The sequence below is a fragment of the Nocardiopsis sp. L17-MgMaSL7 genome, assembly GCF_003182025.1.
Classification (GTDB): Bacteria; Actinomycetota; Actinomycetes; order Streptosporangiales; family Streptosporangiaceae; genus Nocardiopsis; species Nocardiopsis prasina.
In genome coordinates this window covers 171,676-229,346 of the sequence record NZ_QGTF01000005.1, presented here as the reverse complement: position 1 = coordinate 229,346, position 57,671 = coordinate 171,676, and the positions used below count along the sequence as shown (strand labels likewise).

General features: G+C 70.5%; 54 protein-coding genes, 1 pseudogene and 2 CRISPR repeat arrays (1 of these 57 running past the window's edge). Of the genes and pseudogenes, 43 read left to right on the top strand and 12 right to left on the bottom strand.

What is annotated here, in order from left to right; translation table 11 throughout:
- Positions 1-73: 73 nt before the first annotated feature.
- On the bottom strand, positions 74-259 hold the full coding sequence (rpmB, locus tag BDW27_RS10935) for a 50S ribosomal protein L28 (protein WP_013151263.1): 186 nt from the start codon (positions 257-259) through the stop codon (positions 74-76).
- 433 nt (positions 260-692) lie between these two features.
- On the opposite strand from rpmB, the gene recG reads away from it, so the two are divergent.
- The 7 genes from recG to mutM all read left to right on the top strand — a co-directional run bounded on the left by recG (position 693) and on the right by mutM (position 7,529).
- Positions 693-2,897 carry an ATP-dependent DNA helicase RecG gene (gene recG, locus BDW27_RS10930; RefSeq protein WP_110049224.1) on the top strand — a complete coding sequence of 735 codons (2,205 nt, stop codon included), beginning with the start codon at positions 693-695 and terminating at the stop codon, positions 2,895-2,897.
- 329 nt (positions 2,898-3,226) lie between these two features.
- Complete coding sequence (gene rsmD, locus BDW27_RS10925) at positions 3,227-3,793, top strand: 16S rRNA (guanine(966)-N(2))-methyltransferase RsmD (protein ID WP_110049223.1); 567 nt, start codon at positions 3,227-3,229, stop codon at positions 3,791-3,793.
- 198 nt (positions 3,794-3,991) lie between these two features.
- Complete coding sequence (coaD, locus tag BDW27_RS10920) at positions 3,992-4,480, top strand: pantetheine-phosphate adenylyltransferase (RefSeq protein ID WP_017545942.1); 489 nt, start codon at positions 3,992-3,994, stop codon at positions 4,478-4,480.
- 246 nt (positions 4,481-4,726) lie between these two features.
- Complete coding sequence (locus BDW27_RS10915) at positions 4,727-5,272, top strand: DUF177 domain-containing protein (RefSeq protein WP_017545943.1); 546 nt, start codon at positions 4,727-4,729, stop codon at positions 5,270-5,272.
- A gap of 133 nt (positions 5,273-5,405) precedes the next feature.
- Positions 5,406-5,582 (top strand): 50S ribosomal protein L32, encoded by a 177-nt coding sequence (rpmF, locus tag BDW27_RS10910; RefSeq protein ID WP_017545944.1) that lies wholly within the window; start codon positions 5,406-5,408, stop codon positions 5,580-5,582.
- Positions 5,583-5,930: 348 nt separating this feature from the next.
- The gene (gene rnc, locus BDW27_RS10905) at positions 5,931-6,683 is read left to right on the top strand and encodes a ribonuclease III (protein WP_017545945.1); all 753 of its coding nucleotides are present in this window, start codon (positions 5,931-5,933) and stop codon (positions 6,681-6,683) included.
- Positions 6,684-6,686: 3 nt separating this feature from the next.
- Complete coding sequence (gene mutM / locus BDW27_RS10900; protein WP_110049222.1) at positions 6,687-7,529, top strand: bifunctional DNA-formamidopyrimidine glycosylase/DNA-(apurinic or apyrimidinic site) lyase; 843 nt, start codon at positions 6,687-6,689, stop codon at positions 7,527-7,529.
- Positions 7,530-7,642: 113 nt separating this feature from the next.
- On the opposite strand, the gene BDW27_RS10895 is transcribed toward mutM, so the two are convergent.
- From BDW27_RS10895 to BDW27_RS10880, 4 genes are all read right to left on the bottom strand, one after another.
- Positions 7,643-8,200 (bottom strand): hypothetical protein, encoded by a 558-nt coding sequence (locus tag BDW27_RS10895; RefSeq protein ID WP_199560613.1) that lies wholly within the window; start codon positions 8,198-8,200, stop codon positions 7,643-7,645.
- Positions 8,201-8,367: 167 nt separating this feature from the next.
- The gene (locus BDW27_RS10890) at positions 8,368-9,189 is read right to left on the bottom strand and encodes a hypothetical protein (RefSeq protein ID WP_110049220.1); all 822 of its coding nucleotides are present in this window, start codon (positions 9,187-9,189) and stop codon (positions 8,368-8,370) included.
- Positions 9,186-9,806 carry a hypothetical protein gene (locus BDW27_RS10885; protein ID WP_199560612.1) on the bottom strand — a complete coding sequence of 207 codons (621 nt, stop codon included), beginning with the start codon at positions 9,804-9,806 and terminating at the stop codon, positions 9,186-9,188. Before BDW27_RS10885 ends, BDW27_RS10890 begins: the two co-directional genes overlap by 4 nt.
- The gene (locus BDW27_RS10880) at positions 9,803-10,630 is read right to left on the bottom strand and encodes a hypothetical protein (protein ID WP_233515721.1); all 828 of its coding nucleotides are present in this window, start codon (positions 10,628-10,630) and stop codon (positions 9,803-9,805) included. Before BDW27_RS10880 ends, BDW27_RS10885 begins: the two co-directional genes overlap by 4 nt.
- Positions 10,631-11,012: 382 nt before the next feature.
- Here BDW27_RS10880 and BDW27_RS10875 point away from each other — a divergent pair.
- The 7 genes and pseudogenes from BDW27_RS10875 to BDW27_RS10845 all read left to right on the top strand — a co-directional run.
- Positions 11,013-11,162: pseudogene (locus BDW27_RS10875) on the top strand (zinc finger domain-containing protein); the annotation flags it as partial.
- A 131-nt stretch (positions 11,163-11,293) separates the two neighbouring features.
- A complete protein-coding gene (locus tag BDW27_RS10870; RefSeq protein ID WP_110049219.1) occupies positions 11,294-11,581 on the top strand; it encodes an acylphosphatase in 288 nt (95 codons plus the stop codon).
- Between the two features lie 372 nt (positions 11,582-11,953).
- Entirely contained in the window at positions 11,954-12,145 is a 192-nt protein-coding gene (locus BDW27_RS10865; RefSeq protein ID WP_049568596.1) for a hypothetical protein, read from the top strand.
- Positions 12,146-12,587: 442 nt separating this feature from the next.
- The gene (gene smc / locus BDW27_RS10860; protein WP_110049218.1) at positions 12,588-16,133 is read left to right on the top strand and encodes a chromosome segregation protein SMC; all 3,546 of its coding nucleotides are present in this window, start codon (positions 12,588-12,590) and stop codon (positions 16,131-16,133) included.
- A gap of 126 nt (positions 16,134-16,259) precedes the next feature.
- The gene (locus tag BDW27_RS10855; RefSeq protein WP_110049217.1) at positions 16,260-16,646 is read left to right on the top strand and encodes a hypothetical protein; all 387 of its coding nucleotides are present in this window, start codon (positions 16,260-16,262) and stop codon (positions 16,644-16,646) included.
- A 150-nt stretch (positions 16,647-16,796) separates the two neighbouring features.
- Positions 16,797-17,373: direct repeats of the CRISPR family, unit length 29 nt; unit sequence CTGCTCCCCGCGCACGCGGGGATGGCCCC.
- A gap of 150 nt (positions 17,374-17,523) precedes the next feature.
- On the top strand, positions 17,524-18,063 hold the full coding sequence (locus BDW27_RS10850; RefSeq protein ID WP_110049216.1) for a class IV adenylate cyclase: 540 nt from the start codon (positions 17,524-17,526) through the stop codon (positions 18,061-18,063).
- Between the two features lie 370 nt (positions 18,064-18,433).
- Positions 18,434-19,882 (top strand): amidohydrolase family protein, encoded by a 1,449-nt coding sequence (locus tag BDW27_RS10845; protein ID WP_110049215.1) that lies wholly within the window; start codon positions 18,434-18,436, stop codon positions 19,880-19,882.
- A gap of 542 nt (positions 19,883-20,424) precedes the next feature.
- A CRISPR array of direct repeats spans positions 20,425-20,697; the repeat unit is 29 nt; unit sequence CTGCTCCCCGCGCACGCGGGGATGGACCC.
- 36 nt (positions 20,698-20,733) lie between these two features.
- Here BDW27_RS10845 and BDW27_RS10840 read toward each other — a convergent pair.
- From BDW27_RS10840 to BDW27_RS10815, 5 genes are all read right to left on the bottom strand, one after another.
- Positions 20,734-21,105 carry a hypothetical protein gene (locus BDW27_RS10840; protein ID WP_233515720.1) on the bottom strand — a complete coding sequence of 124 codons (372 nt, stop codon included), beginning with the start codon at positions 21,103-21,105 and terminating at the stop codon, positions 20,734-20,736.
- A gap of 119 nt (positions 21,106-21,224) precedes the next feature.
- The gene (locus BDW27_RS10835; RefSeq protein WP_110049214.1) at positions 21,225-21,767 is read right to left on the bottom strand and encodes an ATP-binding protein; all 543 of its coding nucleotides are present in this window, start codon (positions 21,765-21,767) and stop codon (positions 21,225-21,227) included.
- 100 nt (positions 21,768-21,867) lie between these two features.
- The gene (locus tag BDW27_RS10830; protein ID WP_110049213.1) at positions 21,868-22,386 is read right to left on the bottom strand and encodes a hypothetical protein; all 519 of its coding nucleotides are present in this window, start codon (positions 22,384-22,386) and stop codon (positions 21,868-21,870) included.
- Positions 22,386-22,955, bottom strand: a complete 570-nt coding sequence (locus BDW27_RS10825; RefSeq protein ID WP_110049212.1) for an ATP-binding protein — start codon at positions 22,953-22,955, stop codon at positions 22,386-22,388. The genes BDW27_RS10830 and BDW27_RS10825 overlap by 1 nt, the downstream gene beginning before the upstream one ends.
- Positions 22,956-23,248: 293 nt before the next feature.
- Positions 23,249-23,572 carry an ATP-binding protein gene (locus tag BDW27_RS10815; protein WP_110049210.1) on the bottom strand — a complete coding sequence of 108 codons (324 nt, stop codon included), beginning with the start codon at positions 23,570-23,572 and terminating at the stop codon, positions 23,249-23,251.
- Between the two features lie 503 nt (positions 23,573-24,075).
- On the opposite strand from BDW27_RS10815, the gene BDW27_RS10810 reads away from it, so the two are divergent.
- The 4 genes from BDW27_RS10810 to BDW27_RS10795 all read left to right on the top strand — a co-directional run bounded on the left by BDW27_RS10810 (position 24,076) and on the right by BDW27_RS10795 (position 25,774).
- Entirely contained in the window at positions 24,076-24,879 is an 804-nt protein-coding gene (locus tag BDW27_RS10810; protein WP_110049209.1) for a helix-turn-helix transcriptional regulator, read from the top strand.
- Positions 24,876-25,046: a DUF397 domain-containing protein gene (locus tag BDW27_RS10805; RefSeq protein WP_110049208.1), complete on the top strand. Its 171-nt coding sequence runs from the start codon at positions 24,876-24,878 to the stop codon at positions 25,044-25,046. The genes BDW27_RS10810 and BDW27_RS10805 overlap by 4 nt, the downstream gene beginning before the upstream one ends.
- 313 nt (positions 25,047-25,359) lie before the next feature.
- Positions 25,360-25,530, top strand: a complete 171-nt coding sequence (locus BDW27_RS10800) for a DUF397 domain-containing protein (RefSeq protein WP_110049207.1) — start codon at positions 25,360-25,362, stop codon at positions 25,528-25,530.
- 67 nt (positions 25,531-25,597) lie between these two features.
- On the top strand, positions 25,598-25,774 hold the full coding sequence (locus BDW27_RS10795; RefSeq protein WP_110049206.1) for a DUF397 domain-containing protein: 177 nt from the start codon (positions 25,598-25,600) through the stop codon (positions 25,772-25,774).
- A 56-nt stretch (positions 25,775-25,830) separates the two neighbouring features.
- Here BDW27_RS10795 and BDW27_RS10790 read toward each other — a convergent pair whose 3' ends face one another.
- Together BDW27_RS10790 and BDW27_RS10785 are read right to left on the bottom strand one after the other, a co-directional pair.
- Positions 25,831-26,181: a ribosomal protein L7/L12 gene (locus BDW27_RS10790; protein WP_110049205.1), complete on the bottom strand. Its 351-nt coding sequence runs from the start codon at positions 26,179-26,181 to the stop codon at positions 25,831-25,833.
- Between the two features lie 153 nt (positions 26,182-26,334).
- Positions 26,335-29,004 (bottom strand): S8 family serine peptidase, encoded by a 2,670-nt coding sequence (locus tag BDW27_RS10785; RefSeq protein ID WP_110049204.1) that lies wholly within the window; start codon positions 29,002-29,004, stop codon positions 26,335-26,337.
- Positions 29,005-29,653: 649 nt separating this feature from the next.
- Here BDW27_RS10785 and BDW27_RS10780 point away from each other — a divergent pair.
- From BDW27_RS10780 to BDW27_RS10660, 25 genes are all read left to right on the top strand, one after another.
- The gene (locus tag BDW27_RS10780; RefSeq protein ID WP_110049314.1) at positions 29,654-30,655 is read left to right on the top strand and encodes an ABC transporter substrate-binding protein; all 1,002 of its coding nucleotides are present in this window, start codon (positions 29,654-29,656) and stop codon (positions 30,653-30,655) included.
- Positions 30,656-30,716: 61 nt separating this feature from the next.
- Positions 30,717-31,751: an iron ABC transporter permease gene (locus BDW27_RS10775; RefSeq protein WP_110049203.1), complete on the top strand. Its 1,035-nt coding sequence runs from the start codon at positions 30,717-30,719 to the stop codon at positions 31,749-31,751.
- A gap of 90 nt (positions 31,752-31,841) precedes the next feature.
- A complete protein-coding gene (ftsY, locus tag BDW27_RS10770) occupies positions 31,842-33,032 on the top strand; it encodes a signal recognition particle-docking protein FtsY (protein ID WP_110049202.1) in 1,191 nt (396 codons plus the stop codon).
- Positions 33,033-33,295: 263 nt separating this feature from the next.
- Positions 33,296-34,639, top strand: a complete 1,344-nt coding sequence (locus BDW27_RS10765; protein ID WP_017545964.1) for an ammonium transporter — start codon at positions 33,296-33,298, stop codon at positions 34,637-34,639.
- A 407-nt stretch (positions 34,640-35,046) separates the two neighbouring features.
- On the top strand, positions 35,047-36,258 hold the full coding sequence (locus BDW27_RS10760) for a hypothetical protein (protein ID WP_110049201.1): 1,212 nt from the start codon (positions 35,047-35,049) through the stop codon (positions 36,256-36,258).
- Between the two features lie 190 nt (positions 36,259-36,448).
- Entirely contained in the window at positions 36,449-38,053 is a 1,605-nt protein-coding gene (gene ffh / locus BDW27_RS10755) for a signal recognition particle protein (RefSeq protein ID WP_110049200.1), read from the top strand.
- A 268-nt stretch (positions 38,054-38,321) separates the two neighbouring features.
- On the top strand, positions 38,322-38,777 hold the full coding sequence (gene rpsP, locus BDW27_RS10750; RefSeq protein ID WP_026129498.1) for a 30S ribosomal protein S16: 456 nt from the start codon (positions 38,322-38,324) through the stop codon (positions 38,775-38,777).
- A 2-nt stretch (positions 38,778-38,779) separates the two neighbouring features.
- Complete coding sequence (locus tag BDW27_RS10745) at positions 38,780-39,022, top strand: RNA-binding protein (protein WP_026129499.1); 243 nt, start codon at positions 38,780-38,782, stop codon at positions 39,020-39,022.
- A gap of 189 nt (positions 39,023-39,211) precedes the next feature.
- Complete coding sequence (gene rimM, locus BDW27_RS10740; protein ID WP_017545969.1) at positions 39,212-39,733, top strand: ribosome maturation factor RimM; 522 nt, start codon at positions 39,212-39,214, stop codon at positions 39,731-39,733.
- An 11-nt stretch (positions 39,734-39,744) separates the two neighbouring features.
- Positions 39,745-40,509, top strand: a complete 765-nt coding sequence (trmD, locus tag BDW27_RS10735) for a tRNA (guanosine(37)-N1)-methyltransferase TrmD (RefSeq protein WP_017545970.1) — start codon at positions 39,745-39,747, stop codon at positions 40,507-40,509.
- A 225-nt stretch (positions 40,510-40,734) separates the two neighbouring features.
- The gene (gene rplS, locus BDW27_RS10730) at positions 40,735-41,094 is read left to right on the top strand and encodes a 50S ribosomal protein L19 (RefSeq protein ID WP_017545971.1); all 360 of its coding nucleotides are present in this window, start codon (positions 40,735-40,737) and stop codon (positions 41,092-41,094) included.
- Positions 41,095-41,156: 62 nt separating this feature from the next.
- A complete protein-coding gene (gene lepB / locus BDW27_RS10725) occupies positions 41,157-42,032 on the top strand; it encodes a signal peptidase I (protein ID WP_110049199.1) in 876 nt (291 codons plus the stop codon).
- A gap of 269 nt (positions 42,033-42,301) precedes the next feature.
- Positions 42,302-42,634: a DUF2469 domain-containing protein gene (locus tag BDW27_RS10720; RefSeq protein WP_017545973.1), complete on the top strand. Its 333-nt coding sequence runs from the start codon at positions 42,302-42,304 to the stop codon at positions 42,632-42,634.
- A 116-nt stretch (positions 42,635-42,750) separates the two neighbouring features.
- A complete protein-coding gene (locus tag BDW27_RS10715) occupies positions 42,751-43,122 on the top strand; it encodes a YraN family protein (protein ID WP_026129501.1) in 372 nt (123 codons plus the stop codon).
- Positions 43,122-44,642, top strand: a complete 1,521-nt coding sequence (locus BDW27_RS10710) for a YifB family Mg chelatase-like AAA ATPase (RefSeq protein ID WP_110049198.1) — start codon at positions 43,122-43,124, stop codon at positions 44,640-44,642. The genes BDW27_RS10715 and BDW27_RS10710 overlap by 1 nt, the downstream gene beginning before the upstream one ends.
- 1 nt (position 44,643) lies before the next feature.
- A complete protein-coding gene (dprA, locus tag BDW27_RS10705) occupies positions 44,644-45,801 on the top strand; it encodes a DNA-processing protein DprA (protein WP_110049197.1) in 1,158 nt (385 codons plus the stop codon).
- A gap of 205 nt (positions 45,802-46,006) precedes the next feature.
- Positions 46,007-46,222, top strand: a complete 216-nt coding sequence (locus tag BDW27_RS10700) for a hypothetical protein (protein ID WP_017545977.1) — start codon at positions 46,007-46,009, stop codon at positions 46,220-46,222.
- A gap of 318 nt (positions 46,223-46,540) precedes the next feature.
- Positions 46,541-46,759 carry a hypothetical protein gene (locus BDW27_RS10695; RefSeq protein WP_017545978.1) on the top strand — a complete coding sequence of 73 codons (219 nt, stop codon included), beginning with the start codon at positions 46,541-46,543 and terminating at the stop codon, positions 46,757-46,759.
- Between the two features lie 79 nt (positions 46,760-46,838).
- Positions 46,839-48,647 carry an NAD(P)-dependent oxidoreductase gene (locus BDW27_RS10690; protein ID WP_110049196.1) on the top strand — a complete coding sequence of 603 codons (1,809 nt, stop codon included), beginning with the start codon at positions 46,839-46,841 and terminating at the stop codon, positions 48,645-48,647.
- The gene (locus BDW27_RS10685; RefSeq protein WP_017545980.1) at positions 48,644-50,521 is read left to right on the top strand and encodes a TOMM precursor leader peptide-binding protein; all 1,878 of its coding nucleotides are present in this window, start codon (positions 48,644-48,646) and stop codon (positions 50,519-50,521) included. Before BDW27_RS10690 ends, BDW27_RS10685 begins: the two co-directional genes overlap by 4 nt.
- A 32-nt stretch (positions 50,522-50,553) precedes the next feature.
- Positions 50,554-52,176, top strand: coding sequence for a SagB family peptide dehydrogenase (locus BDW27_RS10680; protein WP_233515718.1), 1,623 nt, complete (start codon positions 50,554-50,556; stop codon positions 52,174-52,176).
- Positions 52,173-54,683, top strand: a complete 2,511-nt coding sequence (locus tag BDW27_RS10675; protein ID WP_110049194.1) for a lantibiotic dehydratase — start codon at positions 52,173-52,175, stop codon at positions 54,681-54,683. The genes BDW27_RS10680 and BDW27_RS10675 overlap by 4 nt, the downstream gene beginning before the upstream one ends.
- Positions 54,680-55,603, top strand: coding sequence for a thiopeptide-type bacteriocin biosynthesis protein (locus tag BDW27_RS10670; protein ID WP_110049193.1), 924 nt, complete (start codon positions 54,680-54,682; stop codon positions 55,601-55,603). Before BDW27_RS10675 ends, BDW27_RS10670 begins: the two co-directional genes overlap by 4 nt.
- The gene (locus BDW27_RS10665; protein WP_110049192.1) at positions 55,600-56,700 is read left to right on the top strand and encodes a thiopeptide maturation pyridine synthase; all 1,101 of its coding nucleotides are present in this window, start codon (positions 55,600-55,602) and stop codon (positions 56,698-56,700) included. The genes BDW27_RS10670 and BDW27_RS10665 overlap by 4 nt, the downstream gene beginning before the upstream one ends.
- Positions 56,697-57,671, top strand: the 5' portion of a protein-coding gene (locus tag BDW27_RS10660; protein ID WP_110049191.1) for a SagB/ThcOx family dehydrogenase. The gene runs 384 nt beyond the window's last position; 975 of the gene's 1,359 nt are visible here — the first part of the coding sequence; the start codon lies at positions 56,697-56,699; the stop codon falls past the right edge of the window. The genes BDW27_RS10665 and BDW27_RS10660 overlap by 4 nt, the downstream gene beginning before the upstream one ends.

Sequence of the window (57,671 nt, the reverse complement as noted above, 5' to 3'; positions counted from 1 at the left end):
CGGATGCGGACAGCACGAAGGCCCCCCGACCGAAGTCGGAGGGCCTTTCGAGAACCACGGGTGGGAGGGGACCCTAGCGGGTCACCTTGCCAGCCTTGATGCACGAGGTGCACGCGTTCACACGCTTGGGCGTGCCGCCCACGCGGGTGCGAACGGTCTGGATGTTGGGGTTCCAGCGGCGGCGGGTGCGACGGTGCGAGTGGGAAACACTGTTACCGAACCCTGGTCCCTTGCCGCAGACGTCGCAGACGGAAGCCACGGTAACTCCATTCAAGTGCTCGGGATCGCGCACGTCGCCGCACGCGAGAGGTCATCCGGCCAGAGGAGGCCGGGTGGGCAGGCTGGCGAGGACGCCAACCGGGGAAGAGTACACGAAGGACATGCCCGAAGGTGAAATCAGACCACTGGCGGGCGTCCGTACGCGCTACGGCGGGCAACGGCGCGACCGAGGCCTCACACACCCACCGGAGCATCGAGATCAGCCACGCGGGCATGGCGAAAACGCGATGAACTCTGACGAGTATACCCCGGTTGGAGGGGGCGGCTGCACCACTGCCGCCGGTACTACCAGTGCCGCCGCGCCGCGATCGCCACCGACACGGGCCGTCAGCGTACCGGTCGCCCCCGGTCGTCGCACCGGAGGTCTACGGTGACACTGACGGGCGACCCCACGAGGCAGGACGGGAACCACAGTGAGCACCTGGGACGAGCCGCTGCGCAAAGGACCGCTCGGCGGCAGGACGGCGAAGGCACTCGCCGACAAACTCGACCTCCACACCCTTGGCGATCTGCTGCGGTACTACCCGCGCCGCTACGACCGCCGGGGCGAACTCACCGACCTCGCGCTCCTGAGGGAGGGGGAGGACGTCACCGTGCAGGCCAAGGTCCTGGACGCCCGGCGGCGCACCATCCCCGCCCGCCAGGGCCGCCGCCGCATGGACATGATGGAGGCCACCGTCACGGACGGCACCGGGCGCCTCCACCTGACCTTCTTCAACCGCGGGTCACACCACCAGAACACCCTCGTCCCCGGACGGTTGGCCATGTTCTCCGGCCGGGTCTCCACCTTCAAGGGCCGCCGCCAGCTCGACCACCCCGAGTACGTGCTCCTGGACGACGAAGGTCTCGAAGGCGAGGCCGCCCGCGCGTACGCGAACGAGCTGATCCCCGTCTACCCGGCGGTCAAGGGGTTGGACTCCGCCACCATCGCCCGGTCCGTCGGGGTCGCCCTGGACTACGCCACCGACATCCCCGACCCCCTCCCGCCCGAACTGCGGTCCAGCAAGGGGCTCCTGGGCGTCCACAAGGCGCTGGAGCGGATCCACCGGCCCGCCGAGTGGTCCGAGGTCGGGGCCGCCAGGCGCCGACTGAAGTGGGACGAGGCCTTCGTGCTCCAGCTGGCCCTGGCCCAGCGCCGCCAGCAGGCCGAGGAACTGCCCGCCACACCGCGCCCCGGAGCGGACGGCGGACTCCTCGACGCCTTCGACGCCCAGCTCCCGTTCACGCTCACCGACGGCCAGAAGGAGGTCGGTGAACGCCTGGCCGAACGGCTCGACGCCACCCACCCCATGCACTGCCTCCTCCAGGGCGACGTCGGAGCGGGCAAGACCCTGGTGGCCCTGCGCGCGATGCTGCGGGTGGTGGACTCCGGCGGCCAGGCCGTCATGCTCGCCCCCACCGAGGTCCTGGCCCAACAGCACCACCGCTCCATCAGCACCATGCTCGGGGCGCTCGGCAGGGCCGGGCAGATCGACGGCGCCGACACCGCCACCCGTGTCGCCCTGCTCACCGGTTCCATGAACACCGCCGCACGCCGCGAGGCCCTGCTGGAGGCCGCCTCGGGGCAGGCGGGGATCGTCATCGGCACCCACGCCCTCCTCCAGGAGCACGTCTCCTTCGCCGACCTCGGCCTGGTGGTCGTGGACGAGCAGCACCGGTTCGGGGTGGAACAGCGCGACGCCCTGCGGGAGAAGGCCAGGGACGGCCGCCCGCACGTGCTGGTGATGACCGCCACACCGATCCCCAGGACCGTCGCGATGACGGTCTACGGCGACCTGGACGTGGTGGCACTCACCCAGCTTCCCCAGGGGCGCGCGCCGATCTCCACCCACGTCGTCCCCGCCCACGAGAAGCCGCACTTCCTCACCCGCGCCTGGGAACGCGTCCGCGAGGAGGTCGGCCAGGGCCGCCAGGCCTTCGTGGTCTGCCCCCGGATCGGGGACGGCACGGACGGTTCCGGGGACGAGGTCGAGCCCCCGCCCGAGGACGCACCCCCGGGCGCCCGGCCCCCGCTCGCGGTGCTGGACGTGCTCGCCCGCCTCAAGGAGGGCCCGCTGGCGGACGTACGGGTGGAGGCCCTGCACGGACGGATGGCCCCTGACGACAAGGACGCGGTGATGCGCCGCCTGACCTCGGGCCAGACCGACGTGGTGGTGTCCACCACCGTCATCGAGGTCGGCGTGGACGTGCCCAACGCCACGGTCATGGCGATCATGGACGCCGACCGGTTCGGGATCTCGCAGCTGCACCAGCTGCGCGGCCGGGTCGGTCGGGGCCAGCTGCCCGGGCTGTGCCTGCTGGTCACCGAGGCGGAGGAGGGCGGCCCCGCCCGCGAACGGCTGGCCGCCGTCGCCGCCACCACGGACGGGTTCGAGCTGTCCCGCGCCGACCTGGAGATGCGCCGTGAGGGCGACGTGCTCGGCGACGCCCAGTCCGGGGCGCGTTCGAGTCTTCGCATGCTCACTCTGGTCAAGGACGAGGAGCTGATCGGGGAGGCCCGCGAGGAGGCCAGCCGCCTGGTGGCCGAGGACCCGGGGCTGACCGCCCACAAACCGCTGGCCGACGCCCTGGCGGCGCTGCTCCCCGAGGAACGCGCGGAGTACCTGGACAAGACCTGAGCGGCTCCGAGGCGGCGCGAACCCGGGGGCCGCTGCGAGCCGGGGGTCCTCTCCCGTCTTCGACGCCTCCGTGAAGGTGCCGGTCCCGTTCCGGTACGCCGACCCGGTCGTCCGCAGGGGGCGCCGCCTGCGAGAAGCGGCGGGGTCCTTCCTCCTCAGCGGGTGCGCCGCCGCAGTGCGTGTGCACCCAGCGCGTGTGTGCACCCGGTTGTCCACAGGCGGAGGGGGCACCGCTGGCGTAGCGCGCCCGCCCGGTGTTGACTCGATATCGGGGGAGCCTCCGCCTCCGCCAGCCTCAGCGTGCCCGGGGGCGCACTACCGTGGGGGCCATGACCCGCATCATCGCCGGGGCGGCGGGCGGACGACGCATCTCCGCCCCCGACGGCCGCACCACCCGACCCACCAGCGACCGGGCCCGCGAGGCCCTGTTCGCCTCCGTCCAGTCCGACCTCGGCCCCCTCGACGGGCTCCGGGTGATGGACCTCTACGCGGGGTCCGGGGCGATCGGCCTGGAGGCCCTGTCCCGGGGGGCCGCGCACGCGCTGCTGGTGGAGGCCGACCGCAAGGCGGCCCGCGTGGTGAAGGAGAACATCGCCACACTGCGACTCCCCGGCGCTGAGCTGGCCGCGGACCGGGTCGAGCGGGTGCTGGCGCGCGGCAACCAGGCCGCTCCCTACGACCTCGTGGTGGCCGACCCGCCGTACGCGGTCACCGACGAGGAGGTCGCCTCGGTGCTGTCCGCACTGGTCGGGCACGGTTGGCTGGCCCCCTCCGCGATGCTCGTGGTGGAGCGGTCCAAGCGCGGCGCCGAACCCGAGTGGCCGCGTGGGATCGAGCGGGACCGCAGCCGCAAGTACGGCGAAGCGATCCTCTGGTACGCCCGCACCACCGGGTAGATATCGGGCATACACCACGTTTTCTGGCGCCGCACCGGGGAAGGTTCAGACGACCCGGTGGGGTGACTTCCGTGACGCCCGGGCCGGGTGTGAAAGCGGACACTGGAGACCGCTAAGTGGGAGTTGCCCGAAATGGGGCGGGGGTGAGCCCCTACGATCGCTGTACCCGTGAGTAGTACCTGAGAGGGGCGATCCACCGTGCGCCGAGCCGTCTGTCCGGGCTCCTTCGACCCGGTCACCCACGGACACATCGACATCATCGGGCGAGCCGCCAAGCAGTACGACGAGGTCATCGCCGCCGTACTCAACAACGTCAACAAGCGGGGGCTCTTCACCGTCCCCGAGAAGCTCGACATGCTCACCGAGGGCACGGCCGAGTTCGACAACGTCCGGGTCAGCGAGTTCGACGGACTCCTCGTCGACTTCTGCCGCGAGAACGGCATCGAGACCATCGTGCGCAGCCTGCGCTCGGTCAGCGACTTCGACTACGAACTCCAGATCGCGCAGATGAACTACCGGCTCTCCGGCGTGGAGACCGTCTTCATGACCGCCAACCCGCAGTACTCGTACCTGTCGTCCAGCCTGGTCCGCGAGATCGCCATGCACCGCGGCGACGTCTCCAGCCTGGTCACGCCGTACGTCCAGGGGCGCCTCAAGGAGAAGTACGCCGAACGCGCCCAGGAGTAGCCCCCTCCGCGAGCCCGATCCCGCCCCTCCGCGGGTGCCTTCGGGGGGCTGATTTGGGTGGTCGGCGACATGGTAGGTAGAATCTGGGTTTGACCATGGGCGTCGCCGGTCCTCGGCGTGCGCTCAGGCCGGTCAGCACCACCGCGACAGCCCGACGTGCACCACGTCGGCGGCCGCGAGCCCGGCACCCGGAACTCTCCTGAAAGCGCGATCACTCTGTCTCGTCTAGATGCCCGTGACCCGTACGTGGTCGACACCCGCCAGCTGGGCCGCCAGCCGGGGTCGATGCGTACCGTCAACCGAATCGTGACCGTCCCCGAGGCGCTCGAGACGGCGATGGCCAGCGTGCCCAAGGGCCAGGAGATCGAGCTGGACCTGCGCCTTGAGGCGGTGATGGAGGGTGTCCTCGTCACCGGGACCGTCAACGGTCGCCTCACGGCGGAGTGCTCCCGCTGCCTCGACCCCCTCTCCGAGGAGCTGGAGGCCGGGTTCCAGGAGATGTACCGCTACCCCGCCGACGACGACGTGAGCGTCCGAAGCGACGAGGACGCGGACGACGATGATGAGGACTACTATCTAGAGGGCGATCTGCTCGACCTCGAACCGGTGATCCGAGACGCCGTCGTGCTCGCGCTCCCGCTCTCACCGCTGTGCGGCCCGGACTGCCCCGGCCTGTGCGCCGAGTGCGGTGTCAAGCTCGCCGACGCCGGGCCCGACCACGGTCACGGCGACGGTGTCGACCCGCGTTGGGAGGCGCTCCGCGACATCGCGGAGAAGCCCGACCAGCAGTGAGTCCAGTGACCCGGTCGAGTGCGGTACCCAACGGGAACCGCCGACGACCGGGGCACACCCTCCCCGCCACAGCGCGCGGGGTGACCAGATAAGCGACCTCCCGCGACCGCGGGGGTGACCCAGGAGGATTGAAGTGGCCGTCCCGAAGCGGAAGATGTCGCGGAGCAACACCCGGACCCGCCGTTCCCAGTGGAAGGCGTCGCGCCCGGTGCTGGTCAACTGCCCGCGCTGCCGTGACCCGAAGCAGCCCCACATCGCGTGCCCGTCCTGCGGCACCTACAACAACCGCCAGGTCATCAACCCGGCCTAACCCGGACGTGCCAGGCTTCGGGCCGTGTGCCCGATCCCGTACTCCCGGACATCATCGGGGCGGAACCCTCTGAGGGCTCCGCCCCGAAGTGCTGTCCGGAAAGGGCCGTCCAGGGGGTCAGTGTCCCCAGGGCTTTGTAGAGTGATCTCGACGGACCGTGGGAAGACCATGATCCGTGGTGTCCGACACCGATCCCGGTCCCACAGGGGGCTCCCGAGATCGTGGTGGCCGCCGGGGGAGTTCGCGCTCCCGCGACGATCACCTCGTTTTCGAGCGTCCCGGACGGGTCGGGGGCACCCCCACCTCCGCGCGCCGTCCTCGGCGCGCCCAACAGGGAAGCGAACTCGCGTGGCTAGCCAACTCTCCGTCTCCGAGGCCAGGTCGTTCCACCGTGCGATCGGGGTCGAGGTGGACCCCAAGATCCTGCTCCGGGCCCTGACCCACCGCTCCTACGCGTACGAGAAGGGCGGCCTGCCCACCAACGAGCGCCTGGAGTTCCTCGGTGACTCCGTGCTCGGCCTGGTGGTCACCGACACCCTCTTCCGCAAGCACCCGGACCTGCCGGAGGGCCAGCTCGCCAAGCTGCGCGCCGCCGTCGTCAACATGAGGGCGCTGGCCGACGTCGCGCGCGGGCTGGGCATCGGCGAGTACATCCGGCTGGGCCGGGGCGAGGAGGGCACCGGGGGGCGCGACAAGTCGTCGATCCTCGCGGACACCCTGGAGGCCATCATCGGCGCGGTGTACCTGGACCGCGGTCTGGACACCGCCTCGGAGTTCGTGCACCGCCTCTTCGACCCGCTGATCGCCACCGCCTCCGGGCTGGGCGCCGGACTGGACTGGAAGACCTCCCTCCAGGAGCTCACCGCCGCCGAGATGCTCGGCGTGCCCGAGTACCACGTGGACGAGAGCGGCCCCGACCACCAGAAGACCTTCCGCGCCACCGTGCGGGTCGCCGGGGAGAGCTACGGCCTGGGTGAGGGGCGCAGCAAGAAGGAGGCCGAGCAGCAGGCCGCGGAGTCCGCGTGGAAGGCCATCCGGGCCCGCGCGGACCGCGCCGCCGAGCAGGCCAGGGGCGGATCCAGCGGCAACGGGCAGGGCTGAGCGGTGCCCGAACTCCCCGAGGTCGAGGTGGTCCGGCGCGGCCTGGCCGAACACGCGGTGGGGCGCCGGATCGGCGCCGTCGAGGTGCTGCACACGCGCTCGGTCCGCCGCCACGTGCCCGGCCCCGCCGACTTCGCGGCTCGGCTCGGGGGCCAGACCCCCACGGCGGTGCGCCGCCGCGGCAAGTACATGTGGCTGGTGCTGGACAGCGGCGACATGCTCCTGGCCCACCTGGGCATGAGCGGGCAGATGCTGGTGCAGCCGCAGGGCAAGCCGGACGAGAAGCACCTGCGGGTGCGCATTCCGTTGGACGACGGCAACGAGCTGCGCTTCGTCGACCAGCGCACCTTCGGCCACCTGCTGCTGGATCGGGAGGGTGAGCGCGCCGAGGTGCCGTCCTCGGTGGACCACATCGCCCTGGACCCGCTGGACGCCGAGTTCGTCCCGGAGGCGTTCGTCAGGGCGCTGCGGGCCAAGCGGACCGAGGTGAAGCGGGCGCTGCTGGACCAGTCGCTGATCAGCGGTGTGGGCAACATCTACGCCGATGAGGCGCTGTGGCGGGCCCGGCTGCACTGGTCCCGTTCCACGCGGGGACTGTCCAACGCCCAGGCGCTGGAGCTGCTCGGCCACGTCACCGAGGTGATGACCGAGGCCCTGGACGTCGGCGGGACCACGTTCGACGGGCTGTACGTCAACGTCAACGGTGAGAGCGGCTACTTCGAGCGGGGGCTCAACGCCTATGGGCGGCGGGACCGTCCGTGCGGCCGCTGCGGCACGCTGATCGTGCGCGAGGCGTTCATGAACCGCTCCTCGTTCAGCTGCCCGAGCTGCCAGCGGGCACGTTGACAGAAGCCTCGCCGATGCCCGGCACATGCGCCGGCCACTTCCGTTCGTACGTGCCCACACCGAGCCCGGATCGGCAGGCCACGGCGAGGTGAAGGGCTCGGACGTTCCGTTCGTCATGGTCTGCCTCTCCTCTCCACCGTGTGCGTGAGTGCCGCCTCCTCGCGTCTGACGCAGATGGTGACCAGAAGCAGTCCCACCGGTATTGCCGAGATGCTCGCCATGAGCGCGATACCGGGGTGGAACCAAGCGGGGAGGTCGGTGAACATGTCGCCGCCGAAGACGATCCCGCCCATCAAGATCGGTGTCAGCGCGATCCCGGCCCACATGACGACGAAGCTGAAGCCGGCGAGGATGCTCCAGATTCGGGCGCGCAGCGCGCCGGGGCCCTCGTACCGGACCGGTGCCAGCGCTCGATGCGCCACCAGTGGCCACCGGGTGACGAGAATGTCGTTGCTGTAGTCCGGGTCGTAGGTGGTGTGCCGGAACCGGACCTCGTGTCCGACGAGGCCGCGACCGCTGCCGGGCGTCGGCAAGGGACACGGGATCCGCCGGTGGAGGGTTCCATGGCCCGGGACATCGGCACTGATGATCAGTTCGTCGGCCCCTTGCACGTCTTGGCCGGGTGCATCCTCGATCCTGTCGTCGATCGTCCCGAGGGCGACATGTCCCACGGCGAGCTCACCCTCGCTCGGTGCCGGGCGCGGCTTCGGTGGTGGAGTGAACTCACTGACGATCGCTTTCCAGACGCGTCGGAGCAGGGCGGTTCGCGTCCAACGGCGGATGCGCGCCCTGGTATCCGGGGTCCTCGCACAGCGCGTCCGGTCCTCGGCTTCCCGGTTCAGGGCTCGAACCTCCGTTTCGAGTCTTCGCGGAGGAACGGCGATCCCGGCCCTGGTGTGACCGGCCCGCCTTCGCCTCCGAGCCGGACGCCGTCGAGCTTGTAGCCGTCGCGCCAGACATCTTCGTGCGCCTCGGTGAGGAAGACGACGGAGTTCGCGAGTCCCGGGTCGCGGAAGGCGTGGACCTGCCAGGTCGTGCCCGGCGTGAACTCGCCCAGCCAGGAGTCGTCGATGAGGTCGGCCAGCTCCGCGTCGTGCTTCTCGCCGTCGGCGCCCCGGTAGCGCACCGTGATGCCCTGCCTGCCCTCGGAGTCCTCAGTGTTGAGCACCACCCGCGCCGACCGTGGCGTCCGATCCAGTGCCGGGAGCGGCTGTCTCGTCTGTAGCCGCATTCCGAGGGCCGCGATCGCCGTGAAGACCACTGCTCCGACGCCAGGGACGGCGAACGCCCACTCGGGAAGGGTGTCCGGGCCGAGCCAGAAGACGTAGGGGATGCCCGCGGCCAGTGAGATGGTCATGGCGCTCCACCCGAACGCGGTGAGCGCTTCCCCCACCCACACCGCTGCGGGCTCACCTGCGCGGAGGCTGCGCCACGGGTCGATGGCGAGCCAGACGGTCATGACCAGCCCGAGCCCGAGTCCGAGCCACACCATCGTCAGCCGACCCCAGTCGCTCAGTGACAGCACCACCATGCCGCCGACGATGACGATGGAGCCGATCACGATGAGTGCGATGAGATGTTCGAGCCAGAACGGCACCTTGTCGTCCTCGCCGTAGACGACGGTGTGCTCGGAGGAGGTGATCTTGGCTCGCCTGCTCAACGCCTGTCCTTTCCGCGCCGCGAGCGCCGCTTCTTCCTGTCGGGCCAACCGGCAAAGCGCACGTCGTCGACTTCCTCGGGATCGAGCGTGTTGTGGAGAAACCGCATGCGGTCCCCGACGTGACGCTCGAACCCTTCCCCCTCGACATGCAATCGACGGCGCAGCGTTGCCCCGTTCGGGAGCTCGGCACTGATCCGGAGGTCGTACCAGGTCTTGTCCTCACCGCTGCCGGGATGCTCGATCGCCCGATCCAGTGTCCCCACGGTCACCCAGCCGTCGGCGAAGCAGGCTTCCTCGCGCCGCCGAGTGGCGATCAGGTCCGCGACGGTCCCGCACGCGGTCACGCCGATCGCGACGCCCCAGATCCACCAGTACGGGTCCGGGCGGTTGTTGTCAGTGGCACTGGACCAGACGGCCACCGCGATCGACGCGAACGATGCCAGGACGATGAGCGCGATGCCCACCAGGATCGTCGTCATGCCGACGGTCTCGACCTTCGACCAGCGCCGGATTCGTGCGCGCGTCTCGGGTGTGCGCGCCGCGGCCATCCATCCCCGGGTCTGCTCGTCGGTCGTGAACAGGGACCGCAGCGAGACGGTGATCTCACGTGTGATCACGGCGTGCTCCCTCCCGCTTTCCGGCGGAGTCTGCGGCGAGTCCTTTCGAGCTTCTTCGGCACGGGGACCGGTGTGACGATCACGTCGCCGTCACCATCCTGCGGCTCGGTGATGAGCATCCACGCGTGATCGGCGGTCGCGCCGGCGGTCGTGGAGACGGGGAGGTGGAGGAGGAAGTAGCCGCCCGCAGCCTCAGCACCGAACAACGTGCTTGAGGAGATCGGACCCGAGCCTGCGGGAGGCAAGCCCGCCCGCGCGAGCCACTGCTCGAACGCGGCGTGGATCCGCGCGGCCCGCTGGTCGTCGATGCGGTGGTCGAGGGCGATGTAGGTAGCCCAGCTCGCTTCACCGTCATAGTCGAGGGACGCCCGGTGGATCGAATGCGCGATCCCGCTCTCGAAGATCCGCTCGTTCTCGACACGCAGGTCCCGCAGAATGCTCAACCGAAGGACAAGCACGCAGACAGCGACGAGCAGCCACATGCCGACGCCGATCCACGCGAGCCACGGCACCCACCCGGGCCAGGAGTCGTGGCTCTCACCGTTGATCGTGATGTTCCAGCCCGCGCCCGTCGGATCCGCGACCGTCTGCTGGATCAGGAACCCGAGCCCGGCGAGGGCGAGCAGCACCCAGAACACCGGCGCGTAGACGAGTTCGACGCGGCGCGAATCCTCGCTGCCCGCCCATGCGGTCACTTCTTCGACCGACTCCGGCTGCGGGACGTCGTTAGGGCGGGCGATCCGCGGACACGGCGACGCCGGAACGCTCGCGCAGATCGCGGATGGATGACCGGAAGACGTGTCAACCCTCCTGCTCTGGTCCATGCTGCCTTCTTTCTCTTCCGGTCAGGGATCGCCACGACACGAATGGGGTCGTCTGTCGTACCGGCCGATTCGCATGTGCGGTGAGCCGGGATGCGACGTCCCTGCTCTCGTTTCCGCATTGTCCCATGTCTGGTGATACCGATCACATAGCTGGCTTTCGAGGAGCGACGTCCAGGCAGTACGGGAGCGGGTCATAGTTCTGGGGCGGGCTCGACGTCGACAGGGGAGTGGAGTCTGTCCTCGTGCAGCCAGAGTGGAAGTCGTCGGAGTCGGGCAGCAGGATGACCAGGCCTTCGCTGCTCTCGGCGGCGATGACGACCGGCTCGCTCTCGCCAGTCGACTGCTCATTCGGCTGGCGGTGCATGGACGTATCCGTCGTGTCGAGTCAGGCTGCTTCGAGCGGGGGCTCAACGCCTATGGGCGGCGGGACCGTCCGTGCGGCCGCTGTGGCACGCTGATCGTGCGCGAGGCGTTCATGAACCGCTCCTCGTGCAGCTGTCCGAGCTGCCAGCGGGTCCCTCGCGCTCGTCGCCTGAGTCCGGCGGACACCCGTTTCCAACGGCCGAAAATGAAGTGTTTCGTTCAATTTTCGGTGCTTTTGTGGTCTTGAGTGGCGTGTCGGTGAGCAAAGTATCGCCGTGAGGTAAGGGAGAGTTCGGGGCCGTGGGGAAAGAGGGAGAGCCGGTCCGCCTGACCGCGTGGGTGCGCGGCCGGGTCCAGGGAGTGGGTTTTCGCTGGTGGACGCGGGCTCGCGGGTTGGAGCTCGGGCTGAGCGGCGCCGCCACGAACCTGGACGACGGCCGGGTGGAGGTCGTCGCGGAGGGGCCACGGGAGTGCTGCGAGAGGCTTCTGGGGCACCTGAGAAGCGGCGAAACCCCGGGAAGAGTGGACTCCGTGGTGGAACGCTGGGCTTCGCCCGGGGGTTCCTTCGACGGTTTTGTCGAGCGTTGAGTATGCTGGAAGGGTAACGCGGTTCGAGCATCGACCGTGGGGCGGCGCGACCGGGTCTCAGAGGACGGGCGCCGCGACTCACGGGGACCACCGCGCAAGCCCTTGGAGGCCGTGCGTGCCGGCGTCACCGCCGGGGGTGGATCACGTTCTGACCGTGCGGTGCCACATGCCCAGGTGGTTTCGGCCTGGCGTGTGGTCGTTACGGACTGTTGTAATCCAATCTTGACCAGCGGCGCGCGGAGTGAGACTCTGGAAGGCACACCGCGCAACTTCCGCCCGTGGCGTCGGACCTGGGCAAACCGGGTCGACAGGTATACACGGGGACACGTATGCGCGCATCCAACTGGTCACTCAGTGTGGAGGACCCACATCATGGCGAAGGCTCTGTTTGGCCACGTCGGCGGCTCCGACCCTCGTATGGTCTCGGAGATGCGACGGCTTCAGAAGCGGGTACGCGACCTCGAGGACGAGATCAGCCGTCTTCAGGCGAAGAACGACCAGCTCAGCATGGCCGTCACCGACGTCGCCTCCAGCGCGACCGACCGCGAGCCCGCGCTCGCCTGACACCGTGACGTCGTCAGGGGCCGTCCGCGACGGCCTGGAGACGACACACGGAGGATGATCCACTGACGGGGACGCCGAAGCCATTTACTGGCGTCCCTGGCCGGATCACTCCGGACAGTCGAAGACTCGACACCCGGTCGACCCGTACCGGATGCGCTCCGGCGCCGAACGGGAACCCCGAAACCGCGCTCATTTTCCCTTCCCTTGCGGTTTCCTTTACCGTTGTACCCGGCGGGACATCACGCAACCCTCCGTGTTCACGGGACATCCCCCCTTTCCGACACCCCCCGGGCTCCAGTACCCGTCCGGGGTCACGGTGTCGCAGCTCATCGCCCCCGGGTGTCCCCAACACCGCACTTCAGGCCCGGCTTCATGGCACCCTTGGTGTCGGCCCCGTGGCGACCGCCCGTGGCGAGAACGGTGACCGTCGTGGGAGGCGCGGGTGTACCTGAAGAATCTGACGCTGCGCGGCTTCAAGTCGTTCGCGTCGGCCACCACCCTGCGCTTCGAACCCGGCATCACCTGTGTGGTGGGGCCCAACGGGTCCGGCAAGTCCAACGTCGTCGACGCCCTGTCCTGGGTGATGGGCGAGCAGGGCGCCAAGTCCCTGCGCGGCGGCAAGATGGAGGACGTCATCTTCGCGGGCACCTCCACCCGCCAGGCGCTGGGCCGTGCCGAGGTCAGCCTCACCATCGACAACAACGACGGCGCCCTGCCGATCGACTACACCGAGGTCACCATCAAGCGGACCATGTTCCGCAACGGCGGCTCGGAGTACGCGATCAACGGCGACACCTGCCGCCTTCTCGACATCCAGGACCTGCTCAGCGACTCCGGTATCGGCCGTGAGATGCACGTCATCGTCGGCCAGGGACAGCTGGACACCGTCCTGCACGCCGGGCCCGAGGAACGCCGCGCCCTCATCGAGGAGGCGGCGGGCATCCTCAAGCACCGCAAGCGCAAAGAGAAGGCGATCCGCAAGCTCAACGCGATGCAGGGCAACCTGGACCGCGTCACCGACCTCACCGCCGAGCTCCGCCGCCAGCTCAAGCCCCTGGGCCGCCAGGCCGAACTCGCGCGCAGGGCCGCCGTCATCCAGGCCGACCTCCGCGACGCCCGCCTGCGTCTGCTCGCGGACGACATCGTCACCCTCACCGACCAGCTGGCCAAGGAGGAAGCGGACGAGAAGGAGGTCCTCACGCGTCGCGGGGCCGCCGAGACCGCCCTCAACCAGGCCCAGGAGCGCGAGGCCGAGCTGGAGGAGCGGGCCACCGCAGCCGCCCCCGCCCTGGCCCGGGCCAGCGAGACCTACCACGCGCTGTCCCGCCTCACCGAACGCCTCGACGCCGTCCGGGGGCTGGCCACCGAACGCCACCAGAACCTCGTCGCGGTCCAGGGCGAGGTGGTCCAGCGCCGCGACCCCGAGGAACTGGAGATGGAGGCCGAGGAGGCCGCCGCCCAGGAGGAGGAGCTCCAGACCCGTTTGGAGGAGGCGCGCGAGGTCCTGGAGACCAGCGTCACGGAGAGATCCGCCGCCGAGGACGCCCTGCACCGTGAGGAACGGCGCCTGGAGGCCGCCTCCCGCGCCGCCGCAGAACGCCGCGAGGGCATCGTCCGGCTGGCCGCCCGGGTGGAGGGGCTGCGCGGACGGCTGACCTCCAACGAGGCCGAGATCACCCGTCTGGAGGAGGCCGCCCAGCAGGCCGCCGAGCGTGCCGCCACCGCCCAGAGCGAGTACGAGATGGCCGCCGAGGAGGCCGCCGGGCTCGACGAGGGTGACGCCGAACTCGACGACACCCAGGAGCGCTTCGCCCGCCAGCTGTCCGCCGTGGACGCCGAGCTCAACCAGCTGCGCGACACCGAGCGCTCCGCCGAGGGCGAGCGCGCCGCGCTGGCCGCCCGCAAGGAGGCCCTCGAACTGGGTCTGGCCCACAAGGACGGCGCCGGGACCCTCCTGGAGGCCGGGCTGCCCGGCATGCTCGGCAGCCTCGCCGCCCTCGTCCAGGTCGAACCGGGCCACGAGACCGCCGTCGCCGCCGCCTTCGGCGTGGCCGCGGGCGCGGTCGCCGTCAGCGACGAGGCCAGCGCCGCCGCGGCCCTGGAACTGCTCAAGTCCGAGGACGCCGGCCGGGCCGGGATCGTCGTCGCCCGCGCCGTCCCCTCCGCCGACCGTGCCAGCTGGCCGTCCCTGCCCGGGGGCGTTCGCTACGCCGCCGACGCCGTCACCGCACCGGAGCACCTTTCCGACGCGGTCGCCGCGCTCCTGGACCGGGTGGCGCTGGCCGCCGACACCCAGGAGGCCCGCGACCTGGTCTCCGCCCTTCCACAGGTACGCGCGGTCACCCCCGACGGTGACGTGTTCGCCGCCGCCATGGTGCACGGCGGCACCGCCGCCGCGCCCAGCCTCCTGGAGGTCCAGGCCGCGGTGGACGAGGCCGCCGAGAGCCTGGAGGCCGCCACCGAGGCGGCCAAGCGCGTCGCCGTGGAGCTGGAGGAGAAGAAGCGCGAGCGCGCCGAGATCGCGGAGGCCGCCGAGGAGGTCACCGCACGGCGACGCCAGGGCGACCGCAGGCGCAACGAGTCCGCCCAGCGGCTGGGCAAGCTGGGCGGACAGGCCCGCTCCGCCGAGGCCGAGTCCGAGCGCTACGCTGCCGCCGCAGCCAAGGCCGCCGCCTCGCGCGGTGAGGACGCCCAGAAGCTGGAGCGCCTGGAGGAGGAACTGGCGGAGGCCGAGGAGATCTCCGCCGCCGTCGAGGAGGAGGCGCCCGACGCCGACCACCGCGACGAGCTCTCCGCGCTGGCCTCCCGCGCCCGCGCCACCGAGATGGAGCGGCGGCTGGCCGTGCGCACCGCCGAGGAGCGGGCCCGTTCCATCGCGGGCCGCGCGGACGCGCTGCTGGCCCAGGCCGCCGAGGAGCGCCGGGCGGTGGAGCGCGAGGCCGAGCGGCGCCGCAACCGCGCCGCGCAGGCCACGGTCGCCCAGGCCGTGGTCGAGAGTGCCCGGCTGAGCCTGGAACGGATCGCCGTCTCCCTGGCCACCGCGGAGACCGAGCGCGTGGCCGCCGAGGCCGAACGCGAGGCCCGCGACGGCGAGCTGAAGACGGTGCGCGCCCGCGTCCGCGAGCTCTCCGTCGAGCTGGAGAAGCTGACCAGCTCCGCGCATAGTGGCGAGGTGGCCCGAGCGGAGCGCCGGATGCGTCTGGAGCAGCTGGAGACCAAGGCACTGGAGGAGCTGGGCGTGGACGTGCCCACCCTCATCGCGGAGTACGGTCCCCGGGTGCCGGTCCCCCCGGCGACCGACGCCGACGAGGACGCGGTGCCGCTGCCCTATGTCCGCGAGGTGCAGGCCAAGCGGCTCAAGGTCGCCGAGCGCCAGCTCAACCAGCTCGGGAAGATCAACCCGCTGGCGCTGGAGGAGTTCGCCGCCCTGGAGGAGCGGCACGCCTTCCTCAACGCGCAGCTGGAGGACCTCAAGAAGACCCGCCGGGATCTGATGGACATCGTCGCGGAGGTGGACGCCCGGGTGCAGGAGGTGTTCTCCTCGGCCTACCTGGACGTGGAGCGGGAGTTCGCGGCGATCTTCGGCCGTCTGTTCCCCGGCGGTGAGGGCCGTCTGGTGCTGACGGCTCCCGAGGACATGCTCACCACGGGCATCGAGGTGGAGGCCCGCCCGCCAGGCAAGAAGGTCAAGCGGCTGTCCCTGCTGTCCGGTGGCGAGCGCTCCCTGACCGCCGTGGCCTTCCTCGCCGCCATCTTCAAGGCCCGCCCGTCGCCTTTCTACGTGATGGACGAGGTCGAGGCGGCCCTGGACGACACCAACCTCCAGCGCCTGCTGGTGATCTTCGAGGAGCTGCGGGAGTCGTCGCAGCTGATCGTGATCACCCACCAGAAGCGCACCATGGAGGCGGCGGACGCCCTGTACGGCGTCACCATGCAGGGTGATGGAATCTCCCAGGTCATCAGCCAGAAGCTCGACCGCCCCGCCTGACGGGGTTCGGGTGACGGAGGTCACTGTCTCGCGTGTGCCCCGGTGCGGGCCCCGGGCGGGCCGGAGCCCTAGCCTGGCGGTTGCAGTGCCAGCACCAACCCCAACCTTCAGGTCGAAACGGACGCCGTGTTCTTCATCCCCCTCGTGCTGTGGGCCCGACAGCGGATGCGCCACTTCCCAGGCGCGGTCCGCGCCAGTGTGGCGGTCGGGGGTACCGGTGTCTTCACCATGATGCTGCTTCTGGGTACGTCGTACCGGGTGCAGCCGCCGCCGGGCGAGGAGGGCCGGGTGCGTTGTTCCCCAGTTGTGTGGGTGGGGCCCGCTCTGTGGGACGACCGACGCGACTGGGGCGAGGACATCGAGCAGATGATTCGGCAGGAGTGGGTGGACTCGTCCTGTTCGGAGCGGCAGAAGCGCCGCGCCGCCCTGTCGTTGGCGCTGGCCCTGCCTTCGAGCCTGTGCTTCGCCTACGCCCTCGTGAAACTCCCCAGGGCAAAGGACGGGGATTCCTAGCGGGCCTACGATGGGGAACGAGTGGCTGTACGCGTTCTACGGGCAGCGGAAAGTGCAGAGATGACCGTGGCGAGTATGGGTGAATTGTCTGTTTCTCAACAACTTGCAGATTTGGCGTCTTTCCGCTGACAAACGTGCAGGTCAGTGAGACTGCTCCCCGCGCACGCGGGGATGGCCCCACCGCGCGGATCGAGTGCCCCGTGTGCGACTTCTGCTCCCCGCGCACGCGGGGATGGCCCCTGGGTGGCGACCGGGTCGAGAGCGCGGGGCCGCTGCTCCCCGCGCACGCGGGGATGGCCCCGTGTTGTCCCGCGACCTCGACCGCCACGGACCCTGCTCCCCGCGCACGCGGGGATGGCCCCAGGCCGGTCCGGCGTTGGCGTCCTGGACGCAGCTGCTCCCCGCGCACGCGTGGATGGCCCCGTGGTCGGGCTGTTCGTGGCCACCGGGGTCCTCTGCTCCCCGCGCACGCGGGGATGGCCCCTCCTGGCCGTCCATCGGACCGCCGAACAACGTCTGCTCCCCGCGCACGCGGGGATGGCCCCAGGCGGGGGTTCTCCGCCGCGTCGTGGCGGATCTGCTCCCCGCGCACGCGGGGATGGACCCCACTTCGCCTTAAGCCGTGCACTCAGGTCGTTCTGCTCCCCGCGCACGCGGGGATGGACCCAAGGGGATGAGGCCGACGCCCACCACTTCCTACTGCTCCCCGCGCACGCGGGGATGGACCACTACCGCAAAATGGCGAACGCCGGAATGCGGGGGACTGAGCTGTACGGATCCTCCGATTCCGTCAGGCGGATCGTGGCAGGCTGGAAGATGACCACCGTGATTCCACGACTTCTCCACTGACCGCGCACAGCAAAGAAGGAACCACGACGTGAGCGTGATCGAATACGAGGCCAAGGTCCTGGATATCGACTCCGCAAAGGTGGCCCGGCTCATTCTCGACAAGGGTGGTGCTGACCTGGGTGAGGTGCTTCAGCGGCGCTACGTGTACGACATCGAGCCGGGGGACACGTCGCGGTGGGTGCGTCTGCGCGATACCGGGAACCAGGTCACGCTCACAGTGAAGGAGATCGACTCGGACGCCATCGGCGGTACTCGGGAGACCGAGACGGAGGTCGGTGACTTCGAGACCGCCAACGCGTTGTTGGGCAAGCTCGGTTACACACCCAAGGCCTACCAGGAGAACCGACGGCACAGCTTCACGCTGGATGGCGCCCAGTTGGAGATCGACTCCTGGCCGCAGATCCCCGCGTATCTGGAGATCGAAGCGGACAGCCGCGCCGAGGTGGTGCGGGTGGCCGCGCTGCTCGGCTTCGACGAGGCGGCCCTGACGGGGGAGAACACCACCAAGGTCTACGACCGTTACGGCATCGACTTGTCCGGCATCGCGGATCTGCGCTTCGATGCCTGAGAAGGGTTGATTGATGCCTTCGGCCTTCGTTCTGACGCTTGTCGGCCCGGGGCACCTCTCTACCCCCTGTGGAAGCACACCTGCTGCTGTGTCGAGGGGACTTCCCCAGACCCTGAGCGCCTCAGTGAGGTCCCCAGCGGCGGGGTGCCCGTCGAGATCATCCACGAGGCGGAACAGTCGAGGCGCGTGTGTTCGCGCGCGGCAACCAGGCTGAGACTGATTCCAGGACACCGGCAGGTCGCTGTGGCCCCGTGGAACGGCCTCGGGAGCACTGCGCGCATTTCGACACCAAACGCCCTGAATCCGCGTATACGTTCGACTACGGAAAGATAGCCCGAACGTCGAACAACCCGCCGAGGAGCTTCCCCGGATGAGTGAGAACACCCGGTTCGAGCGCGGACGCCCCGTCGTCCTGCGCGGCGGAACGGTGCTGCCGATGGACGACGCCCGCACCGTCCTGCCCGACACCGACGTGCTCGTGGTCGACGACCGCGTCGCGCGGGTCGGCCGCGACCTGGCCGTGCCCGACGGCGCCGCGGTCGTCGACGCCACCGACGGCATCGTCATGCCGGGAATGGTCGACACCCACCGCCACATGTGGCAGACCGCGATGCGCGGTTACGGGGCCGACTGGACCCTGACCCAGTACTTCGTCTGGTACTACCTGGAGGGCGGCAAGCTCTTCCGCCCCGAGGACGTGCACGCGGGCAACGCACTGGCCGGGGCCGAGGCCCTTGATGCCGGGGTGACCACGGTCGTGGACTGGTCGCACGGACTGAGCACGGTCGACCATGCCGACGCGGCCGTGGACGCCCTGAAATCGGTTCCGGGCCGGTACGTTCTGGCCTACGGCAACATCCAGGCCCAGCCCGGCGAGTGGGCCACCGACCCGGCCTTCCGTGACTTCGTACGCCGCCGCTTCGACGGCGACCGCGACATGCTCGACGTCCAGATCGCCTTCGACGTCACCGGCGACCCGGACTTCCCAGAGAAGCGCGCCTTCGAGGTGGCCCGCGAACTGGGGTTGCCGGTGACCACGCACGCGGGCGTGTGGGGCGCCACCGGCGACGACTCCATCAGGCTCATGCACGAGCACGGGTTCATGACACCGGAGACGGTGTACGTGCACGCCGCCTCGCTGTCCACCGACTCCTACCACCGCATCGCCGCGACCGGCGGCAGCGTCTCGGTCTCCACCGAGAGCGAGCAGAGCGCCGGGCAGGGCTACCCGCCCACCTGGAGGCTGCGCGAACACGGCATTCCGGTGTCGCTGTCGATGGATTCCAGCGCCTGGTGGAGCGGCGATCTGTTCTCGGCCATGCGCACCACCCTGGGCGCCGACCGTTCCCGCGAGCACCTGGAGGCGCACGCACGCGGGGAGACGGTCACGCACGCGTCCCTGCGCGCGGACCAGGTCGTGGAGTGGGCGACTCGCGGTGGCGCCGACGCGCTGGGCCGCGCCGACCTGGGTCGGGTGCGCCCCGGGGCCAAGGCCGACCTGGTGCTGATCAAGAACGAGCACTCCCCGGTCTCGTTCCCGCTGCTCAACCCCTACGGCCACGTGGTCTTTCAGGCTCAGCGCGGTGACGTGCACACGGTCCTGGTCGACGGCAGGGTCGTCAAGCACGAGCACCGCCTGGTCGGTGTCGACCTGGGCACGATCCGCCGGAACGTGGAGTCGACCCTGGACCACTTGCGGGGCGCACTCGGCGACGAGGAGTGGGTCAAGGGCATGAACCCCGACGTGCCTGAGCCCACCCTGCTCGACAATCCTTACTCCTACACCGACTACAAGAGCGCCTCCACCCACGGTGGTTGAGTTCGCGAGCCCGGTACGGGCAGTACCCGCTGGAGGTCCCGGCGGAGACTGCCCGTCCCGGCTCGGGGCGGTCTTGGTCGATCGCCGGAACCCCTGGGCGATCAGGGCCGGAGGGTCGGTGACGTCCTGCCTGAGGACGAGCGGAGGCCTCCAACCCACGAGCGCTTGAACCCACGCGGTGCGCGAAACACCATCCACTCACACTGCCCTGAGTGGAACGAATCACCCCAAGGGCTACGCGGTGAGCGGGGCCTGACCACGGCTCGGGTTATGGGCGGGTCTGCCGTAGAGGATTCCCGCCGCCCCACCTCACGTCGTAGAACGGTCATCGGCGCTCAGCTCCAGCCGGTTCTGCGGTGCAGGGCACACGTTGTCCCAGTCGACGCTTGTGAAGTCGCTGATTGCGGAACGGAGTAGCCGTAAGGATCCGGGGGCGGTAGAAAGAGCAAAGGAAGATCGCCACGACGATGGGTGAAATGTCTGTTTCTCAACAACTTGCAGATTTGGCGTCTTTCCGCTGACAAACGTGCAGGTCAATGAGACTGCTCCCCGCGCACGCGGGGATGGACCCTCGTGCCCCAGGAGGGCGCCGGTGGTGAGCCGCTGCTCCCCGCGCACGCGGGGATGGACCCGTAATCGACTCGGTGGGCGAGTGGTCGGCGCGCTGCTCCCCGCGTACGCGGGGATGGACCCTCGGACCCGACCGTCATCAGGTCGCGGAACGCCTGCTCCCCGCGCACGCGGGGATGGGCCCCACGGCGAGCCCCCGGCCGCCCTCAGCGATGTCTGCTCCCCGCGTTCACGGGGATGGGTGGGGCCCGACGTCTGCCGGGCCCCTTTCTCTTGGTGGCTTAGGTCAGGATGCCGATGTTGTGGGTGAGGGTCTGCCCCAGGATTTCCAGGGTGGTCAGGCCCAGGAGGAGCGCGGAGCTTAACGCGGTGGCGGGCCATCCCCACCAGGGGCGGGGCGCGCGGTGGCGACCTCGGGGGAGGGTCTCATTCGGTTCAGTCCGGGTCGTGGCGGCCTCCTGTGCCTTCCGTTCGCGCTGTTGGCGGGCGACGTGCACCCAGTGCGGGAGGGCTCCGTGCTCGAGCATGTAGGCCACTCGCGGATTGCCCTGCATCTGGCGCAGGAGACGTTCCTGACGGGCCTGGTGTGACTCGGACCAGGGCAGCCCCGTGTGGGCCCGTTCGATCTGGGGCGACTTCGCGCGAGGAGCCATTGCCGTAACCGGAACGACTGGGGACGGCACGGTCCGCTGCGGGTGTGCTGGGCGGGGGAAGCGGTGCCCTCGGGGTGCGGCCAGGACCGACCGGACCCCTGCGCTGACCTGATGACCGGTCATCGGGCACACCCGCCAGCGACCAGGGCAGGAAGGGTGAACTCGGCCCAGATTACGGTGCCCAGCCCCGCGCAGAAGGGGAAGTCCAGCACCGGCCGGAACCCCCACCGGGTGGCGAGGTGGTCAAGTAGGAGCAGGCCGCGTCCGCGTTCGGCGCGCTCCTGCTGCTGCCTGGTGCGCCTGCGCGGGACCTTCGGAACGGTGTCCGTGGTGGCGTTGGTGCGGGTGCCGTCGTCGATGATCGAGATCCGGACCGTTCCCGGTCGGGGCGTGTCCAGGGTTCGGACCACCCTGCCGTCGGGGTCCTGTCCGGAGCGTGAGTGTTCGCAGGCGTTGGCGAACATCTCGCTCACGCACAACACCATCTCCTCCTTCACCCCGGCGGGGAGAGAGGGCAGGCGGTGGAGGTCGGTGTCCAGGTCCGCGCGAACGTGCCTGGTGTGGGAGAGCTGTCCGGGGTAGACGCGGCACTCCCACCGGAGCTCGTCACTGGGTGGGCTGTTCGTGTGGTTGAGGGCAGGGGTGTGCGGCACAATGGCCATGTCGGCAATCGCTTTCTCTAAGCAGGTGGTTGTTGTCGACCTGCTCTGGGGGTGTTGGCTCACCCGCCAGAGCTTTTTCATGGGCTGGCTTCGGAACCTCTCAGGCAGCGGGCGGAGGCTCCGGATTGCTCCTGTGAACACCCAGGTGGCGGTGGGCGAGCAGCCGCAGGAGTTCGGTGCGGTTGGGAGCGGTGATCCGCTCGTAGGGGTCCCCCTCACCGGTCCACCCCAGGGGGCGGCGGGCCACGAAGGTCTCGTGGGGAACCTGGCCCTCCACGGTCATGTTCCAGTGCTTGTGCAGCAGGGTGCAGAGGACGTGTTCGGGGACCGGGAGCCCGGGATTGGAGTCCTTGTGTTTCGGGACTGTCCCCGCCACGGGCCTGTTGCCGGGGACCCGCGTGGGTGCGGGGTGGTCGTGGATGGCCTGGTCGATCAACCGGACCGCCAGTTCCCCATCGCTCTCCTCCCGCGCGATCCGTAGGGCTTCCAGGATGACCGGGATGCGGTTGCGCAGGGTGTGGTTGTGCCACACGTCCACCTGCGCGGGAGTCAGATGAGTGGGGGCGGCCAACGCGTCCTCTGCGGTCGCGAGCAGGTCCCTGGTGTCGATGTCCAGCATCACTGCCCTCCCTCGATCTGGGTCCATGGGTTGTGGGTGAGGTCGTAGGAGAGGTGGAACCAGACCTGTCGGAACTTCGGGTTGCCGTTGTCGCCCCACCGGTCCGCCAACGCGTTGACCAGCCCCAAACCGATGCCCTGGCCGCTCCCCAGGCCCGATTCCGGGTCGAGCGTGTTCAGGTCAGTCGCGGTGAACGGGCCTGGTTCGAGGGGGAGGCGGCTGCCCTGGTCCTGACAGGTGAGCGTCATCCCGGTCGCGCCCCGGTCGACGGTGAGTGAGTAGGTCTGGCCGTTCTCACTCGACAACGAGTGAGCGATCGCGTTGTTGGCCAACTCCGAGCCCAGCAGGGTGAACAGGAACCGGTACTCCGTGCTGCGTTCAGCTGCGCTGGTGTCCAGGAACGCGCGGACCAGGGGCATGAGACTGGGGAGTCCGGCGAAGGCGTACTTGCGTTTGCGGAATGGGGTGCCCACGGTGCGGGAGAAGTAGTGGGCGTGGAACGGCTTGATGAAGCTGGCGAGGGGGACCGTCGCCTCGCGGTGGGTCAGTTCTGGGGAGAACACGCTCACGTGGCCACCGCCAACCGTCGCAGCCCAGACAGGACGGCACACAGGACCTGCATGGGGGCGGACCCGATCGGCCTTCGGGGCGAGGGGATCAGCGGACCACGGGAACGAGCAGTGGTGCAGCGGGGGTTGGTGGGTACTCGGGTGAACCACCCAGGTCGAGGCGGCAGGCGGTCAGTGCTCATTTTCGTCCAGTTCTCTTGAGAGTGGTTGGTGATGCAAGGGTGTAAAAGGTGGGCGTCCCGCCGGGAAATGCGGTTCGGCTCCCGTGTGTGGCGGGAGATGAGGGTGATGGGTCAGCTGAGGTCGAGGACAACCTCGACGGTGGTCTGCTGGATGCGGTTGCCGTCCCAGGTCCAGGAGGGGGTCCAGGACAGGGCGAGGCGGTTGAGGACCGCCAGTCCGGAGGCACTTTCTCGGGGGTTGAGCTGCGGGTACTGCGGCCGGATGGTGTCTCGCGGTCCCTGATCAGTGACGTAGAGGTGGGGGAGTAGCGGTCGGGACTGGTCCAGGACGACGCGGACGGTTCCGCCGGGCAGGCCCGACCGGGAGTGCTGGTGGGAGTTGGTGACGAGGATGCGCGTGATGCGGGCCAGACGGGTGCCCTGAACGGGAAGCATGTTCCGACACCAGGCGGAAAGTGCTCGGTACTCGCGAGTGGGTCCGAGCAGGATTCCGTGACGCGCGGGCTCGGAGAATCGGAGCGCGCGGGGATAGCGCCCGACATGGGTGTTTGGTGTCCTGGAGGGGCTCTTGCTATCCCGCATCTGTCTCACCTCGGGTGTTTCGGGGTGGGTCTTGACCCCAGTCGGCTGCTCTCGAAATCGCCCACCGGGGTCTTTCGTGTCCTGGGGGTTCACCTTTGTCGTGGACAAGGGCGGGGTGCTCACAGGGGGCGCTCCATGGGCAGGGAACCCCGTGGGCAGGCACCCAACGCAGAAGCTCCACTTCTCCTCAGATGAGGAATCGATCTAGAGTCGCGCACCAAATCGGGTTCTGAAGATCTCGGCTGCCTGGCGATAACTTGACACAAGTGCTGGTCAGCGGTCTATGGAAACGGTGAAACTGTCGTTTCCGGTTTGATGGCTAGACTCTCTGTTGCATCCTGTAATACTCTGTTTCAGTGACGGTCGATGTGAAACAAAAGTGGATTCCCTTTGGTAAGGAGCTTCGAAAGCTCCGAGGTGGCAAGGGGTTGACGTTGGCTGAGGTGGGTGCACGTCTGGGTGTAAGCGGTCCTCAGATCGGTAACTTTGAAAGAGCTACTCGCATCCCAAATGGGGGGCAAGTGGACATACTCGACGGGCTGTATGAAACAGGCGGCCAGTTGCGTGAATTCTGGGAGGACACGCGGCGCCAGGGTCGAGTTCCTGATGAGTTCCGAAGCGCCTTGGCGATGGAGCGCAAGGCGACGCTCATTCGTGAGTACCAGTCGATCCTGTTTCCGGGCCTGATCCAAACGCCCGACTACGCTCGGACTCTGATCCGAGCCCGTCGCCCACAAGCTCCGGACGAGGAGGTTGAGGAGCTGGTTGCCGCTCGGATGGGTCGACTCGATGACCTCATGCAGCGGGGGGCTACGCTGTGGGTTGTGGTCGATGAGATGGTAGTCAGAAGGCCGATCGGTTCTGCGGAGATCCTCGGTGCTCAACTGGATCGAGTCACGACGCTGATCCAAAGCGGTGCGATTCGGCTTCAGGTCCTTCCTCTCGAAAACCACCCCGGGTTGTGTGCTCCCTACCGGGTCGTGGCGCTCAACGACCGGCGCAACGCTCTCTTCCTGGAGAACGCCCGAGGGGGCGAGATCGTTGACAAAGCGGACTTGGTGACTGAGATGTCGATGTTGTTCAGCGCGATGCAGGCTGAGGCGCTCACTACCCGTGGCACCCTTGAGTTGATTCAGGCCGTGAAGGGGCAGATCGCATGAGTGAATACCACAAGTCCAGTTACAGTGACGGGACTGGCGGCAACTGTGTAGAGGTCTCGGAAGGTCCCACCACCCACTTTCGAGACACCCAGAATCGCGACCGGGGTCACCTGGACGCTCCGGCTCCGGAGTGGGCGGCCTTGGTAGCAGCAGTTCGCGGCCAGTAGTACAACGCAGAACCGTCCCCGCTCAGGTGTGTTGAGCGGGGACGGTTCTGCGTTGTACTGGCTCAGGTTACCCCGGGGATGTCACGCGTAGCCAGGGCTATGGCCGGGGAGAAGCATTCGCATCAAGCGCCCCATCTGCCCCACGGCTGCTTGCGATCGACGGTCGTGGGCCCGTCTCTTTCTGGAGGAAGACCACGGGATGAGATCGTGGGATGTGGCGCTCGAGATGTCGAAGCTGTTGGGTGGGATGCGGGCCAGAGGGCCCTCCTCTGGCGTGAATGCGGCCTGATGAGGAAGAAAGCGGAGGATTCCGATGACGGACTGGCGCAAGTCTTCGTACAGCAATGGTGAAGGCGGGAACTGCGTGGAGGCTCGTGCCACGGATCGGGGCGCTGCCGTACGCGACACACAGAATCGCCACCTTGGGCACCTCAATGCGACCGCCACTGAGTGGAGGGCGTTTATGGCCGCCGTACGCCTCTAAGGCGAGGCGAACCGCAGCCCGCCAGCTTTGAAGTTCCGTACCAAGTGGATGAGATTCGAGAGAGCGAATGATGACCGATGGTTGGAAGAAGTCCACCTATAGCAACGGCACGGGCGGCGACTGTGTGGAGGCCTGTGCGACTGGGCAGGGTGCTGCGGTGCGGGATACCCAGCATCGCCATCTGAGCCAGCTCGACGCGTCCGCCGCTGAGTGGGAGGCGTTCGTGGCCGCCGTGCGCCTCTAAGACGAGGCAGACTCGCGTCGTACCGGCCGGGGGCAACAACCGCCGCGATCGGTCCACTAGCCCTGGTCGAGGCTTCCGATGAACCGGGACGCCTCGTCCTCGGTCATCCCGGTCTCCTGAGCCACCATCCGGACGGCGTCCGCCACACGGTCCTCCGCCACCAGCTCACGCACCCGGTCGGCCAGGCTCCCGTCCGGAGCGGGCGCCCACCGCCCCGCCTCGATGGCCTCAGAGAGATTCTTGGCCTCCAACAACCCCATGCCCGTGAGCTCCCGGATCCGCTTGATCGCCAGGATCTTGTTGTCAGTCCTCAGGAGACCCAGCACCTCCTCGTACCCTTCCCGGGTGAGCTCCGCGCGTACGGGCTCCGGCTCGGGATTGCGGAAGCGGTCGAAGAATCCGGCCATGGGTCGGTGGGTCCTTTCAGAGCGGGAGAAACGGGGCGATCCGTCCAGGTCCCGCAGTGTACGCCCGGCCGGTGCCCCGCCCGCACCCCGCACCCGCACACGGACGGGGCCGCCCCCCAAGGGAGACGGCCCCGCGACGTTCACCAGGCTGGATCAGCCCCGGTCGATGGTGATGACCGGGGAGGTCCAGGTCTCCCAGTGGTCCGGGTTCTCCGGGTCACCGAGCGCCTTCAGCGCCTTGGCCCGCAGACGGTAGTCACCGTCACGGACGTCGGTCACCCGGTTCCGCGAGTCCACCACGGTGCCGTCCCAGACATAACTGAAGAAGGCGGTGCTGGTGGCGCTGCGGTTGACGTGGTCGACACCGACCGCCAGGTTGCGGTCCGGGTGGACCGGGCGGCCGGTGCGCTCGTCGACGACGGTCATCTCCAGCCGGGTGACGTGGTGGTCGAAGTGCGCGATCACGTACGGCACGTCCGGCAGACCGTCCACCCAGTCCATCGAGAAGGTGGCGCCGTCCGGCTGGTTCCGGAAGGTACCGCCCCCACTGTCCGCGCACTCCAGACCGGTGAAGACCTCGCACTGGGAGATGCGGGTCAGCCACGGCAGCTCGTGCACGTTCCCGTTGGCGTCGGTGATCGGGGTCATCGCCTCGATCTCCTGGTAGTCGCCGTTGTAGGCGGCGTACGGAACACGGACGGTGCCGGTCTCCGCCGCGCCGCCGATCTCGGTGACCTCCACGTAGCCGCCGTAGACCATCTGCGCGTACTCACGTGCGGGCGGCGTGACGGTCACCTGGACCTCGGCGGACTCGCCGGGGCCCAGGGTCACCTTGTCCTCGCTGAGGTCGGCTTGGGCGTAGGCGTCGTTGAAGGACGGTGCGAAGGTGCTTCCGTGCGTGCCCAGCGCGGGAGCGTGGGCGATCTCGTAGGTGGCCTGCTCGTCCCCGCCGTTGGTGATGGTGACGGTCTCGGTCACGGGTCCCTCGGTGGCGCCCAGGGGCAGCTTCGCGGGGGACAGGCCCGTGGTGGTCAGGATCGAACCGGGGACGTCGAGCATGCCCGCGCCCTGGCGGTGGACGTTGTCCAGGGCACCCAGGTCCGGGTTGCCCCACCAGGCGGTGGGGTCGGCGGTGTTCTGGAGGACGTCGCGCACGTCGTGCGCGGCCAGGTCCGGACGGGCCTCCAACAGCAGGGCGACGCCGCCCGCGACGTGCGGGGACGACATCGAGGTGCCGCTGATGGTCGCGTAGCCGCCCTTGGCCATCGGGTACGTGGAGTTGATCAGACCGCCGGGGGCGCCCAGGTCCGGCTTGATGTCCAGGTCGGCCGACAAGCCGTAGGAGCTGAAGCTGCTGATCAGACCCCCGGTCGGGTTGGGGATCGTGGTCTCCTCGCCGGTCCAGGTGAGGGTGACGGACTCGCCGCCCTCCAGCAGCTCGCGCAGGTGCGCACCGGCCTCGTCGGAGACGCCCACGGAGAACGCGCCCTGGTCGACGATGCCGCCGCCCGCGAACATGCCGGGCAGGTTGTTGTGGATGACGACACCGGTGGCACCGGCGGCCAGCGCGGCGTCGTACTTCTCACCGAAGGTGCACTCGCCGCGCACCATGAGCGCGGTACGGCCCTCGGGGTCCCCCTCCAGCTCGTCGCCCGCGGCCAGACAGCCCCGTCCGACGTACACGAGTTCGTCGGTCTCGCCGGAGGTGGGCGGCAGGACGGCGTCGTCCATCTCCATGTAGGCGATGGTCTCGCCGCTCTGGGTGACCTCCGCGGCGTTGGCGCGGATGTGCGTGTTGTCGTAGGCGGCGACGCCGATGACGTCGGCTCCCAGGCCCGGGGCCCCGGCGGAGTACAGGCCGGAGGCGCCCTCGTTGCCGATGGAGGCCACGACCACCATGCCCTCGTCGACCAGATTGTCCGAGGCGACGGCGGTCGGGTACTGGGGCCACGTGTGGGCCGAGCCCACGCTCATGTTGAGCACGTCCATGTCGTCGGCCAGCGCCTGTTCCATGGCCGCGATCATGATGTCGGAGGTGGTGGAGCCGGTGCAGCCGAACACCTTGTAGGCGCCGAAGACGACGTCGGGCGCGACGCCCGTGACCTGGCCCTGGGCGCCGATGATGCCCGCGACGTGGGTGCCGTGGCCGTTGCAGTCCTGCGGGTCGTCGTCGGGGACGGGGTGGTTCCTCGCCGGGACGCTCGCGTTGAAGTCGTCGCCGACGAAGTCGTGTCCGGCGACCACGCGCTCGGACGGGAAGCCGCCCGGGCCGCCGAGGTCGGGGTGGGTGTAGTCGACGCCGGTGTCCATGACGGCCACGCGCAGGCCCTCACCGGACAGTCCGAGTTCGCTCTGGACGATGTCCGCGCCGGTCATGCCGAGGGCGGTGTCCATCTCGGGCGAGCTGTCGTCGAAGTCCGGGATCTCGTGGCGGACGACCGGGTGGATGGCGGCGACGCCGGGGATCTCCCGGGCCGTGCTCACCTGGGCGTCGTCCATCTCCACGGAGAGGCCGTTCCACAGTTCGCTGAAGGACAGCCGTTCGGTGTACTGGAGGCCGAACTCGTCGGCCTCGGAGCGGAACTCGGCCTGTTCGTCCTCGACGAGCGCTGAGGCCGTTCCCTCGGCGGTGGGCGGGCTCTCCAGTTCGATGAACCACAGGTCCTGGACCTGGTGGGTCAGTTCGCCGTTCTCCGCGGTGGGCGCCGGGTGGAGCGGTGCGAGTTCCGAGCCCTCGTCGGCGCCTGCCGGTGTGACCGCGACGAGTCCCGCGATCAGTGTCAGCCCGGCGATCGGTGCCAGGCGTGACAGGTTGCGTGCCACCTTGTCAACACATCCCTTCTCGTGCGCGCCTCAGGACACCGGGGGAACGGCGCACCCCGGGTGCGGAGGAACGCGCACGGGGGGATACGCCGCAGGTTGTCCGTGATCGGATAATCGGCGCGCATGGCAACGAGATCATTGCCTTGTGCGATAGAGGTGTCAATGTGCTGTGAGGATCAATATGGCCACACAATGGATTCATGTGGTTCAAGTTCCTCTGGAGCCTCATCTCCCAATAAAGAGGACATAAAGCTCTTGTGGGTCGAAAGGGCACCATAAATTCCGGTGGTCACACTCGGTCCCGAGTTCCGCTGCCCGCACGGTCCCACGAAAAGCCCAGGTGGGGGCGGTGCGCGCGCCCAAGCGGAGGTTGCTGAGGTGCAGCCGGAGTCCGGGAGTACCGCCGAGTAGAGTGAAGGGGTTGTGCCGCCCTCCGGCGGTGCGACGGGTGTCGAACGAGCGAAGTCCGGTCCCGCGGCCACCACGGCCCGCGCAATCCGGCGCTGCCCCGCAACTGTGATGCCCCGCGCGTGCGCGGGGACGAGCCAGGTCGCCTCCTCGGCACCGACGAACCCCGTCCTCGTGGGAAGGACCGGCCGTCCCCGACCGGGCCGTGCTCTTCCCCTGCTCACTGAAGGAGCACCGCACCGTGCGGATCGCCCGCCAACTCCCCATCGCACTCCTGGGCGCCACCCTCGCCCTCACCGCCTGCGGCACCACCGACCCCGAGTCCGAGTCCGAGCCGACGCAGGAGACCGAGACCGCCTCCGCCGAGTGCGGGGCCCCCGAGCCCGCGGCCGACCGCGCGACCGTCGGCGACGGGACCTTCCCCGTCACCGTGGCCGACATGGTCGGGGAGGTCACCGTCGACGCCGCCCCCGAGCGCATCGTCTCCCTCTCGCCGAGCAACACCGAGATGCTCTTCGCCATCGGCGCCGGCGACCAGGTCGAGGCGGTCGACGACTACTCCAACTACCCCGACGAGGCCCCCACCACGGACCTCAGCGGCTTCACGCCCAACGTCGAGGCGATCAGCGAGTACGACCCCGACCTGGTGATCCTCGCTGACAGCGCCGTCGACACCGCCGACCAGCTCGGCGCCGTCGACATCCCCACCCTGGTCCTGCCCGGCGCCGCCGACCTGGAGGACGTCTACGCCCAGATCCGCCTGCTCGGGGACGTCACCGGGAAGACCGAGGAGGCCGACACCGAGGCCGACCGGATCGAGGACGAGTTCAACGGGATCGTCGAGTCCGTCTGCGCCGAGATCGGTGACAGCGAGCTCACCTTCTACCAGGAGCTCGACGACACCCTCTTCTCCGCCACCTCCGGCACCTTCGCCGGCCAGATCTACGAGTCCTTCGGACTGGTGAACATCGCGGACCAGGCGGACGACGGCGAGAGCGGCGGCTACCCGCAGCTGTCCCCGGAGTTCGTGGTCGAGGAGGACCCCGACCTCATCTTCCTCTCCTACGGTGACGAGTCCGCCGTCGAGGCGGTGGAGGAACGTCCCGCCTACGACACCGTCTCCGCCGTCCGGACCGGCTCGGTCCACCTCCTCGACACCGACATCGCCTCCCGCTGGGGACCGCGCGTGGTCGACTTCGCCCAGTCCGTGGGCGACGCGGTCGTCGAGACCGCCCAGCAGTAGGTCCGGAGCCGCACGGGCCGCACGCCCGGGCGGACGGGGACGAGAGCGAGGAGAGCGGGACGTGAAGGGCTTCGGGGTTCCCCTGGGCTGGATGCTGGGCGGCGCGGTCGCCCTGTTCGCGGCCGGGGTCCTCGGCGTCGCGGCGGGGGCCGCCTCGATCTCCGCCGGCGACATCCTCCGCCACCTGCTCAGCCTCCTGCCGTTTGGGGCGGTCGAGACGCCGCTCACCGAACGGCAGGAGGCGCTCCTCATGGAACTGCGCCTGCCCCGGGTGGTGATGGGCGCCGTCGTCGGCGCCCTGCTGGCCACCGCGGGCGGCGCCTACCAGGGCGTCTTCCGCAACCCGCTCGCTGACCCCTTCCTCCTCGGCGCCGCGGCCGGGGCCGGGTTGGGCGCCACCATGGTCATGGTCTTCGGCCACGAGGTGCTCGCCGACCCGCGCGCCCTCGTCCCGGTGGCCGCCTTCGTCGGCGCGCTGGCCGGGGTGGCCGCCGCCTACCTGCTCGGCTCCACCGCCGGGGGAGGGGGCACCGCGGCCCTGGTCCTGGCCGGGGTGGCGGTCTCCTCGTTCCTCTCCGCCGCTCAGACCCTCGTCCAGCAGATGGGCGTGGACCAGCTCCAACGCATCTACGCCTGGCTACTGGGCGGACTCGGCCGGGGCGGCTGGGACGACGTCCGCCTCATCGCCCCGTACGCGATCGTCGGACTGCTCGTCCTGCTGCTCTCCGGCTACCTGCTGGACATGCTCGCCCTGGGCGACGACAAGGCGGTCAGCCTGGGCCTCAACCCCGTGGCCGTGCGGATGGTCGTGATCGCCGCCGCCTCCCTGGCCACCGCCGCCGCCGTGTCCGTGAGCGGGCTGATCGGGTTCGTCGGTATCGTCGTCCCGCACGTCGTGCGCCGCCTCGTGGGCTCCAACTACCGGGCGATCCTGCCCGTCACCGTGCTGATGGGCGGCGCCTTCCTCGTCCTGGTGGACATCGTGGCGCGCACCATCGTCGCTCCCGCCGAACTCCCCATCGGGGTGGTCACCGCCTTCCTCGGCGCCCCCTTCTTCGTCATCATCCTGCGCACCACCCGCCACCGTGGCACCTGAGGCGCCGAACACCCCCACCAGCATCGTTCCCGGCACGCCACCGGGGCGTGACGCGAACGCGTCGGACACTCTGGGAGACTGGTGAACGCTATGGACATCACCTTGCTCGTCAGCATCATCGTCGTCGTCGCCCTCCTGGTGGTTGGTGGGTTCTTCCTGGTCAGGGCCGGACGCTCGGTCAAGCCGGGTAAGGAAGAAGCCAAGCCCGAGGTCACCAGGGAAACCGGGGCCACCGCCCTCGAAGAGGACCGTGAGAAGGACGGGGGAGCGGCCCAGACGCCCCCCGCCCACGCGCCTCCGGCCGAGGAGGCGGCCGCCCCGGCCCCGGCCGAACCCACCGCCCCCGAGATCGAGACCCCGCCCCCGTCCGCCGGGCGCATGGTCCGCCTGCGCGCCCGCCTGGCCCGCTCACAGAGCTCCTTCGGCCAGGGGCTGCTCAGCCTGCTCTCCTCCAAGAACCTGGACGAGGACACCTGGGAGGAGATCGAGGACACCCTCATCACCGCCGACATCGGTGTCGCCTCGGCCACCCAGATCGTGGAGAACCTGCGCACCCGCGTCAAGGTGCTCGGCACCCGCGAGACCGACGAGGTCCGCGCCCTGCTCCGCGAGGAACTCCTCAAGCAGATCAACACCGACGCCGACCGCGCCGTGCGCACCGAACCCCACGGCGACCGCCCGGCGGTCATCATGATCGTGGGCGTCAACGGCACCGGCAAGACCACCACCACCGGCAAGCTCGCCCGCGTCCTGGTCGGTGACGGCCGCAGCGTCGTGCTCGGAGCCGCCGACACCTTCCGCGCCGCCGCCACCGAACAGCTCCAGACCTGGGGCAGCCGGGTCGGCGCGCCGGTCGTGCGCAAGGAGGAGGGCGCCGACCCCGCCAGCGTGGCCTTCGACGCCGTCGCCCGCGGCATCGACGACGGCGCGGACACCGTGATCATCGACACCGCCGGGCGCCTGCACACCAAGACCGGCCTGATGGACGAGCTGGGCAAGGTCAAGCGCGTGGTGGAGAAGAAGTCCCGGGTCGACGAGGTCCTGCTCGTCCTGGACGCCACCACCGGCCAGAACGGACTGCGCCAGGCGCGCGTGTTCGCCGAGGTCGTCAACGTCACCGGCATCGCCCTGACCAAGCTCGACGGCACCGCCAAGGGCGGCATCATCGTCCAGGTCCAGCGAGAGCTGGGAGTCCCCGTCAAGCTCGTCGGACTCGGCGAGGGCCCCGACGACCTCGCTCCCTTCGACCCCGAGGTCTTCGTGGACGCCATCCTCGGCTGACCCGGGGGCACCACGAGCACCAGACGGCCGGACACCCGTGACACGGGGGTCCGGCCGTTCGTCGTTCGTCCTCCGAGCACGGCTTGTTCATGACGGCTTAACACTCCGAGCCGCCCTTTTACGCCTCCGCAACACGTCGGGTCCGGTCGGGAAACACCCGGGCCGGAAGGTGGTCGCCGTGGCCAGCGCATCGGGCCCGAAGACGCGCTCGCTGACCGCCGCATCTCACGACCATCCCCCGTCCGTGCAACGGAGGCGACGAAATGATTGACTCAGGCAACACCGCGTGGCTGCTGATGAGCGCCGCGCTGGTGATGCTCATGACCCCGGGCCTGGCCTTCTTCTACGGAGGCATGTCGCGGGCCAAGAGCGTCCTCAACATGATGCTGATGAGCTTCGGCAGCATCGCCATCATCAGCGTCCTGTGGGTCCTGGTGGGCCACTCACTGACCTACGCGCCCGGCCACGGCGCCCTGGAGATGTTCGTCGGAGGCTTCGACTACGTCGGCCTCAGCAGCATCATGACCGAGGTCGAGCCGATGGACGGCACCGACGGCGGCTACCCGCTGCTCGTCGACGCGGGCTTCCAGCTGATGTTCGCGGTCATCACCGTGGCCCTGATCAGCGGCGCCATCGCCGACCGCGCCAAGTTCGGCGCCTGGCTGCTGTTCGCCCCGATCTGGGCGCTCCTCGTGTACTTCCCCGTGGCCCACTGGGTCTGGGGCGGCGGCTGGATCGCCAGCATGCACGAGTTCACCGGCCTGCCCGAGGTCATCGACTTCGCGGGCGGCACCGCGGTGCACATCAACGCCGGGGCCGCGGCCCTGGCCCTGGTCCTCGTCCTCGGCCGCCGCAAGGGCTTCGGCTCCGAGTCGATGCGCCCGCACAACCTGCCGTTCGTCCTGCTCGGCGCGGCCCTGCTGTGGTTCGGCTGGTTCGGCTTCAACGGCGGCTCCGCCTACGCGGCCAACGAGCAGGCCGCCCTGGCCCTGGTCAACACCCAGGTCGCCACCGCCGCCGCGACCGCCGCCTGGATGCTGGTCGAGCGCCTCCGTTACGGCAAGGTCAGCGCCCTGGGCTTCGCCTCCGGCGCCATCGCAGGGCTCGTCGCCATCACGCCCTCCGCGGCCAACGTCACCCCGGTCGGCGCGATCATCGTCGGCGCCCTGTCCGGCGCGATCTGCGCCTACGCCATCAGCTGGAAGTTCCGCTTCAAGTACGACGACGCCCTGGACGTCGTGGGCATCCACATGGTCGGCGGCATCGTCGGCTGCCTCGCCCTCGGGTTCATCGCCTCCGCCGCCGTCCCCGGCGGCGGGGACGCGGGCCTGTTCTTCGGTGGTGGCCTCGGCCTCCTCGCGGCGCAGGCGATCTCCGTGATCGGCGTCATGGTCTACACCTTCATCGTCACGTGGGTCATCGCCAAGGTCATCGACCTGCTCATCGGCTTCCGTATCGCCGAGGAGGTCGAGACCAACGGCCTGGACCACGAGCTCCACGCGGAGTCGGCCTACGCCTTCGACGAGCTCGACGAGCTGGAGGAAACGACGGCCTCCTCGCCGACGCCTCCGGGCGAGGAGGCTGCCTCACCGCGGGTCGGGTCCTAGCTCTCAACGTCGAGGCGACCGGTCCCGGTCCACCGGCACGGTGGGGCGGACAGAGGGGCCGACGGGGGATTTCTCCCCGTCGGCCCCGTTGGCGTTGTGGCTGTTCCGCCCGCCCAGCAGCCGCGGATTCCGATGATTTGTGCGTGTTCATGGAGTGGTGTTGGCAGTGGCGCGTGCTCGCGTTCGATACCCTTTCTGGGCGGTGCGGCGGCCAACCCGGTCTCGGGGGAACGGCGAAGGGCGCCGGGATGGGCCGACCCACGGGGCCCACCGGACGCGACCGGCCAGGTCCGCCCGCGTCACCACGTCGCGGAGAGGCAGGGCGGGAAGACGCCCGGGACCCTCCCACGACCTTTTCTTCACGCGCATTCGGATCAGCACCCCACAGGTCGGGGTCAGGAGGCAAGATGGCGCCGGTTACGCACAACAGGGGTCGCGGACGCGGACGGCTCGCCCTCGCCGCGGTGGGCACGATCACCGCGCTGGGACTGGCCGGATGCGGCTTCGGCGGCGACGAAGACGAGCCCGCTCCCGCCGAGGAGACGGCCGAGCCGGTCGACGCCGCGCCCCTGCTGGAGCAGGCCCTGGCGGACCTGGCCGACTACCCGGCGCTCACGGCGGACGGGCAGGTCGCCCACACCGTGGGCGGGGACATCCAGGAGACCACCGTGACCGTCGCCGACGGCGGCGCGACCAGCGGCACCGTCCGCGCCAACGGGGTCGAGGCGGAGATGATCGCCGCCGACAGCAAGATCTTCCTGCGCGCCGGTGAGGAGTTCTGGCTCGACAAGAACGTCTTCGGACCCGACAGCGACCAGTTCGACGGCGCCTGGGTGCGCTCCTCCACCGCGCAGGCGGGCATCAACCCGCAGAACACGCTGGCCCCGCCCGCGCTCGCGGCCATTCTGGAGGAGATCGGTCTGGAGGGCGACGAGGCCGTCGAGGAGACCCTCGACGACACCCGCGCCTACAAGGTCGACCTCAACGGCGAACGCAACCAGCTGTGGATCGACGCCGAGACCAACCAGGTGCTGCGCGTCGAGGTCGAGGAACTCGTCCCCGAGGGCGGTGAGAACGGGCCGCAGGTCCGCCTGGACATCGCCCAGGCCGACGAGGCCGCCGCCGAGGAGCTCTACGACAACCTGACCACCGTCACCGAGGAGGAGCTCACCGGCTCACGTGACGCGCGCGTCGAGGTGAGCTGGGACGGCCAGCCCGAGATGGAGTGCGTCGACGGTCCGCACTGCACCTGGTCCGGCACCGTCCGCGACGCCGGCGCCTCGGGCAGCGGCACGGTCCTGGTCCGCATGGACGTCACCTTCACCCAGGACCAGATCGGTGACGAGGAGTGCTCCGACAGCGGCTCCCTGGAGGCGGGCGGCTCGCTCGCCCTCTCCTGTGACGCCAACTACAACATCGTCACCTCCGAGCCCAAGACCTACGAGGACATCCAGGGCGAGGCCCGGTTGTCCACCCGCGGACTGAGCGGCGGCCAGCAGGAGGAGATGCTCGCCGCCCTGGCCGAGCAGCGCGAGGCCACCCTCGCGGGCGACGCCGAGGAGAGCGAGGGCGCCGAGGAGTCCGAGGGCGCCGAGGCGCAGGAGACCGAGGGCGAGTAGCCCCGACCCCACAGGCCCGAACCCGACCCGTGCGCGGGTCCGGGTGCCGGGGAGGCGGGAACCGGGCGGGGGCGCGTCCCCCGCCCTTCCGTGCCGGGGGTCGTCCCGGCCGGACCTGGGCTTCGTGCCCGGTGACGGCGGGGCGGTAGGCTAGGAAGTCAAACCCGACGACGAAGGACTGGCCAAACTCGTGTTCGAGACGCTTTCCGACCGGCTGACATCGGTCTTCTCCTCGCTGCGCGGCAAGGGGCGGCTGTCCGAGGAGGACATCAACGCGACCGCGCGCGAGATCCGTCTCGCGCTGCTTGAGGCGGACGTGGCGCTGCCCGTGGTCCGCGAGTTCATCTCGCGGATCAAGGAACGCGCTCGCGGTGAGGAGGTCTCCAAGGCCCTCAACCCCGCCCAGCAGGTCATCAGGATCGTCAACGAGGAACTGGTCGAGATCCTCGGTGGCGAGACCCGGCAGATCCGCTTCGGCAAGACGCCGCCCACCGTGATCATGCTCGCGGGTCTCCAGGGCGCCGGTAAGACCACCCTCGCGGGCAAGCTCGCCAAGTGGCTCGCCGCCGACCGCAACACCCCGCTGCTGGTCGCCGCCGACCTCCAGCGCCCCAACGCCGTCACCCAGCTCCAGGTGGTCGGTGAGCGTGCGGGCACCCCCGTGTTCGCTCCCGAGCCCGGCAACGGCGTGGGGAACCCCGTCGACGTGGCCCGCGAGTCCATCGAGCACGCGCGGCGCAACAACCACAACGTCGTCATCATCGACACCGCGGGTCGCCTCGGTGTGGACACCGAGATGATGCAGCAGGCCGCGGACATCCGCGACGCGGTCAACCCCGACGAGATCCTCTTCGTCGTCGACGCCATGATCGGTCAGGACGCGGTCAACACCGCCCAGGCCTTCCTGGACGGGGTCGGCTACGACGCGGTCGCGCTCACCAAGCTCGACGGTGACGCCCGCGGCGGTGCGGCCCTGTCCATCCGGCACCTCACCGGCCGCCCGATCATGTTCGCCTCCACCGGCGAGAAGCTCGAGGACTTCGACCTCTTCCACCCGGACCGGATGGCCTCGCGCATCCTGGACATGGGTGACGTCCTCACCCTCATCGAACAGGCCCAGCGCACGTTCGACGAGGCCGAGGTCGAGAAGATGGCCTCGACCATGGCCTCGGACGACGACTTCACGCTGGACGACTTCCTCCAGCAGATGTCGATGGTCCGCAAGCTCGGCCCGATCGGCAACCTGCTCGGCATGATGCCCGGCATGGGACAGATGCGCGAGCAGATCGACGGCATCGACGACAAGGACCTGGACCGCATCCAGGCGATCATCCAGTCGATGACCCCCGGCGAGCGCGCCAACCCGAAGATGATCAACGGCTCCCGCCGTCTGCGCATCGCCAACGGTTCCGGCACGCAGGTGAGCGACGTCAACGGCCTGGTCACCCGCTTCTTCGAGGCGCAGAAGATGATGCGCAAGATGAAGAGCGGTGGCGGCATGCCGGGGATGCCCGGCATGCCCGGCATGGGCGGCGGCGGCAACAAGAAGAAGGCCAAGGCCCAGGCCAAGAAGGCGAAGAAGGGCAAGCAGCGCAGCGGCAACCCCATGAAGGCCCGCCAGCAGGAGGCCGACCGCGCCGCCGAGCGCAAGCGGCGCCAGGAGGAGGGCGGCCAGGAGATGCCGCAGCTGCCCCCGGGTCTCGGCGGCGGTGGCGGCGACCAGCCCACCCTCCCGCCCGGTTTCGGCGGCCCGAACATGCCGGACCTGTCCAACTTCAAGCTGCCGAAGAAGTAGCTGGTAGGGCACGGCGACAGTGACACCCGCCACGGCCCGCCCGGGGACTCCCCGGGCGGGCCGCGGTCGTTCTCGAACCGGGCCGCGCGCGCGGCGGTGTCCTGTCCAAGGAACACGTCCGCGTCTGGCACAATGAGTAGTCGACTAACGGTGGCCGGGTCAGCCCTCTAACTAACCCGCCGCCCACGTCCTGCCTCGACGGGTTCCACAACCCCACGTGGGTCGCCCATCAGGCGCTAACACCGTTATACGGGAGAAGACCACTCCAGTGGCTGTCAAACTGAAGCTCAAGCGTATGGGCAAGATCCGTACGCCCCAGTACCGTGTCATCGTCGCCGACGCCCGCAACAAGCGTGACGGCAAGGCGATCGAGGAGATCGGCAAGTACCACCCCAAGGAGCACCCGAGCCTCATCGAGGTCGACTCCGAGCGGGCCCAGTACTGGCTGTCCGTCGGCGCCCAGCCGACCGACGCGGTGAAGGTCCTCCTGCGCAAGACCGGTGACTGGCAGAAGTTCAAGGGCCTGGCCGCTCCGGCGCCGCTCCAGGTCGCCGAGGCCAAGGACCCCGAGGCTCAGGACGCCGCCTTCCAGGCCGCGCTGAAGGAGCTCGTCCTTCCCGGTCAGGAGAAGAAGACCAAGAAGGCCGAGAAGAAGACGGACAAGGCGGCCGACAAGCCCGCCGAGGCCGCCGAGGCTGAGAAGAAGTCCGAGGGCGAGGCCTAATCGTGCTGGAAGAGGCGCTTGAGCACCTCGTGAAGGGGATCGTCACGAACTCCGATGACGTCCAGGTGAGAGCCAAGCGGCTCCGCAAGGGCAAGGTTCTGGAGGTCCGGGTCCACCCGGACGACCTCGGCAAGGTCATCGGTCGCAACGGCCGGACCGCCAAGGCACTGCGGACCGTCGTCGGCTCCCTCGCTGGCGGCCGGTACGTCCGCGTGGACCTGTTGGACCTGAACGAAGTGCGCTGACGCGCCTCTGGGGGCGCCGACCGCTGACGGTCGGCGCCCCGCACTCGTGCCCGGGGACCGTGTGAACGGCCCCGGGCACGGTCTTCCCCGGGGTGGCTCCCCGCCCGGGGACACCGAGGGGGACCCGGACGCCGGGACGCCTCGTGTGACATCCGGGGATCGAGGAACAACCAAAGGAAAGCACTGCTCATGCGACTCGTGGTGGGCCGGATCGGCCGCGCGCACGGTATCCGCGGCGACGTCGCCGTCGACGTGCGCACCGACGACCCCGACGCCCGGTTCACCGTCGGCGCCGTCCTCCAGACGGACCCGGCCTCGACCGGTCCGCTCAAGGTGGCCTCGACGCGCCGCCACAGCGGCAGGCTGCTCATCCGCTTCGAGGGCATGGCCGACCGCGACGCCGCCGAGACGCTGCGCGGCACCCTCCTCACCGTGGACTCCGAGGACATCGCCCCCCTGGACGACCCCGACGAGTTCCACGACCACGAACTCATCGGCCTGACCGCCGTCACCACCGAGGGCGCGACCGTGGGTGAGGTCGAGGACGTCCTCCACCACGCGCAGGACGTGCTGGTCATCACCGCCGAGACCGGCGGGCACGAGATCCTGGTGCCGTTCGTCGCCGCCCTGGTCCCCGAGGTCGACGTCGCGGGCGGGCGGATCGTGCTCGACCCGCCGCCCGGCCTGCTCGACCTCCAGAACACCGACTGAACGAGTACGCAGTGCGCATCGACATCATCAGCATCTTCCCCGACTACTTCGCTCCGCTCGAGCTCTCGCTGATCGGTAAGGCGCGCGAGGCGGGCCTGCTCGACGTGCGCGTCCACGACCTGCGCGACTGGACCCACGACCGGCACAACACCGTGGACGACACCCCCTACGGCGGCGGTCCCGGCATGGTCATGAAGCCCGAGCCGTGGGGTGAGGCACTCGACGAGGTCGTGGCGGGGCGGCCGACGCGGCTGGTCCTGCCCACCCCGAGCGGACGCCCCTTCACCCAGGCCGACGCCGAGCGGCTCGCGGGCGAGGAGAACCTGGTGTTCGGCTGCGGGCGGTACGAGGGCATCGACTCCAGGGTCGCGGCGGACGCCGCCGAGCGGATGCCGGTCGAGGAGATCAGCATCGGTGACTACGTCCTCAACGGGGGTGAGTCGGCCACGCTGGTGATGGTGGAGGCCATCACCCGGCTGCTGCCCGGCGTGCTCGGCAACCGGGAGTCTCACGTCCAGGACTCCTTCGCCTCCGGTGGCATGGAACACCTGGTGGAGGGGCCGGTGTACACCAAGCCCGGCACGTGGCGGGGCCAGGAGGTTCCGCCGGTGCTGCTCTCCGGCAACCACGGGGCGGTGGACCGCTGGCGCCGTGACCAGGCGCTGCGCAAGACCGCCCGCAACCGGCCCGACCTGGTCGCGGCCACCCCGGCCGAGGCCCTCGACAAGCGGGACCGCGAGGTCCTTGCCGAGGAACGGACCGCACCGAGCTCGTAGAGTGTGGTGAACGGCCGGTTCGGGACGGCCGGGATCATGTGGCAAACTGGGTGAGTTCCCCCCTGGTGACCCCAAGGCATCCGCATGCCGGCGGTACGACGTCGGCCTCTGTGTCGGTCACCGGGTGGTTCCACAGTTCAGACCCAACAGGGCCTCGCCCGCGCACCCCCTCCCCGGAGCAGCCGGGGGGCAGGACGCGGCGCGCTATCGATGAGGATTCGCGAGATGCACACCGCCATTCAGGAGCTTGAGAAGGCTCAGCTTCGCACCGACATTCCGGACTTCCGTCCCGGTGACACCCTCAACGTCCACGTCCGCGTGACCGAGGGCACCCGTACCCGTGTCCAGGTCTTCAAGGGCGTCGTCATCCGCCGTCAGGGCTCGGGCAACCGCGAGACCTTCACCATCCGCAAGGTGAGCTACGGCGTGGGCGTGGAGCGTACGTTCCCCATCCACACGCCGGCCGTCGAGAAGTACGAGGTCGTCGCCCGCGGTCGCGTGCGTCGCGCCAAGCTGTACTACCTGCGCGACCTGCGCGGCAAGGCCGCCCGCATCCGCGAGCGCCGCGAGCCCGTCAACAAGTAGGCCCTGGCTGATCCGGCCGGAACCATGCCGCCCCGCCGGGCGGCAGGATAGGCTTTCGGCCGATGAGCAAAGACGAGAGGGACCTCGGCTCGGACGCGGTCCCGGACGAGGATTCCGCCCGGCCCGGCCCGGAGGAGCGCAGCTCCGCCACTGGCTCCCAGACGCATGAGCGCCTGGGAGCCAGTGGTGTATCCGACGCCGCTGGTCAGGGGCCGGAGGAGAGAGCTGACGCCGACATGAGCCAGTCCCAGAGCAGTGCGAAGAAGGGGTCGTTCTGGAAGGAACTCCCCATCCTGATCGTGATCGCCCTCGTGCTGGCGTTCGTGATCAGGACCTGGGTGATGCAGGCGTTCTACATCCCCTCTTCGTCCATGGAGAACACCCTGCTCGTGGGTGACCGGGTCCTGGTGAACAAGGTCGTCTACCAGGTCCGCGACATCGAGCGCGGAGAGGTGATCGTGTTCAACGGCGACGGGTCGTGGGACGATCCGACCGTCGTGCAGCCCCCGGAGTCGACCAACCCGATCAGCCGCGGCTTCACGTGGGTGCAGCAGCAACTCGGAGCGGCGCCCACGGGCAAGGAGTACATCAAGCGGGTCATCGGTCTGCCGGGTGACACCGTGGAGTGCTGCGACGAACAGAACCGGATCCTGGTCAACGGTGTTCCCCTGGAAGAGGACGACTACCTGTACCCGGGCAGCGTGGGGAGCCACACCGAGTTCGGCCCCATCGAGGTGCCGGAGGGGTACCTGTGGCTGATGGGCGACCACCGGGCCATCTCCTACGACTCCCGCATGAACCAGAACAACCCCGGGGGCGGGGCCGTCCCGGTCGACCACGTCGTCGGACGGGCCTTCGTCATCATCTGGCCGTTCAGCCAGGCCGGCGGGCTCGGCGTCCCGCAGACCTTCGACGAGCTGGACGGATCCGAGGACTGAGCCGGTGACCCGGCCGGCCGAACGATTTCTGGGTATCGTCGCAGGTCATGGCGGTGCTTTCGGGTCACGTGACCGATCCGTCGAAGGAATTCCGCTCGACGGGGCACAAAAGCCCGTTCCGTGACGCATGATGGAACTCGGATCGTATCGGCGTTCCCCGAACGCGTGGGGCCGTCTCCGGCGGGTACCAGCCGGGTGGCGGAGGTGTTGCCACGTCAGGGGGACCGGCACATCATGACCGGAGAGTGCTGACGAAAGCGAGCGCGCACATGAGTTCTGAGGACCTGGAGAAGTACGAGGCCGAGATGGAGCTCCAGCTCTATCGCGAGTACCGCGACGTCGTCGGCCTGTTCGGCTACGTGGTGGAGACCGAACGGCGTTTCTACCTCACCAACCACGTGGACCTCCAGCCCCGCTCGACGGAGAACGGGGAGATGTACTTCGAGGTCGTGATGGAGGACGCCTGGGTCTGGGACATGTACCGCCCGGCCCGGTTCGTGCGCAACGTGCGCGTGGTGACGTTCAAGGACGTGAACGTCGAGGAGATCACCAAGTCCGACCTGGAGATGCCCCCGGCGGACGGTGGCGGTCCCGGGGAGTAGCCGTCCCGCGGCGTCCCCCTCCCTCCCTCTCCGTGGAGCGGGTTATCCACAGGAGAAACTGACCCCTGGCGTGCCCGGCCCCGATCACCGACCGTGGTTACGGGAGGTGGTCGCCGGTGGATCGGTGGGCCGAGTACCGAAGGAAAGTGGGACGCCGCGGCGAGGAGCTCGCCGCGGCCTACCTCGAACGGGCCGGGATGCGGGTGCTCGCCCGCAACTGGCGGGCCCCGGGTGGCGCCGGGGAGATCGACATCGTGGCCCGGGACGGGCCCTTCCTGGTGGTCGCCGAGGTCAAGACCCGCGGTTCGCTGCGGTACGGCCATCCGGTGGAGGCCATCACCGAGAGCAAACGCCGCCGACTGCGGGGGCTGGGCCGGTCCTGGGCCCTTCTGCACCGCTGCCCGCCCCGGCCGCTGCGGATCGACGGGGTCTGCCTGCTGGTCTCGGGCGGGCGCGTGTTCGTCTCCCACGAACGGGGGATGGGCTGATGTCGCTCGCCCTCACACACTGCGTGACGCTGCTGGGCGTCCAGGGGCACATCGTCGAGGTGGAGGTGCACCTGGGCGGCGGAGAGCCCGGGGTCACCCTGGTGGGGCTGCCGGACGCCGCCCTCCGGGAGGCCCGGGACCGGATCCGCGCCGCGGTGGCCAACAGCTCCGAGACCTGGCCCAGCGGACAGATCACCATCAGTCTGTCCCCGGCCAGCCTGCCCAAGTCCGGCAGCCTCTTCGACCTGGCCATCGCCGGTGCGGTGCTGGCCGCAGCCGGTGAGGTGCCGCTGGACCGGCTGGCCGGGACCGTGCTCATCGCCGAACTCGGCCTGGACGGTCGGGCCCGCCCGGTGCGCGGGGTACTGCCCGCCATGGTGTCCGCGGCCGAGCAGGGCTTCACCCGGTTCGTGGTGGCCGCGGGCAACCTGGCGGAGGCCCGGCTGGTATCGGACGTGACGGTCGTGGCCGTGGCCGACCTCGCCGAACTGTGCGGCTGGCTGCGCGGGGAGGAGGAGCCGGAACCGCCCGCCGAGAGGCCCGCACCGGTCGTCGCCCCGGACCACGGCGGCCCCGACCTCGCTGACGTGCTCGGTCAGCCGGTGGCCCGTCGGGCGGTGGAGATCGCCGCCGCCGGAGGGCACAACCTGATGATGTTGGGCCCACCGGGAACAGGCAAGAGTCTGCTGGCGGAACGCCTGCCCACGGTGCTGCCCACGCTCTCTCCCACCGAGGCGCTGGAGGCCACGGCGATCCACTCGGTGGCCGGGCTGCTCCCGCCCGGCGCACCGCTGGTCACCGTGCCTCCCTTCGCCGCCCCGCACCACACCTCCAGCCGCGCCTCGATCATCGGGGGCGGTCACGGCAACCCGCAGCCGGGCTGGGTGTCCAAGGCACACCACGGCATCCTGTTCGTGGACGAGGCCCCGCAGTTCGGCCGTGGGGTGCTGGACTCGCTGCGCGAACCCCTGGAGCGCGGTGAGGTGGTGATCGCCCGCTCCACCTCCACGGTGGCCTTCCCCGCCCGTTTCCAGCTGGTCATGGCCGCCAACCCGTGCCCCTGTGCCAAACCCGGCAGCCTCTGCGCCTGTCCGTCCGGTGAGCGGCGGCGGTATTTCTCCCGGCTGTCCGGCCCGCTGTTGGACCGGATCGACCTCAAGGTGGAACTCCAACCGGTGGCACGGGCCGAACTCCTCGCGGACCGGGCCTTCGCCGAGTCCTCCGCGACCGTGGCCGCCCGGGTCGTGCAGGCCCGGACCCGGGCCAGGGAGCGGCTGGCGGACACCCCCTGGAGCACCAACGCGGCCATCCCCGGGGCCAGGCTGCGGCGGGACTTCCCGGTGGAACCGGCGGCCCTACGTGTGCTCGGACGCGCGATGGACGCCGGACAGATCAGTGCGCGAGGGGTCGACCGCGCCCTGAGGGTGGCCTGGACCCTGGCCGACCTCGCGGGCCGGGAGCGCCCCACGGAGGAGGAGACCGCCTACGCCTACGCACTCTGGGCCGGAAGGGCGTGGTGACGTGACCGACGAGGCACGCGCACGCGTCGGTCTGACGGCGGTGGCGCCACCCGGCCACCGCTGGCTGGGGCCGTTGGTGAACGAGCTCGGGGCCGCGACCGTCTGGGCCGCACTGCTGTCGGGGGAGCCGCCCCCGGGCCGCCCACCGCCGTCGGAGCAGGCGGTTCGGAGTTGGCGGGGCTGGTCGGAGCGGGCCCGAAGGGTGGACCCGGACCGGCTGCTGGACGCCTCGGCGGAGGCGGGGGTCCGGTTCGTCGCCCCGGGGGACCCCGAGTGGCCGGGGCGGCTCGACGAGCTGCCCGTCTGCTACGGGCTCTGGGTGCGGGGTATGGGGGACCTGCGCAACCTCTGCCTGCGGTCGGTGTCGGTCGTGGGCGCGCGCTCCGCGACCTCCTACGGGCTGCACGTGGCCGCCGAGTTCTCCTGCGAACTGGCGGACCGCTCCTTCTCTGTGGTCTCCGGGGGCGCCTACGGGGTGGACGGCGCCGCGCACCGGGCGGCCCTCACCACGGGGAGCACCGTGGTGGTCCTGGCCTGCGGGCTGGACACGGACTACCCGCGCGGTCACGCGGGGCTGTTCGCGGACGTGGCGCGCACGGGGGTGCTGGTCAGTGAGTGGCCGGTGGGCCGGACCCCGCGGACCCCGGACTTCCTGGTGCGCAACCGGCTGATCGCCGCGCTCACCCCCGGCACGGTGGTGGTGGAGGCGGGTGCCCGGAGCGGGGCCCTGAACACCGCCTCCCACGCCACCGACCTCCACCGGGTGCTGATGGCCGTCCCGGGTCCGGTGACCTCGCCGATGTCGGTGGGCTGTCACCGTCTGCTCCGCGAGGGCCGGGCCAGCTGCGTGACCCGCGCGGACGACGTGGTCGAGCTGGTCGTGCCCCTGGGCGAGGCCGCCCCCGAAGGGGCGGGTCCCCTGGTGCCCGCCGCCGAGCTGGACCGGGAGACCGCCCGGGTGCTCTCCGCCGTGACCCGTCGTGGCGTGGGCACCGCCGTGGTGGCCTCGAACAGCACCGGGAACCTGGAGCACACGATCCGGGCGCTGGGCATGCTGGCGGCGGCCGGCCTGGTGGAACGCTGCGAGGCCGGCTGGCGGCTCCCGGAGCGCCGCCGTCCGAAGAGGGATGCCCACCGTGCCCGCTCAGCCCCCGGCTGACATCCTCGGGGCCTCCCGGTCCCCTGGTGGAGGGACGGGAGGGCGTCACGGGCCTCGGACGCTGGCCTGCGGAGAATTACCGGTACGGGGTCCCAGGGCTGGTAAAACACGCTGTAGCTGATGTGTAACTGCGGTTGGACAGAGTGGTGGGTGTCGATTATTCGACGCGCTGTCAAACCTTGGACGAAGAAAGGAGTGAGATCGTATGTCTATCGAGTCCGGTCACCTCTCGGCAAGCCTCGGCGACCTTCCGGTCGAGGAATTCAGTTCGAGTGGCGAGGGTGTCGTCGGCTTCGGCTCCAACCAGCCCGGTGGTATCGAGTCGCTCGGTTCCACGCTGGCCATGATGGAGATCGGCGCCTCCGGCGGTGGCGAGTGCTGCAGCTGCTGCAGCTGCTGCCCCTGCTGCTGCTGCAGCTGATCCAGTGACCAGACCGGTCGCCCCACTGGCTCCATCGGGGTGGTGACCGGTTCGGTTGCCTGGGACTGGGGTCGGCGGGCCGATCGGACCACGGTTCACGATCGGCCCGTCGGCGTCGCTCCGGAAGGTGCGGGAACCGGCCCCCGCGCCCGCGTCGCCCCTCGGAAGCCGGTCCCCTTTCCCGGATCGCTTCCAGGCGTGAATGTATTCGGATGCAAACCCGCTGTAGGTGCGGTGTAAGCAGCGGCCGGGATGATGGTGCAGCGCCGCAGCACAAAGGCTTCGGTGCTTCGTCCAAAAGTGAGGGAGGAGGTTCCCATGTCGATGAAGGCTGACCAGATCTCCGCTGGTCTCGGAGACCTTCCGGTCGAGGAATTCAGCACCAGCAGTGAGGGTGTTCTCGGCTTCGGTTCGGACCAGCCCGGTGGTATCGAGTCGCTCGGTTCCACGCTGGCCATGATGGAGATCGGCGCGTCTGGCAGTGGCGGCGGCTGCTGCAGCTGCTGTAGCTGCTGCCCCTGCTGCTGCTGCAGCTGATCCGGCGGGGCGGTCCCGGTGCGGGCTTCCGTGCCGGGGTCGTCCCCTCGCAACAGTGAGAGAGAAGAGAAGGGCGCGGATGCGACCGAAACTCCGGCCAGATGTCTACTACGTCCCGACCGCCGACGGGGCCTTCATCATCGACAGCGCACGGTCAGTGACACTGCGTGGTGGAGCGATCTATCAGTGGGTGGAACTGCTCGCGCCGAGCCTGGACGGTTCCGTGCCGCTCGAGGACCTGACCTCTGGGTTGTCGCCCGCCCACCAGAAGATGGCCCTCGACCTGGTGGGGCTGCTCGAACGCAACGGATTCGTCCGCGACGTCAGCGACGACCTGCCGCACACGCTGACCGAGACGGAGCTCAAGCGCTACCAGGCGGAGATCGCCTACGTCGACTTCCGGTGCGACTCCGGCCCGGCGCGGTTCCAGACCTGGCGCGGCACCCGCATGGTCGTCGTGGGCAACGCCCCGCTCGCCGACTCCGCCGCGCGCGCCGCCTGGCACCTGGGCTGTAGCCGTGTGGAGGTCGTCGACCCCTCCGACGACGCCGACGCCCGCGCCGCGCGCGCCGCCGACCTCGCCGCGCTGCGGGAGGAGGACCCCGCCCTCGAACTCGTCGAGACCCCGGCCGCCGACCTCGCCGCGAGCGTGTCCGCCGCCGACTTCGTGGTCGTGCTGACCGAGGACCCGGCGCTCATCGACACCGTGGCGGAGGCCTGCACGGCTCCGCTCCTGCCGGTCCTGGTGACCCGTGACTCGGCGTGGGTGGGACCGATCCCGGGCGGTGCGGCCGGTTGGGCCGACGCCAAGGCGCGCCTGACCGACACCGGCACCCTCCCCGCCGGACCCTCGACCTGGTTGCGCGGACCCGCCGTGGGCGTGCCCGCCAACACCGCGCTGTTCGCGGCCTTCCGCGCCGTGACGGGCGCCTACCCCGCGCCGGTCTCCGGTGAGGTGGAGCGCATCGACCTGGAGACCCTGGAGTCCCAGACCGGTCGCGTGCTGCCGGTGGGCGCGGCACCGGCCCCCGTCAGTGAGGACCCGCGGGCGACGATCGACAGCGAGGCGTTCTCCCACGCCGCCGCCGAACTGTTCGACCCGCTCACCGGCCCGCTCCTCGAGATCGAGGAGCACCCGGAGCAGCTGCCGCTGCGCGTCGCCGTGGCCCGCCTGGTGAAGGGCGGCCAGACCACCGACGTCCTCGGTGTGGCCGACGCCTTCGTGGAGGCCCGGCACGGCGCCACCCTGGCCGCCCTCGGCCGCCTGGCCGCCGCCCATCCGGCGAGCGGACCGGCCCGGGACCTCGTCAGCGGTGAGACCGGTCCCGTGGTCAAGCCGGTGGACATCACCGACGCCCACGTCCCCGGTATCGGAGCCGCGCTCGACCGTGAGTCCGCGCTCTCCCAGGCGGTGCTGGACTACGCCGCGGAGCGGGCCGTGCCCGTCCCCGAACGGGCTCCGCTGATCGGCCGGGACGACCTCCCCGAACCCGTCGGCGAGCAGCTGCGCCGACTGGAACTGCTCGCGCAGTCGGGGGTCCGCCTCTTCCAGCTGGACGCCGAGCTGCCGACGGTCCTGGCCGCCTCCGACGCCGGGGCGTTGACGCGCGCCTCCGGCCCGGACCTGGCCTCCGCCGCCTCGCTGGCCGTCATCCGCGCCACGACTGCCGTGCAGTGCGGTGAGAACCCCGTCACGACGCCGCCACGACCGGAACGCGTGCCCGAACCCGAGGGTTCGGCGGCCCCGCTGACCGGACACCTGCTGACGTCCGAGGGCGCGGTCAAGCTGTTGGCCGCGCGCGGGCACCGGCTCGGGGTCGTGGAACTGGACGGCGAGCCCGCTCTGCGGACGGCGACGCCGCACCTGGTCAGGGTGGTGGAGCTGTGACCGAGTCGTTGACGGCCGCCCCCACCGTGGTGGGAACCGGTGTCCTGGCCGAGGCCCTCAGGGCCGTGGTCCCGCCGGAGTACACGGTGGTGGTCGGTGAGGACGGTGTCCTGCCGGAGATCCCTGCCGGGAGCGGGCCGGTGCTGCCGGTGCTCGCGCGCCGGGACCGGCTCTACGTCGGGCCGGTGGTGCGTGAGGACCGCCCCGGGTGCCCCGAGTGCCTGGAGTCGCGTCTGCTGTTGGCCCGGGAGTTCCCGGAGCCGATGGCCGAGATCGACCGCCGCGATCCGGAGCGGCTCCGAAGGTGGGCGCCGCCCGCGCTGACCCACCTGCACGCGGAGTTCGCGGCCGAGGTCGCTGGCAGGCTGGTCGAGCTGGACCGGGACCAGGACACCGCCGAGCGGCGGTCGGTCATGGTCGTCCGGCTGATCGGCCTCGGTGTGCGCCGCGCGGTGCTCCTGCCCGACCCGCTGTGCGCCGTGTGCGGTGCGCTGCCCGAGGACAGCCCCGAGGACACGGAGACACTCGTTCCGAGCACCTCGCTGTCCCACAAGCCGGGTTCGATGCGGACCAAGTCCCTTGTGGACGACGAGTCCTTCCTTCCCACCTATGTGGACCGGGACGTCGGCCTCGTACGCACCCTCTTCAAGTACGGCGGCGGCGTGTTCCCGAACATGACCGCGCCGCTGGGTCTGCGGAACTCGACCGACATCGAGCAGGGCATCGGCCGTACCCCCTCCTACCGGGAGTCGGGAACCGCGGCCGTGGCCGAGGCGGTCGAGCGCTGGGGCGGGATGAGCCCGTCGGGACACCGCAGTGTGGTCACGGGTGCCTACAAGGACCTCCCCGAGGCCCTCGACCTGCGACGGCTCGGCCTGCACGACGAGCACCGCTACGACGAGGAGGGCTTCCCGTGCCAGCGGTGGACCGAGGAGTCGGAGCTGGACTGGGTCTGGGGCAGGTCCCTCACCCATGACAGGCCGGTCCTCGTGCCGGAGACCTACGCCTACTACCGCACCCGGCTGGTGCGCCCGGACCGTCCCCGGTTCCTGTACGAGGTGTCCAACGGCTGCGCCGTCGGCGGTTCCATGCCGGAGACGATCCTGCACGGGCTGATGGAGGTCATCGAGCGCGACGCGTTCCTGATGACCTGGTACTCGCGCCGCACCCCGGCCGAGATCGACCTCAGCACGGCCAAGGGAACCACCGTGCCGCTCCTGCTTGAGCGCATCGAGCGGCTGACCGGGTACACGGCGCACGCCTGGGACACCACCACCGAGCACGGCATCCCCAGCGTGTGGGTGGGCGTCGTCGACGAGCAGGAGCGCGACGGTTACGCCCGCTTCCTGTGCGCGGCGGCCTCGCACTTCGACATGGAGGACGCGGTGGCGGCCGGGCTCCTGGAGCTGGCCCCGATCATCGCCCAGCACCAGGACGAGCCCGACGACGTGCAGGACCTCGCCCGGCGTATGGTCGACGACCCCGACCTGTGCACCTCGATGCTGCACCACAGCCAGCTCAACGGCAGGCCGGAGGCCCAGGACCGGTTGGCGTTCCTGTTCGACGGGCCCAAGCGGGAGATGGCCGAGCCCGACCCGAGGCTGCACACCGACGGGCCCACCGACCTGGAGGCGCTGCTCAACGACACCGTCGAGCGTCTGCGGCAGCACGGCCTGGAGGTGCTGGTGGTCGACCAGACCACCCCCGAGCACCGGGCGGGCGGTCTGTTCTGCGTGAAGGTGATCGTTCCGGGGATGCTGCCGATGACCTTCGGCAACAGGTTCCGCCGTGTGCGCGGACTCGACCGGGTGTTCGCGGCGGCGGCGAAGGAGGGCTTCGACGACGTGAACCCCGACCCGCACCCGTTCCCATGACGGACACGCACCCGAACCCGTCGGCGGTTCCCGTGACCGACGACGATGACGCGACCCTGGTGCGGGAGTACCTGTACGACGTGCACTACCGGTGGCAGGCGATCCACGCGGAGGGGCAGGGCGGGCTCGACGACCCCGCCCGCCCCCCGCTGTTCACCCTCCCCGCCGAGCCACGGCGCAGGTTCCCGCTTCCCACTGGGCCGCGGCACCGGATCGGTCCGCTCGGGGCCGCGCTCCGGGACGAGCACACGCGTCCCGGAGCCGGCCCCGGCGGGTCCGGCCCCGACCACGGTTCGGACCTGGAACGACTGGGCGAGCTGCTGTTCTACGGCTACGGCTTCTCCCGCATGGACATCGGCCCGCAGGTGGAGTGGCCGTGGCACCGCACGGTGGCCTCGGCGCGCTGCTTCTACCCGGTCGAGCTGTCGGTGTGGTCGGACGCCGCGCCGGGCGGCGTCCACCGCTACGACCCGGCTCACCACGAACTCTCCGAGCTGCGCGACGACGTCGGCCTGTCCGACCTGGCCGCCGCCGCAGCCGCGGAACTCGACGGCGCCCGGACCGTGCTGGTCGTCACGGCCCGCCTGGGCAAGACCGCCTTCCGGTACCGGAACTACGCCTACCGGCTGGTCACCCAGGAGGCGGGGCTCGTCCTCGGCAACCTCCAGGTGGTGGCCTCGGCCCTGGGCCTGGGCGGGCACGCGCGGCTCCGGTTCCTCGACGAGGCCGTCGCCCGGCTGCTCGCGCTGCCGGACGACGACTCGGAGTCGGTCCTGGCGCTCCTGCCCCTGTGGGACGGCGCGCAGGCTCCGACCGCACCCGGTCACCGCACGGCCGCTCCGGTGCCGCCGAGACGGACCGTGGTCCCGGTGGCGGGCGGCAACGGCATCGAACCGGCGCTCAGCTACCGGACCCTCGCCGTGGAACGGGCCTCGCGACTGCACGACCCGGCGGAGCTGGAGCCGGTGAAGGCGCCCGTCAGCACCCCGCTGGTCGGAGCGGAAGCCGCAGTGCCGGGGGCGGACCCCGACCTGCCGCTGGCACCGCTGCGGCGGGTGAGCGGCACGGACACGGGGGCGGCGGTGGTCCGCCGCGACTCCGGGCCGGACGTGTTCCTGCCCGCCGCGAAGCCGGTGCCCTTGGGGGTCGTGGCCGACCTCCTGCTCGACGCGGTCCGACCGACCGCCGACGACCTCTGGCACGAGACGGCCCCGCCCGAGGTGGGGGTGCACGTGATCGCCGGTGCGGTCACCGACCTGCCGCAGGGCCACTACCGGCTCGTGGACGGCGCGCTGCGCACCGTGAGCCACGGAGACCTGCGTCCCCCCTTCCAGGCCATGGACGTGTGGCGGACGGAGATCAACGCGCGGACCGCGCCGCTGATGGTGGCCGTCACCGCCGACACCGAGCGCCTGCTCGAACACCACCCGAGGCGTGCCTTCCGCGCGACCCAGCTGCTCACCGGAGTGGTGGCGCAGCGGGTCTCCCTGGCCGCGGCCGCGCATGGTCTGTCCGCTCGGGTGACCAACAGCTACGACGCCGACGAGTGCGCCCGCCTGCTGGGCCTCGACGGCGAACGGGAGATTCCGGTGTTTCTTCTGGTCTTGGGCGAGCCCAACGCGCCCTGGCACCTGGGGACGAGGGTGCGGCCTTGATCGTTGCACGCGTAGCGGGGCTGCCCAGCGCCAGCGCGCGGGTCGGTGAACTGCCCGACACCGCCCGCCGCCTCGGTGAACTCGACGCCCTCCGGGGCGACCTGACCCGCAGGGGCGAGGAGCTGGCGGACCTGATCCACGCGGCGGTGGGCGGCTGCGAGGACCGCGCCGTACGCCGCGCGCTGCTGGCCTGCCGCCGGGCCGTCCACAACGGCCGGGCGCCCAAGGCGTTGTCGGAGGCGGCGACGGCCCGGTTGTCCGGACCGGCGCGCGAACTCCACGCGCGGTTGGTCTTCGACCACGAGGCGCTGGACCGGGGCTGGGAGGAGGCCCGCGAGGCCTACCGCGCCGAGACGTCGGCGGCCGAACAGCGGCTGGCCGACCTCGTCCGGGACGAAAACTTCCGCCGCGCCCTGGCGATGGCCAGCGACGCCCTGTACCCCGACGTCGAGGCCTGGCTCTCCGGCCCGGCGAGTGCCCCCGAACACCTCAACACCCGCCGACGGGTGGTCAACTACGTCCTGCGGACCGCGCTGAAGACCAGCCCCTTCTCCACCCTGACCACCGCCGGACCGCTGCCCGACGGCGACGGTGCCGGACCGGAGGGCGGGGCCGCGGAGACCGTCCAGGTCCAGGAGCCGGACCGGCTCTCCCGGCACCTGGAACTCAACGCCGAGGTCGAGTTCCAGCTGGAGCGGCTGCTGGTCACCGGGCGCGGGCCGCTGTTCCTGCGGACCAATCCGACCCTGACCGTCCTGGGCGAGCGCGCCATGGTCGTGCACGCTGACGGGCGCTGCGTGGGTGTGCCCGCCCGCCCATGGCTGCTCGCGCTCGCCCGGCGGGCCGAGGACGGCGCCTCCCCGGCCGACCTCGCCGGGTTCCTCACCTCCGAGTTCGGCGCGGCCGCAGCCGAGGCCGAGTCGATGCTCGGCCAACTGGTCAAGGCCGGTCTCCTCCAGAGCGACCTCGGCGTGCCCGACCAGGCCCGGGACCGTCTGACCGACGTGGCCGACCGCCTCGGCCTGCCGGAGGCCTCCCCGGTGAGACGGGTCGGCGAAGCCGCGGGCGAGGTCGAGGCCGCCGACACACCGGCTGACCGGTGGCTCTCCCTGGGACGTCTGCGCTCGACAGTCGGCGAGGCGCTGACCGAGGCCGGGGGCGACCCCTCCCTGATCCCGGGCAAGTACCTCTGTTACGAGGACGTGCTGCCCGGCTGGACCACCGCGCCCCGCACCCCGGACTGGTCGGCGTTCGACCGCGACCTGCACCGCGTCCGGCGCCTGGTGTCGGTGTTCGACGGGGCCCTGCCCGGCCGCCTGGCCATCGCGGAGCTGCTCGGACGCCGCTTCGGGACCACCGCCCGTGTGGGCCTGATGGAGGCCTGGCTGGCCTGGAACGAGGCCGCTCCGGCGAACGCCTCGGAGGGTGCCCCCGACACGGTCGTCCTCCACGCGCTGCGCGACAACCCCTTCCACCTGACCGACACCGGGGTGCCACGCGTCGAGGAGCTGCGCCGGTTCCAGACCGGGCTGCTCGGACTCCTCTCCCCGCCGGACGGCACTGATCCCGCCTTCGACGCGGACACCGGCGCCCTGGACCGGCTGCTGGACGCCGGTCCCGACTGGCTGCCCCAGGACCACCCCACCACCCTGTTCCTCCAGCCCCTGGCGGACGGGTCCCTCGCGTTCAACGCGTCCGCTCCCGGCCACGAGACCGCGGGCTCCCGGGTGCGCCGCTGGTCCGAGCCGCCCGTCCCGTACGAGGACCGGGGCGGGGACGGGCCACTCCTGGTCGAGGTGGCGGGCCTGTTCCGCAGCTCCCTCAACCGGGTGGCGCCCCACGCCTCCCACGAGTTGGTCTGGCCCGGGTGCGTCCCCTCCCGGCCTCCGGAACGGCGGGTCCGCCCGGCGGACCTGGAGATCCGGCTGGACCCGGCCGGTGTCCCGACGCTGTGGTGGCGTCCTGCCGACCGCCCGGTGGAGCTCGTCCACCGGGGGACCATGGGCCGGTTCTGGTTCCCACCCGTGTTGCGCTTCCTCCTCGACCTGACCACCCCCATGTCCGAGGCGTGGGCGCTGGTGGGGCGGGCCCGCGCGCTGTACGTCAACCCGAAACCGTCCGAGGTGTCGGTCCTGCCGCGCCTGCGGGTCGGCGGGGTCCTCATGGAACGCCGGAGCTGGATCGTGCCCCGCGCGGAGCTGGACCTGGGCGAGGGGGACGACTTCGAGCGGTTCACCCGTGTGCGCCGCCGGGTCCGGGACCTGGGGCTGCCCGACGTCGTCTTCGCGCGGGCCGCCGACGTCGTCGACACCACCGAACGGGTCATGGAGAAGGCCAAGGACCGCAAGCCGCGCCCGCTGGACCTGTGCTCCTGGTGGGGGGTCGAGGAGCTGGCCCGGCTGTCCAAGGGGCGGGACCTGCTGCTGTTCCAGGAGGCCGCGCCGGACGTGTTCGGCTCCGGCCGGGTCGTGGAGTACGCCGTCGAACTACCGGGGGAGCGCCGATGAGCTGGATCACGGCCCACTGCTACTACCACCAGGACCCGGCGGTGGTGATCACCTCCGTCGTCGCGCCGACCGTGCGGGCGCTGGGGGACAGGGCGCCGCACTGGTTCTACGTCCGCTACTGGACCGGCGGACCGCACGTCAGGTTCCGCCTGTGGGTGCCGGGCCCCGACGACCGCGAGACCGCGCGCGAGGAGGTCCGGAGCCGGTTCGAGGACCTGGTCCGACAGCGGCCCTCACGCGTCGAGGCGGATCCGGCCGACTTCCAGCGGCTCGCCGACCTGATCGGCAACCCCGGCGACGAGGCCGGGGCCGACATCCTCCCGGACAACACCCTCACCTGGGAGTCGTACCGGCCCGAGACGGAGCTGTACGGCGGCCCCGCCGCCATGGAGCACGTCGAGGAGTTCTTCACCGCGTCCAGCCGCGACGCCCTGGCGTACGTCGGCACCCCCACCGACCCGGTGGCCCGCGCCGTGTGGTGCATGGCCAGCGGGCTGGCGACGGTCGGCGACGCGGACTGGGTCAACCGGTTCGTGGACCACATGGTCGGCCGTTGGATCGGTGAGCAGATCGGTGCCCAGTGGCAGCGGGTCGTCGACCAGTCCTGGCAGCGGTCCGGGGACCGCGTCCGCCATCTCGTCCGGCACGCCCTGACCGCCTCGCCCGGTGGCGGCGAGGGGGAGTGGCTCGGGGCCTGCCAGCGGCTCCAGGAGGGACTGGCCGACGTGGAGGCGCGGGGCCTGCTGGAGTCGGCCGAGGGCACCGCGCCCGACGGGCTCGCCCACCTGGACCGGGGGATGGCGACCCTGTCCGCGCTGCACATGCACAACAACCGTCTCGGGGTCCACATGGAACGGGAAGCACTGGTGATGGAACTGCTCAGGCTGGCCCTGGCCGACACCGTGTCGGTGGGGTCGTGACGGCCGCCAGGCGGCTCCGGGTCGCCTACCACGACGCCGACCCCGCGCCCCTGCTGAGGGCCGGGGTACGCCCCCTGCTCGCCGAACTGGCGGCCGAGGGCCTGCCCGCGTACTGGGCGCGGCACTGGCGCCGGGGTCCGCACCTGCGGATCGTCGTGGACGCCGACGACGCCGCCTGGGAGGGGATCGTACGCCCCGCGGCACGACGCCACCTGGAGGCGGCCCTGGCCGCCCACCCCTCCACCACGGTGATCGACCCGGCAACCCTCCGTGAGACCTACCGGCTGCTCGCCGAGCGCGAACGGGAGTACGGGCCGCTGGAGCCGCAGCAGCCCGACAACACGGTCGAGGAGGAGCCGCACGACCCCCGGCTGCACGTGCTCGGCACCCACGACGCCGTCGCGCTGTTCGAGGGGTTCCACCAGCGCACCAGTGACGCGGCGCTCACCATGGCCGTGGGCGAGGGCCCCTCGCTCAGCACCCACGTCGTCGACCTCATGCTGATCATGGCCCAGGAGGTGGGCGGCTACCTCGAACGCGGATTCGTCTCCTACCGCTCCCACGCCGAGGCGCACATCATGGGCAGCCCCGACCCCCGGGCCGTCCGCGCTCTGTTCGACGAACGCTCCGCCAGGCTGCGCGACCCCCTCGTCCAGAGGGTGCGGGCGCACGCCGAAGGGGCCACCGCCCACCTGGACGAACTCACCGTCTCCGTGGGCCGCGAACTCGTGCGGGCCGCCGACGACGCCCGGCCCCTGCTCGCCGACGGCCGACTCGACCTCGACGGTCCGATCGCGAACGGCGGGGGAGCCGAGGGCGGCGACGCCACGGAGGAACAGACCCGCCACAGCGACTTCCACCGGACCCTGCGCGGTTCCGGCGACTTCGAGCGGACCCTGCGCGAGGCCCCCTGGTTCCTCCGCTACCGGGTGGCGCTCAACCTCCTGTACCTGCACCTGGCGCGCATCGGCGTCCGCCCGGTGGACCGTTTCCTGTACTGCCACGTCGTCGCCGACGCGGTGGAGCAGGCCTGTGGGGTCGACGCCGTGGCGATGGTGGCCTCGGGCGCGACCGAACTCGTAGAAGGGCACTCATGAGCACGGCCGAGCGCACGACCGCGACCGACGCCGACCGGGACACCGTCCTGGCGTACCTGGCCGACCGCGAACTGCCCCAGGTGTCGGGGGCGTACCAGCTGTACCCGACGAGGGCCGGGCGGCCCGGGGTGGCCGAGCACGCCCTGCCCCGCCCCGGTCACGGCCCCGACGGGCCCGTCGACCGCATCTCCCGCATGCTGGCCACCGGCAACGGACTCGCCCGGCACCGGTTCCTGACCGTCTCGGGAGCACGGGCGTTCCTGCCCACCGGCGCCCCCGGATGGGGGTTCGACGAGCAGCACGTGATGACCACCCTGCTGCGCCTGGTCGCCAGCGGCGGCGCGGCCTACCCGGTGGACCTCTGGCTGCTCTCGGGCGGGGAGTCCGGACTGCCGGTCGGCGCGCACCGCTACAACCCGGTGCACCACGGGCTGACCCAGGTCACCACCGAGGACCCCCGGCCGCGTCTGGCGCGGGCCCTGGGCGGTGCGGTCTCCGACCTCACCATCGTGCTGACGACCCGGCTGGAGCGCACCACGGGCCGGTACGGCAAGTTCGCTCACCGGCTGCACCTGCTGGACACCGGCCACACGCTGGCGCAGCTGCTGATCGCGGGGCGCAGTCTGGACTGGGAGTGCACACCCCGGCTGGCGTTCGTCGACGACGAGATCGAGCACATCCTGGACCTGGGCGACGAGACCGAGATCGCCTTCGCGGTGGTCACGGTCGGCCCGACCAGCACGGTGACGCCCGCCAGCGACCCGGCGCCCGTCCGGATCCCGCCGGTCCCGGACCGCTACCCGCAGGACGTCCTGCGCGCGGCCCGCCGCTCCGAGCCCGGGCCGGAGCTGGAGTTCGGCGAGATCACCATGCCCCGCGACCCGGACCGCGCGATGCAGCGCCGCCGCAGCCCGGTCGGCGGGTTCGTGGCTCCGCCGCCCTCCGCAGAGGACCTGGCGCCCGTGGCCGAG

What these genes read in the sequence shown, in the direction of transcription:
- rsmD (WP_110049223.1), top strand. Translation starts at nt 3,227, where the DNA reads ATGACCCGCATCATCGCCGGGGCGGCGGGCGGACGACGCATCTCCGCC.
- BDW27_RS10880 (WP_233515721.1), bottom strand. Translation starts at nt 10,630, where the DNA reads ATGGACCAGAGCAGGAGGGTTGACACGTCTTCCGGTCATCCATCCGCG.
- BDW27_RS10795 (WP_110049206.1), top strand. Translation starts at nt 25,598, where the DNA reads ATGATGACCGATGGTTGGAAGAAGTCCACCTATAGCAACGGCACGGGC.
- BDW27_RS10700 (WP_017545977.1), top strand. Translation starts at nt 46,007, where the DNA reads ATGTCTATCGAGTCCGGTCACCTCTCGGCAAGCCTCGGCGACCTTCCG.
- BDW27_RS10805 (WP_110049208.1), top strand. Translation starts at nt 24,876, where the DNA reads ATGAGTGAATACCACAAGTCCAGTTACAGTGACGGGACTGGCGGCAAC.
- rplS (WP_017545971.1), top strand. Translation starts at nt 40,735, where the DNA reads ATGCACACCGCCATTCAGGAGCTTGAGAAGGCTCAGCTTCGCACCGAC.
- BDW27_RS10840 (WP_233515720.1), bottom strand. Translation starts at nt 21,105, where the DNA reads ATGGCTCCTCGCGCGAAGTCGCCCCAGATCGAACGGGCCCACACGGGG.
- rimM (WP_017545969.1), top strand. Translation starts at nt 39,212, where the DNA reads ATGCGACTCGTGGTGGGCCGGATCGGCCGCGCGCACGGTATCCGCGGC.
- BDW27_RS10835 (WP_110049214.1), bottom strand. Translation starts at nt 21,767, where the DNA reads ATGGCCATTGTGCCGCACACCCCTGCCCTCAACCACACGAACAGCCCA.
- lepB (WP_110049199.1), top strand. Translation starts at nt 41,157, where the DNA reads ATGAGCAAAGACGAGAGGGACCTCGGCTCGGACGCGGTCCCGGACGAG.
- BDW27_RS10670 (WP_110049193.1), top strand. Translation starts at nt 54,680, where the DNA reads ATGAGCTGGATCACGGCCCACTGCTACTACCACCAGGACCCGGCGGTG.
- BDW27_RS10800 (WP_110049207.1), top strand. Translation starts at nt 25,360, where the DNA reads ATGACGGACTGGCGCAAGTCTTCGTACAGCAATGGTGAAGGCGGGAAC.
- BDW27_RS10815 (WP_110049210.1), bottom strand. Translation starts at nt 23,572, where the DNA reads ATGCTTCCCGTTCAGGGCACCCGTCTGGCCCGCATCACGCGCATCCTC.
- BDW27_RS10720 (WP_017545973.1), top strand. Translation starts at nt 42,302, where the DNA reads ATGAGTTCTGAGGACCTGGAGAAGTACGAGGCCGAGATGGAGCTCCAG.
- BDW27_RS10765 (WP_017545964.1), top strand. Translation starts at nt 33,296, where the DNA reads ATGATTGACTCAGGCAACACCGCGTGGCTGCTGATGAGCGCCGCGCTG.
- BDW27_RS10865 (WP_049568596.1), top strand. Translation starts at nt 11,954, where the DNA reads ATGGCGAAGGCTCTGTTTGGCCACGTCGGCGGCTCCGACCCTCGTATG.
- BDW27_RS10830 (WP_110049213.1), bottom strand. Translation starts at nt 22,386, where the DNA reads ATGCTGGACATCGACACCAGGGACCTGCTCGCGACCGCAGAGGACGCG.
- BDW27_RS10845 (WP_110049215.1), top strand. Translation starts at nt 18,434, where the DNA reads ATGAGTGAGAACACCCGGTTCGAGCGCGGACGCCCCGTCGTCCTGCGC.
- BDW27_RS10695 (WP_017545978.1), top strand. Translation starts at nt 46,541, where the DNA reads ATGTCGATGAAGGCTGACCAGATCTCCGCTGGTCTCGGAGACCTTCCG.
- BDW27_RS10760 (WP_110049201.1), top strand. Translation starts at nt 35,047, where the DNA reads ATGGCGCCGGTTACGCACAACAGGGGTCGCGGACGCGGACGGCTCGCC.
- BDW27_RS10710 (WP_110049198.1), top strand. Translation starts at nt 43,122, where the DNA reads ATGTCGCTCGCCCTCACACACTGCGTGACGCTGCTGGGCGTCCAGGGG.
- BDW27_RS10690 (WP_110049196.1), top strand. Translation starts at nt 46,839, where the DNA reads ATGCGACCGAAACTCCGGCCAGATGTCTACTACGTCCCGACCGCCGAC.
- ftsY (WP_110049202.1), top strand. Translation starts at nt 31,842, where the DNA reads ATGGACATCACCTTGCTCGTCAGCATCATCGTCGTCGTCGCCCTCCTG.
- BDW27_RS10790 (WP_110049205.1), bottom strand. Translation starts at nt 26,181, where the DNA reads ATGGCCGGATTCTTCGACCGCTTCCGCAATCCCGAGCCGGAGCCCGTA.